This is a genomic window from Pseudomonas sp. LPB0260 (genome assembly GCF_013388395.1).
Window position 1 is genome coordinate 4,922,966 of the sequence record NZ_CP058247.1, and the last position, 55,280, is coordinate 4,978,245.

Genomic DNA, 55,280 nt, shown 5'->3' on the forward strand with positions numbered 1-55,280 from the left:
TGATCTCCAGCTCGCCGCGGGTCGACGGTTTCACCGCCTTGGCGATCTCGACCACGTCGTTGTCGTAGAAGTACAGGCCGGTGACGGCATAGCTGGACTTCGGCTTGGCCGGCTTCTCCTCGATGGAAATGGCGCGTCCCTGGGCGTCGAATTCGACCACGCCGAAACGCTCGGGGTCACTGACCCAGTAGCCGAACACGGTGGCACCGCTAGGGTGGCTGGCCGCGCGCTGCAGTTGTTCGCCGAAGTGCTGGCCGTGGAAGATGTTGTCGCCGAGGATCAGGCACACCGGGTCGCTACCGATAAACGACTCGCCGATCAGGAAGGCCTGGGCCAGGCCGTCCGGCGAGGGCTGTTCGGCATAGCAGAAGCGCACGCCGAACTGGCTGCCGTCGCCGAGCATCTTCTCGAACTGCGGCAGGTCGTGGGGGGTGGAGATGATCAGGATGTCGCGGATGCCGGCGAGCATCAGTACCGAGATCGGGTAGTAGATCATCGGCTTGTCGTAGATCGGCAGCAGCTGCTTGGACACGCCCAGGGTGATCGGGTGCAGGCGGGTGCCGGAACCGCCGGCGAGGATGATGCCTTTCATGGCTGTCGCTCCGTCAGGGCGCCGAGGCGCTCGCGTTGATAGCTGCCGTCCTGGACGCGACGGCACCAGTCGAGGTTGTCCAGGTACCAGCGCACGGTCTTGCGCAGGCCGCTGGCGAAGGTTTCCTGGGGCTTCCAGCCCAGTTCGCGCTCGATCTTGCTGGCGTCGATGGCGTAGCGCTGGTCGTGGCCGGGACGATCGGCGACGAAGGTGATCTGCTCGCGGTAGGCGCCGCCTTGTTGGCGCGGCGCCAGCTCATCCAGCAGCGCGCAGATGCTTTCCACCACGTGCAGGTTCTTCTGTTCGTTGTGGCCGCCGATATTGTAGGTCTCGCCGACCTGGCCCTCGGTCACCACCTTGAGCAGGGCACGGGCGTGGTCCTCGACGTACAGCCAGTCGCGCACTTGCTGACCGTTGCCATAGACAGGCAGCGGCTTGCTGTCCAGGGCGTTGAGGATCACCAGGGGTATCAGCTTCTCCGGGAAGTGATAGGGGCCGTAGTTGTTCGAACAGTTGGTCAGCAGTACCGGCAGCCCGTAGGTGCGCTGCCAGGCGCGTACCAGGTGGTCCGAGGCCGCCTTGCTCGCCGAATAGGGTGAGCTGGGGGCGTAGGGCGTGGTTTCGCTGAACAGGTCGTCGACACCGTGCAGGTCGCCGTAGACCTCATCGGTGGAAATGTGATGGAAGCGAAACGCCTGCTTGCGCTCGGCCGGCAGCGCCGACCAGTAGGCGCGGGTGGCTTCCAGCAGGCTGTAGGTGCCGACGATGTTGGTTTGAATGAACTCGGCCGGACCGTCGATGGAGCGGTCGACATGGGACTCGGCGGCCAGGTGCATCAGTGCATCCGGCTGGAACTGGGCGAGCGCCTCGGCCACCGTGGCCTGGTCGCCGATGTCGGCCTGGAGAAACTGATAGCGCGGGTTGCCGGCGACACTGGCCAGGGACTCGAGGTTGCCGGCGTAGGTCAGTTTGTCCAGATTGAGCACCTGGTGCTCGGTTTCGTTCAACAGATGGCGGATCAGTGCCGAGCCGATAAAGCCGGCACCGCCGGTGACCAGAATTCGCATGGGAAAGATTTGCCTCATAGTCCAGGCCGCGGGTGCGCTGCCTAGCTTGTCGGCTGAGTGCATCATCTGCAAGCGTTGCTTAGGATGGCACGGAGCCCCCAATCAACTCGGGGCACAGAAACGACAAAGGCCTGCATCGCTGCAAGCCCTTTTGATCTTGATGGTGCCGGCACCAGGAGTCGAACCCGGGACCTACTGATTACAAGTCAGTTGCTCTACCAGCTGAGCTATACCGGCACTGAAGGGCCGCCATTATATCCATTAGTTTGTGCGAGTAAAGCCGTTCCGGCGCAGATCGAAACAGTCCCGGCTATCAGCAGTCAGGTGCTTATGCACAATGGATAGGCTAGTGCGGCCGAGGTCGAGAAGAACTGTGAGGTCGTTCACGGACTTGTGTAAGGGGCTGTTTTTGTTGATGTTTATCAACTGGCCAAAAAAGCAGCAGATAACCCATGGGGTGATAGGCAGGGCTTTGCAGGCGTTTGCTCAGAATCTATCAACACAGTTATCCACAGATTGTGTGGGCAACTCGCAGGCGGGTCGTTCGGCGAGCAGCAGCAGGTTGCGCGGGCTGAGCTGTCGGGTGCAGAAGGTGCCCAGGCGCACGGCGAAGCCCTGATCCTGCAGGTAAAGCGCGCGGTCGAGTAGCAGCCACAGTTCCAGCGGGCGGCGAAACAGGGCGCGCAGCAGCTCGAGGTTGCGCACCTCGGCCAGGCGCTGCCAGCCCTGTGCCAGCAGGCCCGACCAGTCGCGAGTCGGGCCGGGGTCGGCCAGCCCCTTGAGGGTTGCCAGGTCGCGGCAGTAGCTGGAGAAGTCCTTGTCCAGCCAGGCCGGTGGCAGTGAGGGCGTTGGCAGGTATTCATCGACGCCGCGCAGCCGCCGCTGCAGCAGGTCGAAGGCCAGCCGCCGGGCCATGGACAGGTCCCGTTGGCGGCGTACCCGGGCACCGGCGGTGACGGTCTCCTTGAGCGGTAGGGCGAGGTCGTCCCGCGACAGGTGCAAGGCCGAGGCCTTCGCGGCGGCCGATAGGGGCTGGTAGTCGGGGGTGGCGATGCGGTTGTAGCAGCAGGGGGCGATGGCCAGTTGGCTGCAGCCGGCCTGGCTGGCCAGGTGCATCAGCCGCATATGCAGATCGCCGCAGGCGTGCAGGGCGACCGGGGTGTGCTCGGCTAGCAGTCGCTCAGCGGTATCCATGGCCAGCACGTCCTGGCGCAGATGCCTGGCGGCGAGCCCCAGGCGCTGGCTGAGGCGCTGGCCGCTCTCTACCAGCTGTGGGTCGTGCTCCAGGCAGGTCAGCGGGCGGCCATCATGGGCCAGCAGGCGACCGAGGTGGCCCTTGCCGGCGCACCAGTCGAGCCAGTGCCGTGGTTCGCCTTGAAACTGCAGGCGGCTGGCGAAGGCCTGTATCTGCTGCCATTTGCGACCCGGCACATCGAGCGAGAAACGGGCGGGCAGTTCGGGCTGGGGCCGTGGTGGCAGTTCGCCGAGCTGGGCCAGTGCGTTGGCCTGTCTGGCGAGTTCGGCAAAGGGCTCTGGGGCGTCCAGCAGATGGGGTTGGCCATGGTCGGCTTCGGCCTGTTCAAGGCTGCGGGCGCGCAACCAGCGGGACAGCTCGGGATGGCTGTCTTCCCAGGGCAGCCGGTGCTGGGTGAAGGGTTGCGGTCGCCAGAGGTGCTGATGCCCGGTCAGCAACGCATCCAGCGCCTGGAAGCGCTGGAGCAGGGCGTCGCCACTGAGGGGGTGTGCTGGCATGGTGGGCAGGGTCGCTGGCGACAGCGTCAGCGACCCTGGCAGGCGTCGACGCGCAGCCAGTGCTCCAGCAGCTTGAAGGCGCGCACCAGGACGAAGGCGATGCCCAGGTAGAAGAGGCCGGCGGCGAAGAAGATCTCCACCGGCAGGTAGGTGCGGGCAATGATGGTGCGGGCCATGCCGGTGAGTTCCAGCAGGGTCACGGTGCTGGCCAGGGCGCTGGCCTTGAGCATCAGGATCACTTCGTTGCTGTAGGCCGGTAGGCCGATGCGCGCGGCCCGCGGCAGGACGATATAGAGCATGGTCTGCCAGCGTGCCATGCCCAGCGCTCGCGCTGCCTCGACCTCACCCGACGGTACGGCCTGGATGGCGCCACGGAGGATCTCGGCGATGTAGGCCGCGGTGTGCAGGGTCATGGTGATGATGGCGCACCAGTAGGCGTCGCGCAGGTAGGGCCACAGTGGGCCTTCACGCACCGCGTCGAACTGCGCCAGGCCGTAGTAGACCAGGAACAGCTGCACCAGCAGCGGCGTGCCGCGGAAGAAGAAGATGTAGCCGTAGGGCAGGGCGCGCACGTACCAGTGCTTGGACGCGCGGGCGATGCCCATGGGGATCGCCAGGATCAACCCGGCGATCACCGCGATGCCGACCAGCTCCAGGGTCAGCAGGGCGCCTTCGGCCAGGCGTGGCAGCCACTTGATGATGACTTCCCAGTTCATGCGGCGCTCCTGACGAAGCCACGACTGGCGCGTTTCTCGAGGAAATACAGGCCGATCATGGCGAGGATGGTCAGGCCGAGGTAGATCAGCGCTGCCACCAGGAAGAAGGTGAAGGGTTCCTTGCTCGAGGTCACCGCAATCTGCGAGCGGCGCATGATCTCCTCCAGGCCGATCACCGAGACCAGCGCGGTGTCCTTCATCAGGATCATGAACAGGTTGCCCAGCCCCGGCAGGGCGATGCGCCACATCTGCGGAAGGATCAGGCGCCAGAAGATTCGCGGCTTGGACAGGCCGAGGGCCTGGCCGGCTTCACGATGGCCCTTGGGGATGGCCAGGATGGCGCCGCGGAACACCTCGGTGGCGTAGGCGCCGAAGCACAGGCCGAGGGCGATGGTGCCGGCGGCGAAGGGCGACAGCTCCAGGCTTTCCATGCCGAGCAGGTCGGCCAGTTCGCGCATCAGGTTGACCGTGCCGAAATAGATCAGCAGCACCCAGAGTAACTCGGGTACGCCGCGCACGATGGTCGAATAGGTGCCGCCGAGCCATTGCAGCGGCTTGTACGGCGAGGTCTTGGCCAGGGCGCCGAGCAGGCCGAGCACCAGACCCACGCTGAGCGCGCTGAGCGCCAGCTTGATGGTCATCAGGGTGCCGGCGGCCAGGGCGGGGCCGAATCCGTAGAGGTCTAGGGTCATGGAGGCTCAGGTGCCTGCGTCGCCGGCAGCGGCGACGCAGGACAGGCTGCTCAGTAGATGCTGAACGGGAAGTACTTGTCGTTGATCTGCTTGTAGGTGCCGTCGGCGACGATTTCCTTCAGCGCGGCATTGAGCTTCTCGCGCAGCGGGTCGCCCTTGCGCACGGCGATGCCGATCTTGTCGTTGTCGAACACAGGCTCGCCCTTGAACTCGAAGCCCTTGCCGGCGTCGCTCTTGAGCCATTCCCAGTTGACGAAGGTGTCGGCCAGTACGCCGTCGAGGCGGCCCGAGGACAGGTCGAGGTAGGCGTTCTCCTGGGTGTCGTAGAGCTTGATGTCGACCACGTCATCGAGGTTGTCTTCCAGCCAGGTGCCGGCGATGGTCGCGCGCTGGGCGCCGATCACCTTGCCCTTGAGGCTGGCTTCGTCGGTCTTGAACTCACTGCCTTTCGGGGCGATGAACTGCAGCTTGTTGGTGTAGTAGGGCTCGGTGAAGTCGACCGCCTGCTGGCGCTCTTCGGTGATCGACATCGAGGCCACCAGGAAGTCGAACTTCTTGGCGTTCAGCGCCGGGATGATGCCGTCCCAGTCGGAGGTGACCACTTCGCACTCGGCCTGCATCTTGGCGCACAGGGCCTGGGCGATCTCGATGTCGAAGCCGACCACCTGCCCGCTGGCGTCGATCAGGTTGAAGGGGGGGTAGGCGCCTTCGGTACCGATCTTCAGCTTGTCGGCGGCCACGGCGCTGGTGCCGAAGGCCAGGGTGGCGGCCGCAGCCAGCAGGATCTTCTTATATTTCTGCATGCGATGTAGCTCCATTTTAGTGATTGCTGGACATGAACTGTTTGCAGCGCGCCGATTGCGGGTTGTCGAACACCAGCGCCGGCGGACCCTGCTCCTCGACCAGGCCCTGGTGCAGAAACACCACTTCACTGGACACCTGGCGGGCAAAGTTCATCTCGTGGGTCACCAGCAGCATAGTGCGGCCTTCTTCGGCCAGGGCGCGGATCACGTTGAGCACTTCCTGGACCATCTCCGGGTCGAGGGCCGAAGTCGGCTCGTCGAACAGGATCACCTTGGGCTCCATGCACAGCGTGCGGGCGATGGCCGCGCGCTGCTGCTGGCCGCCGGACAGCTGGTTGGGGTAGACATGGCGCTTGTCGGCGATGCCGACCTTGGCCAGCAAGGCCTCGGCGCGCTCGGTGGCCTCGGCCTTGCTCAGGCCCAGCACCCGGCGCGGCGCCTCGATGATGTTGTCGAGCACGCTCATGTGCGGCCACAGGTTGAAGTTCTGGAAGACAAAGCCCAGTTCGCTGCGCAGGCGATTGATCTGCCGGTTGTCCGCCGCGACCAGTTCGCCCTGCTTGCCGGGTTTGAGCTTGAGCTCTTCTCCGGCGACGAGTATCTGGCCCTGGTTGGGGTTCTCCAGCAGGTTGATGCAGCGCAGAAAGGTCGACTTGCCGGAGCCGGAGGAGCCGAGGATGGAAATCACGTCGCCATCTTTGGCCGTGAGGGAGATGCCCTTGAGCACCTCGAGGTCGCCGTAGCGTTTGTGCAGATTACGAATTTCCAGCGCGGGCGTGGCCTCGGCCATGGGGGGTCCTCTTCTCGTTCGGATGCGCTCCGGGCTATGGTCAGGCCTTCCTGGCGTGGCGCCAAGCTAGCATAGCGTTTCGCTGACCGCCAAGCCGTTTACTGGGCGGCTTTAGCCTGATCGGTCACGGGTGTCGCCTGGTTGCAGCTGCCTGTCGCGCGAATGCAAGAATGCTAATGCGGTGTTGCCCGTGGGGGCTGAGCGATGGCCGAGGTGCGTCTGTTGGCCGGCAATCGGTCGCAGCTGGGGTAGGTGCCCCTATTTGTCAGCGGCAAGTCGCGATGTTCTATCTGGAAGGGGGCGGCCAGTTGCGCTCAGTTGCAACGGCAACCTGCGGGCCCTGGGCAGCTAAGCGGCTTTGAGCTCGCTGATCAGGATGCCGTGGCGGACCACGCAGGTGCGACCAGCGGACTCGAGGCGCAGCGGATCTCGGCCAGTGATCGACCAGCCTTTCGCCACCATCAGGTCGATGTGTTGGCGCATCGAGTGAAGCGTGCGCTGTTCCGATGCCGTGCTTTGCATGTTGAATGGCCTACCGTTGCGTTTACGCGCTCGGCCGGATGCTGAGCGCGCAGGTGTATGCGCTTGTGGGCGCCCGAATGTCTGCGGTCGCGCGATGATAAACCAGCCGCGTGGGTTTTTAGATCGGACAAAACGTGATGCGTTCCGCATTTTCGTTTATGTGCCGGATTGCTGGGGCCTGTGTTCCAAGTCACTTCGCCTGGCAGGTCGACCGGTCAGTCGCTGCCGGGCAGCGCCCGGAACGCTGCCTGTCGGCGGGGAGCGATTCAAGTGTCCTGTCCAGGCTGTTCGACTGACGCAGGTCAGTAGCGCCACGCCGCGCGCATGCTCCAATGCGCCTGTGGCGAGCACATGCTGGTTGGCAATGGATCTCAGCCTGTAGCTAATCGACTGATATCACTGCTCAGGTGGAGCGACTCGCAAATTGTTCTACGACCTTGTTCAAGGCGCCGCAGTGCTCCTGTCACTGTGCTGGCTGCAAGCGCTCAACGTCCGTTTCTGGGGCGCCAATAGTACTGTCGGCCAGCTGATGGCGGCGCTGTTGTTTGGGGGCACCAGCGTGTTCGGCATGCTGACCCCGATCACCCTGGCCGATGGACTGATCCTGGATGCCCGCAGCGTCATCCTGAGCATGGCTGCGTTGTTCAGCGGGCCGCTGGTTGCCGGCGTGGCTGGGGCGATAGCGAGTGGCTTTCGGGTCTGGCTGGGCGGCGTCGGCATGTGGTCCGGTCTTGCCGAGATCCTTTTATCGGTAGGCTTGGGTCTCGTCTACCGACGACTCTACCTGCGCCGGCGAGTCGGCGTAGGGGTCTCGCAATTGCTCGCCTTCGGCTTGATCCTGCAAGTACTGGGTCTGCTGCTCTACAGCCTGCTGCCCAGCGAGTATGTCGCGTTCGCCTTGCAGCAAGTGGGCGTGCCGGTGCTGCTGGTGATGCCGGTCGCCACGCTGTTGCTGGGGCTGATGCTCAAGGAGATATTGCAGCGTACAGATGACGAGCGAGAGCTGCGGATAGCGGCCATCGCCTTCAATTCGCTGAACGGCATGCTCATTACCGATGCCAGCAATCGCATCCTGCGAGTCAACGAGGCGTTCTGCGCCATCACCGGTTACAGCCGTGCGGAGGTCATCGGCCAGAAGACCAGTCTGCTCAGCTCCGGGCGGCAGAGCCAGGCGTTCTATCAGGCGATGTGGCAACAGCTCAAAGAGACGGACTCCTGGCATGGCGAGGTGTGGAACCGGCGGAAAAACGGCGAGGTGTTCCCCGAGTGGTTGTCGATCAACGCAGTGCGCAACGCGCAGTGGCAGGTCATCAATTACGTCGCCTCGTTTGCCGATGTTTCGGAGCGCCAAGCGGCCCAGGAGCATATCGAGCGACTGGCCTTCTTCGATCCGCTTACCGGGCTGCCGAACAGGCGCCTGCTGCTCGATCGCCTGCAGCATGCGATGGCCACCAGCGTGCGCAGCGCGCAGAGTTCGGCGCTGATGTTTCTCGACTTGGACAATTTCAAGAACATCAACGACTTTCATGGGCATCAAGCCGGAGACGAACTCCTGCGGCTGGCCGCCGAGCGCCTCACTGGCGCCGTGAGGTCCAGCGATACCGTGGCGCGCCTGGGTGGTGACGAGTTCGTGGTGATGCTGGAGGGTCTTGCCGGTCCGCCGGAAGCGGTAGCGGCTCAGGCTGAACACGTAGCCGAACAGCTGCTGAGGGCTGTCGGTGCGCCTTACCGGATCGGCCCATTGACCTTGCGCAGCAGCACCAGCATCGGTGTCGTGCTGTTTAGCGACGACGCCTGTCCGGTCGAGGAGCTGATGAAGCGCGCCGACCTGTCGATGTATGCCGCCAAGGCCGCGGGCAAAAATGCGGTGCGCTTCTTCGATCCACGGATGCAGGAGGCTGTCAGCAAGCGCTTGCGCCTCGAGGAGGAGATTCGCGAGGGGCTGCAAACGAACGGTTTCATCCTCTATCTGCAGCCGCAGCTGGATGGGAAGGGCGGCTTGATCGGCGCCGAGGCGCTCGCTCGCTGGCAGCATCCGCAGCGCGGTCTGCTTTCCCCCGTAGCCTTTATCGAGGTCGCCGAGCAGGCAGGGCTGATCGATGAGCTGGATCTCCAGATGCTCAAGCAGACCTGTCGTCAGCTGGCGCTATGGCGCAACCATCCGCAAGCGGAGTCGCTCAGCCTGTCGGTCAACGTCAGTGCGCGGTTTCTATATCAGGCGGATTTTGTCGAGCGCCTGGTCCTGCTCCTGGAGCAGAGTGGCGCGAATCCGCAGCGGCTCAAGCTTGAACTGACCGAAACGCTGCTGCTGGACGATCTGCCGGGCGCGGTCATCCGGATGAACGCGTTAAAGGCGCTGGGCATCCGATTCTCGATCGACGACTTCGGCACTGGCTACTCATCGCTGGCCTATCTGCAGCGCTTGCCTCTCGATCAGCTGAAGATCGACCAGTCCTTTGTCAAAGCCTTGCCGGAGGACGGAAACAGCGCGTCGATCATTCGCGCCATCTGCGCGCTGGCCAGCAGCCTCAAGCTGGAGGTGATCGCCGAGGGCGTCGAGACCGATGAGCAGTACAGGGCGCTGCTGGGGATGGGCTGCCAGAGCTTCCAGGGCTACCTGTTCGGCCGGCCGATGCCCGTCGAGGAACTCGAGCGGCTGATGGCTGCTGGCGTGGAGGGGGAGTGTCGCGTGCTTGCGCCCTGCGCAGCGGTCCCGCTGATCTGCGCCGAGTAATGGCCTCCCCGGGCGTTAACCGATGCCGGGAAGCAGCCTGTGTTATCCATGTCGCTGGGTTTCGCAGCGCCTCTCCGTCGACATTGGCGCGACTCTCGCGCCAGTAGTTCATCGGCCAGCTCCGAGGCGCCAGGTTCTGGTCTAGGCGCTTTTCCCGTTGCTTCGGTCGCAGCGTCTGGCTAACGGCTCTGGAATTGCGAATCAGAGCCACAGCTGACTGGCTGGGTTGGGCGTATCTAAGCCAAGCGCCGGCCTCAAGTGAGCCGAGACGGTGGTAGAGGTGGAGAGCCATTTGGGGCTCGGATTTGCGCGCCTGGTCGGCACAAGTGAGGCCGGCGGGTGAGATCCCGCCGGAGCGTCTTTTAAGCCGCGGCTGTCTGATCAGGAGCCGGTTTTAAGCTCAAGGGTCGGGAAAAGTTCGCGAAACTTCTGTTCGCTTTCTTGGATGAGCTTTTGCCCTTCAGTAACTTCATTTCTGCCCTGGGCAACCTGCTCATTTCCTTTTCTCAGGTTTTCTTCGGCAGAGCTGATCTGCTTTTCGCCTTTTTCTACCCGCTTCTCGCCGTTACGGATCAGCTCTGAACCTCTATCCCAGTCGCTGGCCAACTGCGTGCGCAGATCGACATTGGCTTGGGCGGCGTCGGCATGGGCGCGCATCAGATCGGCGGTACTGGGCTGGCTGGAGCATCCTGCGAGTGCGGCCATGGTGGCTACAGCAGAAACGAAAGCAGTAATTCTCTTCACTAGTTTGCTCACTTCAAGTAGGTAGGGGGCCAGTTTGCGGGTGGTCATTCAGGCAAACGAATGGCTCTTTGTAACAGCTTTCGAGGTGCTCCCCCCATAAAGCCTCTGAATCGGGCTGATCCAAATTTATTCGTTGGAGGCGCCGCGGCGATTGACTCAGATCAACTGCGGTAGAAATCCAGGCTGGCCAGCGACCTGTCGCCGCGGCGCGTATCTCGCATGGGCCTGCGGCGCTATTGGGGCTGTCTTCATCGGGGGCAAAGGTCTGGGGCTGGCTTCTGCCGGCAGGCGTGTGGCGCTAGTGCCCACCTTTTCAGGATTCGCAACTCGGTTGCTTTCAGGTTGTGGCAGCGTGGAGGTGTGGGATGCTGGCGTCTGTATGCGCCATGAGGCGCCCCTTGCACGCCCTGCGAGTCAGGCGCCCTGTGGCCTTGCTGTGAGTAGATTCTTGGGCCGAACCGGTTCAACTCACGAATCTACTCACGAGGTTCTGGGGTGGCGAGGGCCGGGGTGGGAATCACAGGCAACAAAAAACCCGCACTAGGCGGGTTTCTTGTGGGCTTTCGGGTGGTTTTGGCACCACCTGAAAACGAAAGGTGGTGCCCAGGGACGGAATCGAACCGCCGACACGGGGATTTTCAATCCCCTGCTCTACCGACTGAGCTACCTGGGCAACGGGGCGCTATTAGACGGTTTTGGCTTATGCCTGTCAAGCGCGAGATTGAAAAATATTTAACTATTTCGGGTGTTTACGTTCAGGGCCTATTCGCTGGGCGGCACATAGCCTTCAGCCTGGGCGTATTCCTCGCCGGAGAGGAACTTGTCCATCTCGGCCTGGAGGAACTTGCGGTCCTCGGCGTTCATCATGTTCAGACGGCGTTCGTTGATCAGCAGGGTCTGGTGCTTCTGCCATTCGTCCCAGGCTTGCCTGGAGACGTTGTTGTAGATGTCTTCGCCCTTGGCGCCCGGATAGGGTGGGCGATCCAGGCCGGGCAGTTCTTGCTTGTGCTTGCGGCACATCACGGTGCGGGTCATGGCTGCTCTCCAGAAATGGGATGGGCATTGAGGGTGTCGGCCGCGCGCTTAAGCAGTTTCTTCACCGGGGCGGCGAGGCCCAGGCGCGGCGGGGTGGCGAGGTTATACCAGAGCCAGTCGGCCTCGGCCACGGCGTGGGCGGCGACCTTTGCGTGGATCAGCCAGGGCTCGATGGTCAGTTGGAAGTGGCTGAAGGTGTGGGTCAGCCCGTCCAGTTCCTGGCGCGCGCCGAGGCGCAGGGCGTGGCGTTCGGCCAGGGCGTCGAGGCCCTGCAGGTCGTCGAGTTCCGGGAGGCTCCACAGGCCGCCCCACAGGCCGCTGGAGGGGCGCCGGTAGAGCAGGATCTCGCCGGCGCCATTGGTCAGCAGCGGCATCAGCGTGCGTTTCTGCGGCAGGGCCTTGCGTGGCTTGGGCATCGGGTAGCGAATTTCCAGGCCGAGCAGGTGCGCCTGGCAGCCGCCGCGCAGCGGGCACAGCAGGCAGCTCGGCTTGCTGCGCGTGCAGAGGGTGGCGCCCAGGTCCATCATCGCCTGGGTGTAGTGATTGACCCGGGCCTGCGGGGTCAGGCGCTCGGCGACCTGCCACAGCTGTTTCGCCACCTTGGGCTCGCCGGGGTAGCCCTGCTGGGCGACATAGCGGGCCAGCACGCGCTTGACGTTGCCGTCGAGAATCGGCGCGCGCAGGCCCATGCTCAGGCTGGCGATGGCGCCGGCGGTGGAGCGGCCGATGCCCGGCAGGGCGGTCAGGGTCTCGACATCGCGGGGGAACTCGCCGCCATGCTCGGTCATGACGATTCGCGCGGCCTTCTGCAGGTTGCGGGCGCGGGTGTAGTAACCCAGGCCCGTCCACAGGTGCAGCACTTCGTCCTCGGCCGCTTCGGCCAGGTCGCGCACGGTCGGCAGCGCGGCCATGAAGCGGTCGAAGTAGCCGAGCACGGTGCTGACCTGGGTCTGCTGCAGCATGATTTCCGAGACCCACACGCGGTAGGGGTTGATGCCCTGTTGCCAGGGCAGATCCTTGCGTCCGTGGCTGTCGTACCAGTCGAGTACCGCCGCGGAAAACTGCTCGGGACTCATTGCTTGAACAGGCCCTTGAGCGCGTCCTTGAGTTCCGGGCTGACCTTGTCGCCGAGCTTCTCCTCGAGCTTCTCGGTGAGCTTGCCGCCGGCCAGGCGCGCGGCGATCTTGCCCAGGCCCTCCTGGTCCAGCCGGCAGGCCTTGGCGCCGAGTTCCAGGGGGCCGCGGCAGCGCAGCGGCCACTCGATGCCGACGTAGCGCTCATTGACCTGGCAGGCCGGGTCGGGCATGGCGCGCTGGTCGCCCTCGATGGTGACGCCGACGCGGTAGTCGAGGCCGAGTACGCGCAGGTCGAGGTCGCCATCGCCCTTGGCGCTGAGGCCGGGGATGCGGGCCTTGAGGTCGTTGTTGCTGGCCACGCCATTGCGCAGGGTCAGGGTGCCCTGCAGGGTCTCGAACGGCGTGTCCTTGCCGCCTGGCGGGTTGCTCGGGACCTTGCGGTTGAGGGTGGCAATGCCCCGGCACAGCTGGTGCTCGAGGTTGGCATCGACCAGCACGCCGTCGGCGAGGGCAAAGCTGGCGGTGCCATTGAGGCCGTCGATCCAGGCCTTTTCGCTGTTGCCGCTGGTGTTCAGGTCGGCCTGCAGGTCGAGCAGTCCCTTGATCGGCGAGGCTTGCTCGTCGCTCTTCAGGAAGGGTTCGAGCTGAATCCGCTTGAGGCGCTGCTGCAGGCTGAGCAGGGGGATGGCCGGACGCACGTCGATGCGGCCCTTGGCGTCGAAGCTGCCGCCGCCGAGCTTGCCGCGCAACTCCTCCAGGGTCACGACGCCAGCGGCGCTCTTGGCCTTGAGGGTCAAGGCGTCGATCACCTGCTGGTCGAAGGTCAGTCGGTCGAGGTCGAGGGCCAGCTGCAGGTCGAGCTTGCGCAGCTGGTCGATCGGCAGCAGCGCCTTGGAGCTCCAGGCCTGCTGGGTCGGCGCGTCGGGCAGCGGACTGCTGCCGTTGCTGCCGGCACGGGAGACGGCTTCCTTGACCTCGACCCGGCGCGCGCTGTCGGCATCCTCGGTGTCCTTGGCCGGCGGCGGCAGGTAGCGGTCGAGGTTGAGGCTGTCACCCTTGAGCTTGACCCGCAGGGCCTGCTTGCTCAGGTCGCTGACCGCCAGCTGGCCGCTGAAGCTGCTGTCGTCGAGCTTCAATTGCAGCTCGTCCAGGCTCAGGCTGTTCGGCGTGCCGTTCAGGCGGGTGACCAGTTCGAACTCGCCGAGGGCCTTGACGTCGCTCATCGGCGGCAATGGTTGGCCGATGCCGCTGAGGAAATCGCGCAGGTTGAGCGGCGCGATGGACAGGCCGCCGGACAGCTTCGCCGTCTTGTCCAGGTCGCGCACCTTGAGCTCGCCGAGGGCGCGCAGCTGGTTGGCCGAGAGCTTCAGGCCATTCCATTCGGCGACCTGGGCGGCCAGGTCGACCAGCAGTTCGCCCTGCAGCGCGTAGGTCAGGGTCTGGCCATCGAACGGTTCGCCCGACGCCTCGCCGGAGAGGCGGGTGCCCTCCAGCTGGTAGCGCTTGAGCGCGCGGTCGAAGCGCAGCCGGCCCTGCAGTTCGCTGCGCGCACGCAGCAGCGGCTGGTTGGTGCCGAAGAAGGCGCTGAGCTTGACCGGGATGCTGGTGCCTTCGCGGATGGCGCCGGTGGTCAGCTGGATGCTTTCGGCGCTGAACTGCTGGCCCTTGCGCTCGTCGCGGTAGTCGATGCGCGCGTTGTTGACGATCAGGCTGTCGATGTCCAGCTTGATCGGCTGGCTGCGTTCGGCCGGGCTGGCCGGCGCCTCGCCGTTCGCCGCGTTGCCGGCGCTCGTGCTCGGCGCGGGCGTGGACCCGGCGGCAGGCGCGGGGCGGCCGACGTCTTCCCAGTTGCCGCGGCCCTTGGCGTCACGCTGCAGGCTGAGGTTGAGGCCGTCGATGCGGATGTCGCTCATCTGCACTTCCTTGCGCAGCAGCGGCAGCACGCGCACCGACAGGCCGAGCAGGCGCAGGTCGGCGAACGGCTGGTTCGGCGTGGTGGCGCTGGCCAGGGTGGCGTCGGTCAGCTCCAGGCCGAGCCAGGGGAACAGGCTCCAGCCGATGTCGCCTTTGAGCGTCAGCTCCAGGTTGGCCTTGTCGTGGGCCAGCTGACGGATCTCGTCTTTGTAGTCGTTGGGATCGAACAGGTGGGTCAGGGCGAAGCCCAGGGCCACGATGATCAGCAACAGTCCGAGGAAAAACAGACCCAGGATCTTGCCGAGCGCTTTCATGGACGATTCCTTGTTTTGAATGGCATGGAGGGAGAACGCGAAAGTATAACGCCGCGTGGATCAAAGCGACTGCGCCACGCGCTCGGCGATGGCCAGGCTGGCGGTCAGCCCCGGCGACTCGATGCCGAACAGGTTGACCAGCCCGGCCAGGCCGTGCTCGCCAGGCCCTTGGATGATGAAGTCGGCGGGTGGTTCCCCGGGGCCGCAGAGCTTCGCCCGGATGCCGCTGTAGGCGGGCATCAGGCGGGCACTGTCGAGGGCCGGGAAATAGCGGCGGATCGCCTCGGCGAACGGCTCGCGCAACTGCTCATCGACGCGGTAGTCGATCTGCTCGAGGTAGCGGGTGTCGGGGCCGAAGCGCAGCTGGCCGGCCAGGTCCAGGGTGGCGTGGATGCCCAGGCCGGCGCCGTTGGCTTCCGGCAGCGGGTAGATCAGGTGGCGAAAGGGCGAGCGGCCGCTGTAGGCGAAGTAGCGCCCCTGGCACAGGTGCAGGGGTGGAATCTGCGTCGCTACCAGGCTGGCGGTACGCCGCGCCAGCTGCTGGGCGAATAGGCCGGCGGCGTTGACCACCCGCTGGGCCTTGAGCTGGAACGGCTCGCCGGCACTGCTGCCGCTGGCGATCCAGCCGTCGCCAGCGGGCTCGAGGTGCGCGACCCGGGTGTCGAGGACCAGTTGTGCGCCGCGCTGCTCGGCGGCGGCCAGCAGCGACTGCAGGTAGGCGTGGCTGTCGATGATCCCGGTGCTCGGCGACAGCAGGGCGGCGACCCCGCGCACCGCTGGTTCCAGCTCGTGCAGCTGGTCGTGGCCCAGCGCCTGCAGGTCGCGCACGCCGCAGCGCTCGGCATTGGCGGCGAGGGCCTCGAGCTTGGCGCGCTCGGCTTCGCTGACCGCCACCAGCAGCTTGCCCAGGCGCCGGTGGCCGACCCGGTATTTGGCGCACCAGGCGTACAGGCGCTCGCGGCCCTCCAGGCACAGCTCGGCCTTCAGTGAGCCTGGGCTGTAGTACAGACCGGCGTGGATGACCTCGGAGTTGCGGCTGGAGGTGTGGCTGCCGATGAGCTTTTCCGCTTCGACTATCAGGCTGCTCTGTCCCGGTCGGGCCAGGCGCGCGGCGCAGGCCAGGCCGAGGGCGCCGGCGCCGATTATCAGGGTGTCGATACTGTCCATGGCGCAGTCGCTCCTGGGGGCGGCTGAGGAGGCCGCCTCGAGTGTCGGCGGTCGTGGGCGGCGACAGCATAGCAAGAGCCCGGGCACTTCCCGGTTGGCCGGCCGCCTGGAAAGAGGGCGTCCTGCGGTCAGAGGCTGTCCAGGGGCAGGCCGCGGCGCGCAGCCAGTGCCCGGGCCTCCAGCTGGCCCTCGGGGGCGGCCAGGTGCAGTGGCTTGCCGGCCTCTCGCGCCATGCGGCTGGCCTCGTCCAGCAGGCGCCGGGCGACGCCGCGGTTGCGCGTAATGGCGCGCACGCACAGGTGCGACAGGCGCCAGCAGTCCTCGCCGCGCTCGAGCAGGGCGGCGCCGAGCAGGCGGTCGTTGAAGCGCCCGGCGAGCAGTCGGCCGCTGTTGAGGTTCGCCTGGATCAGCGCCTCGCCGTCGGCATAGGGCGGCAGCAGCCAGTCCGGCGCGTCCCGGTAGATCTTGGCCAGGTCGATGAGGTCCTGGGCGCTGGCAGGGGAGGGGCGTTCGACGATAACGGGCATGTTCCGACCTGTAGCTATTCGATTGATTGATGGCGCCTTGCCGGTTGGGGTGTGGGCAAGGCAGGTAGCGGCTTCGGCATCCGGTGGGGAGAGACTGCTGACGACTGTTGCGCCGTCGCGCCTGCCCCTGGGCCTGCCAAGAGAATACCGCTTATGGCTGCTCTTCTCGTACCGCCCGGGCCCCTCGGACAGGCGGTTTTTCTGCTCAGCAGATGCATGCTCGCCTCCCCGGTCCGCGAGCGCTGGCTGGCTGGTGCTGGGGTTGCGCGCCTGCAGTTCCTTGCAAATGGTCGGCTTGCTTCAAGCTTTCGAGCATATCGGCCTATAATGTCGCCCCTTTCGCACACTGATTTTGTGGAGCAGGTGATGGCCGAACGTACGGCATTCGTCGAGCGCAACACCCTGGAGACCCAGATCAAGGTCTCGATCAACCTGGATGGCACCGGCAAGGCGCGCTTCGCTATCGGCGTACCCTTCCTCGAGCACATGCTCGACCAGATCGCCCGTCACGGCCTGATCGACCTGGATATCGAGTGCCAGGGCGACCTGCATATCGACGACCACCACACCGTCGAGGACGTCGGCATCACCCTCGGCCAGGCCTTCACCAAGGCCATCGGCGACAAGAAGGGCATGACCCGCTACGGCCATTCCTACGTGCCGCTGGACGAGGCGCTGTCGCGCGTGGTGATCGATTTCTCCGGTCGCCCGGGGCTGCAGATGCACGTGCCCTTCACCCGCGCGGTGGTCGGCGGCTTCGATGTCGACCTGTTCCAGGAGTTCTTCCAGGGCTTCGTCAACCACGCCCTGGTGTCTCTGCATATCGATAACCTGCGCGGCAGCAACACCCACCACCAGATCGAAACCGTATTCAAGGCCTTCGGCCGCGCCCTGCGCATGGCCGTGACCCTGGACGAGCGCATGGCCGGGCAGATGCCGTCGACCAAGGGTTGCCTGTAAATGCAAACAGTTGCAGTAATCGACTATGGCATGGGCAACCTGCACTCGGTGGCCAAGGCGCTGGAGCATGTCGGCGCCGGTCGGGTGCTGGTGACCAGCGACGCCCAGGTGATCCGCGAGGCCGACCGGGTGGTGTTCCCCGGGGTCGGCGCGATTCGCGACTGCATGGCCGAGATCCGCCGCCTGGGCTTCGATCAGCTGGTGCGTGAGGTCAGCCAGGATCGCCCCTTCCTTGGCATCTGCGTCGGCATGCAGGCGCTGCTCGAGCGCAGCGAGGAGAACGACGGGGTCGACTGCATCGGCTTGTTCCCCGGCCAGGTGCGCTTCTTCGGCAAGGGCCTGGTGGAAGAGGGCGAGCAGCTCAAGGTGCCGCACATGGGCTGGAACCAGGTGAGCCAGTCGGTCAGGCATCCGCTGTGGCACGACATTCCCGACCAGGCGCGCTTCTACTTCGTGCACAGCTACTACGTCGAGGCCGGCAAGGCCCAGCAGGTGGTCGGTCGCGGCCATTACGGCAAGGACTTCGCCGCGGCGCTGGCCGACGGCTCGCGTTTCGCCGTGCAGTTCCACCCGGAGAAGAGCCACACCCATGGCCTGCAGCTGCTGCAGAACTTCGCCGCCTGGGACGGCCGCTGGTAGATGAGCCGGGGCAAGCTACAGGCGCCGCAGTTGCGCCTGGAGGGCGAGCAGGAGCAGGCCGCGCTGCGGCTGCTCCAGAGCTTCATGGTCGAACGCTTCGAGCTGCAACTGGGCAGCTTCGAGGTGCAGGAGCTACTCGACCTGTTCGCCCGTGACATTGCCCCACAGTTTTACAACAAGGCGATCTTCGATGTGCAGGCGCACCTGAAGGACAGGTTCGACAGCATCGAAAGCGACTTGTGGGCGCTCGAGAAGAGCTGACCCGCACCGACTTCCACAGACTCGAACAGGTTCACCCAATGCTGATTATCCCCGCTATCGATCTCAAGGACGGCGCCTGCGTGCGTCTGCGCCAGGGCCGTATGGAAGACTCCACGGTGTTTTCCGACGACCCGGTGAGCATGGCCGCCAAGTGGGTGGAAGGCGGCTGCCGCCGGCTGCACCTGGTCGACCTCAATGGCGCCTTCGAGGGCCAGCCGGTCAACGGCGAGGTGGTCACCGCCATCGCCAAGCGCTATCCCAACCTGCCGATCCAGATCGGCGGCGGCATCCGCTCCCTGGAAACCATCGAGCACTACGTCAAGGCCGGGGTCAGCTACGTGATCATCGGCACCAAGGCGGTCAAGCAGCCCGAGTTCGTCGCCGAGGCCTGCAAGGCCTTCCCGGGCAAGGTGATCGTCGGCCTGGATGCCAAGGACGGTTTCGTCGCCACCGACGGCTGGGCCGAGGTCAGCAGCGTGCAGGCGGTCGACCTGGCCAAGCGCTTCGAGGCCGATGGCGTCTCGGCGATCGTCTACACCGACATCGCCAAGGACGGCATGATGCAGGGCTGCAACGTCGAGGCCACCGCCGCGTTGGCCGCCGCCAGCCGTATCCCGGTGATCGCCTCCGGCGGCATCCACAACCTCGGCGACATCGGCAAGCTGCTGGCCGCCAAGGCGCCGGGGATCATCGGCGCCATCACCGGCCGGGCGATCTACGAAGGCACCCTGGACGTGGCCGAGGCCCAGGCCTACTGCGACGCCTACAACGGCTGAGGTCGGGCGTGCGCGGCCGTCCAGGCCGCGCGCACCTGTGACGGTTTACGGTGCGCGCGGCGCACCCTACGAGAGAGATTGCCATGGCCCTCGCCAAACGCATCATCCCCTGCCTCGACGTGGACAACGGCCGCGTGGTCAAGGGCGTCCAGTTCGAGAACATCCGCGACGCCGGCGACCCGGTGGAGATCGCCCGCCGCTACGACGAGCAGGGCGCCGACGAGATCACCTTCCTCGACATCACCGCCAGCGTCGATGGCCGCGACACCACCCTGCACACCGTCGAGCGCATGGCCAGCCAGGTGTTTATCCCGCTGACCGTGGGCGGCGGCGTGCGCACCGTGCAGGACATCCGCAACCTGCTCAACGCCGGCGCCGACAAGGTGTCGATCAACACCGCCGCGGTGTTCAACCCGGAATTCGTCGGCGAGGCGGCGCAGCGTTTCGGCTCGCAGTGCATCGTCGTTGCCATCGACGCGAAGAAGGTCTCCGGCCCCGGCGAGACGCCGCGCTGGGAGATCTTCACCCATGGCGGGCGCAAGCCCACCGGCCTGGACGCGGTGCTCTGGGCGAAGAAGATGGAAGACCTCGGCGCCGGCGAGATCCTCCTGACCAGCATGGACCAGGACGGTGTGAAGAGCGGCTATGACCTCGGCGTCACCCGCGCCATCAGCGAGTTCGTCGGCATCCCGGTGATCGCCTCCGGCGGCGTCGGCAACCTCGAACACCTGGCCGCCGGCATCCTCGAGGGCAAGGCCGACGCGGTGCTGGCCGCGAGCATCTTCCACTTCGGCGAGTACACGGTGCCGGAAGCCAAGGCCTACCTGGCCAGCCGTGGCATCGTGGTGCGCTGACCGGCCGAGCACGCCCAGCGGCATGGAGTGCGGCGGAGTCGACAGACCTGCCGTACCCGCTTCGTTAAAATTTCAGCGTCCGCGCACCGGCCGTTCAGGCCGCTCGTGCGCCCCCTATCGCTGTTTCTCGACACGGAGTCCCCGATGCCTGCCGTACGGCTGCTCGCTGTTGTTGTGCTGCTGCTTGGCGCCAGCCTGGCGCATGCCCAGAACCTGGTCCTGCTCACCGAAAACCTCGCCCCCTTCAATCAGTCGGTCAGTGGCCGCAATTTCGCCAAGAACGATGGCATCACCGGCATCAGCTCCGACACCCTGCGCGCGGTCTGCAAGCGCGCCCAGGTCGAGTGCCAGCAGATCCTCAGGTTTCCCTGGGAACGGGTCTATCAGCAGGCGCTCAACGAGCCGGGCTATGGCCTGTTCTCCACCGCCCGCACGCCGGCGCGGGAGAAACTGTTCAAGTGGGTCGGGCCGATTGCCAGCAACGACTGGGTGCTGATGGCCAAGGCCGACAGCCCGATCCAGCTGGGCGACCTGCAGGCGGCGGCGCAGTACCGCATCGGCGGCTACAAGGGCGATGCCATCAGCCAGTACCTGATCGACCGCGGCCTGCCGGTGCAGACCGCGCTGCGGGATAACAAGAACGTGGAGAAGCTGCTCAAGGGCCAGATCGACCTGTGGGTGACCGCCGATCCGAGCGGGCGCTACCTGGCCAAGCAGGAGGGCCTGGATGGCCTCAGGGTGGTGCAGCGCTTCCATACGGCCGAGCTCTATCTGGCGCTGAACCTGGCCACGCCCGATGACCTGGTGGGGCGCCTGCAGGAGGCCCTGGACGCCTTGCGCGCCGAGGGGGAACTGGGCGCGATAGTGGCGCGCTACTGAGGTCCGTCGCGCGCATGGCCGCGATTTGCCGATGGAGGCTGGGCGAAGCGCGGCGGGCTGGGTATGCTGGCCGGCCTGTGCATTAATAACTACGGGAGCATCCATGTTCAAACGCCTGTGGCTGGCCTTGGCCGGCACCCTGATGCTGACGACTGGCGCGGCCCAGGCGGCCATCGACCCGGACTACCGCATGGTGCTGCTCACCGAGAACTTTCCGCCCTACAACATGGCGGTCAATGGCAAGAATTACGCCCGTGAAGAGAACCTCGACGGCATCGCCGTGGATATCGTCCGCGAGATGTTCAAGCGCGCCGGCATCCAGTACAACCTGACCCTGCGCTTCCCCTGGGCCCGTATCTACAAGCTGGCGCTGGAGAAGCCGGGCTACGGCGTGTTCGTCGCCGCGCGCCTGCCGGAGCGCGAGGCGCTGTTCAAGTGGGTCGGGCCGATCGGTCCGGATGACTGGGTGCTGCTGGCCCGGGGCGACAGCTCGATCCGTCTGAACAGCCTGGAAGAAGCCAAGCAGTACCGGGTTGGCGCCTACAAGGGCGATGCGATCGCCGAGCACCTGGAAGAGCAGGGCCTGCAGCCGATCACCGCGCTGCGCGATCAGCTCAACGCCAAGAAGCTCATGGAGGGCAAGATCGACCTCTGGGCCACCGGCGACCCGGCCGGCCGCTACCTGGCGAAACAGTCGGGCATCAGCGGGCTGAAGACCGTGCTGCGCTTCGACAGCGCCCAGTTGTACCTGGCTCTCAACAAGGAGGTGCCGGACGAAGTGGTGCGCAAGCTGCAAGGCGAGCTGGACAGGATGCGTGACGAGGGGTTCGTCGACGCTGTCCTCAACAAGTATCTGTAAGACCTGTGTGCCGGCCACAAGCCGGCGCACTGCCAAGGATGGCCGACGCCGAGCGTCATACGTCGCCGGGGCTTCGCCCGAGCAGGGAAGCCGCTAGCCATAATCACAAATCAAGCGAGCGGGGAGACTTATGTTGAAAACTCTGAAAATCGGCCTGTTGTTCGGCCTCATCCTCAGCGCCTGCACGGCCCAGGCCGAGTTGCCCTATGGCTACAAGGTGGTGCTGCTGACCGAGAACTTCCCACCGTTCAACATGGCGGTGGACGACAAGAACTTCGCCCGCGATGACGGCATCGACGGCATCAGCGCCGAGATCGTCCGCGCCATGTTCAAGCGGGCCAAGATCGACTACAGCCTGACCCTGCGCTTTCCCTGGGATCGCCTGTACCGTCTGACCCTGGACAAGCCCAACTACGGGCTGTTCTCCACCACCTTCACCCCCGAGCGCCAGCCGCTGTTCAAGTGGGTCGGGCCGATCGCCAAGAGCGGCTGGGTGCTGCTCGCCGCGCCGGGCAATAACCTCAGTCTGAAGAGCCTGAAGGACGCCGCGCAGTACAAGGTCGGCGCCTACAAGAACGACGCGGTCAGCCAGCACCTGGAAAGCCAGGGGCTGCAGCCGATCAACGCGCTGCGCGATCAGCAGAACGTGCAGAAGCTGCTCAAGGGGCAGATCGACCTGTGGGCCACCACCGATCCGGTCGGCCGCTACCTGGCCAAGCAGGAGGGCGTCAGCGGCCTGACCACGGTGCTGCGCTTCAACGAGGCCGAGCTGTACCTGGCGCTGAACAAGGACACCCCGGACGAGGTGGTGCAGCGTCTGCAGAAGGCCCTGGACGAGTTGCGTAGCGAAGGTTTCGTCGACGACATGACCAACAGCTACCTGTAGCCGCCAAGGCAACAAAAAAGCCCGGACTCAGTGCCGGGCTTTTTGTTGGCCGGGCGACTATTCGCCGCGGGTTACGTTCAGCCCCTTGAGCAGGTTGAGGGCCTGGGCCAGCTGGTAGTCGTCGTCCTGCGGCCGGGTCGGCCGGGCGCTCTGGCCCTTGCTCGGCTTGTCGGCGCCGCCGTTGCCATTGCCCAGGTGGCCCTGCAGGTCGGCTTCCTTGAAGTTGCCGTCGTCCTGCTCGCGGGTCAGCTTGGCCCGCGCCACCTCGATGTCCGGCACGATGCCCTGGGCCTGGATCGAGCGGCCGTTGGGGGTGTAGTACAGCGCGGTGGTGAGCTTCAGCGCGCGGTCGTTGTTCAGCGGCAGGACGGTCTGCACCGAGCCCTTGCCGAAGCTGCCGGTGCCCATCAGCACGCCGCGCTTGTGGTCCTGCAGGGCGCCGGCGACGATCTCCGAGGCCGAGGCGCTGCCACCGTTGATCAGCACCACCAGCGGCACGCCTTCGCTGGGGTCGGCCGGATCGGCGGAGAAGCGCAGCTCGGAATTGGCGATGCGCCCCTCGGTGTAGACGATCAGGCCCTTCTTGAGGAAATGGTCGGAGACCTCGACCGCCGCCTGCAGCACGCCGCCGGGGTTGTTGCGCAGGTCCAGGACCAGGCCGTTGAGCTTGTTGCCGTTGTCCTTGCGCAGCTTGTTCAGGGCCTTGAGCACCTCGTCGCCGCTGTTGACCTGGAACTGGGTGATGCGCAGGTAGCCGTAGCCGTCCTCGAGCAGCTGGCTCTTGACGCTGCGTACCTTGATCACCGCGCGGGTCAGCTCGACGTCGAACGGCTTGCCGCCCTCGCGGACCAGGGTCAGCTGGATCTTGCTGCCGGCTTCGCCGCGCATCTTGTCCACCGCCTCGAGCATCGACAGGCCCTTGGTCGGCTGGCCGTCGATCTTGATGATCAGGTCGCCGGGCTGGATGCCGGCTCTGGACGCCGGGGTGTCGTCGATCGGCGAGACCACCTTGACGAAGCCGTCCTCCATGCCGACCTCGATGCCCAGGCCGCCGAACTCGCCGCTGGTGCTCTCCTGCAGCTCGCGGAAGGCATCGATGTCGAGGTAGGCCGAGTGCGGATCGAGGTTGCTGAGCATGCCCTTGATCGCGTTTTCCAGCAGGGTCTTGTCGCTGATCGGCTCGACATAGGCCGCCTTGATGCGGTCGAGCACCTCGGCGAAGGTGCGCAGGTCCTCCAGCGGCAGCGGTGCCTTGCCGCTTGCCGTGGCAGCAGCCTCCTCCGCCGGTTCCGCCGCGTGCAGCAGGGGCGCGCCACCGAGCAGGGCGATGCTCAGGGTCAGAGTGGTGAGGCGGGGCAGATGCGGCATGTCGAACTAACTCCTACGGAATGAGGTGGCGCCTATCCTTGCGCCCGGCACCATTGTGCCGGATCGCTGGGGCGGCCCTGCTGGCGAATCGCGAAATACAGGGCCGGCGTGTCCTGGCCGCCACTGGTGCCGACGGTGGCGATGGGCTCGCCGGCCTTGACCAGATCGCCTGGGTCTTTCAGCAGGCTCTGATTGTGCCCGTACAGGCTCAGGTAGCCATTGCCATGGTCGAGAATGACCAGAAGCCCGGCGCCGCGCAACCAGTCGGCGAATACCACGCGCCCGCCATGCACGGCACGCACCTGGCTGCCGGCGGCGGCGCCGATCAGCACGCCGTCCCACTTGGTCCGGGCATCGCCGCCGCGCGGTGCGCCGTAACGCGCCACCAGGTGGCCGTCGACCGGCCAGGGCAGCTTGCCGCGGGCCTGGGCGAACGGGCCGCCATAGGTCGCGCCGGCGCTGACCATGGGGCCGCTGGCGCTGGCGCTGGCGCTGGCGCTGGCCGGGCCGTCCTGGCGTGGGCGCTGGCGCGCCTCTTCGGCTTCGCGGGCCTGGCGGGCGAGGGTCGCCTCGATGGTCTTCAGCACCCGCGCCAGTTGTTCCTGCTCCTGCTGGCGAGCCTTGAGCTTGCGGTCGCGGGCGGAGAATTCCTGGTTCAGCTTGGCCAGCGCCTGCTGGCGCTCCTGGCGGGCCTGGGCGAGTTCTGCGCGGCGGCTGTCGAGGGCGCTCTTGTGCTCCTGCAGCTGACGCTGCTGGCTGGCGATGTCCTGCTCGACGTTGTTTAGCTGGCGCAGGGTCTCGTTGAACGTGGCCAGCTGCTCCATGCGCGCTTCGCTGAGGTAGTCGTAGTAGGTCAGGGTGCGCGAGAACTTTTCCGGGTTCTGCTGGTTGAGCAGCAGCTTGAGGTATTCCTGGCGCCCGCTCTGGTAGGCGGCGCGGGCCTGGATGCCGATCAGGCGTTGCTGCTCAAGGCGCGCGCCCTGGAGTTTTTTTTTCTCCTGGTCGAGGCGCTGGATCTCCTCTTCGCCCTGCTGCAGCTCCTGCTGCAGGCCCTTGACCTGCTTCTCCAGCTGGCCCATCTCGGTCTCGGTCTTCTGCAGGTCCTGCTGCACCCCGGATTTTTCCTGCTGCAACTGCTGCAGCAGCTTCTTCAGCTCGGCCACGTCGGCGCGGGCGGCTTCCAGCTGTTTCTGGGCATCGGCCTTGTCATCGGCGAAGGCCGGGATGAGCAGGCAGGACAGGACAATCAGGGCGAGGGCGCGAAACATGGAGTCGACGGCACCGGGGGCGGGGAGTGGCCTTAGTATGCCCGGGGTGACGGGCAAAAAAAACGCCCCAGTCCGCAGGGAGTGGGGCGTTTAACCATTTATCGCGGCTACTGCAGGCTGATGATGCTGGTGCCGGTCATTTCCGCCGGCTTGGCCAGGCCCATCAGCTCCAGCAGGGTCGGCGCGACGTCGGCCAGGACGCCGCCGTGGCGCAGGCTGACGGGGCGCTTGCCGACATAGATGAAGGGCACCGGCTCGCAGGTGTGGGCGGTATGGGCCTGGCCGGTGCAGGTGTCTTCCATCTGCTCGACGTTGCCGTGGTCGGCGGTGATCAGCGCCTCGCCGCCGACCTTGTCCAGGGCCTCGACGATGCGTCCGACGCAGCTGTCCAGGCACTCCACCGCCTTGACCGCGGCGCTGAACACGCCGGTGTGGCCGACCATGTCGCCATTGGCGTAGTTGACCACGATCAGGTCGTAGCGCTGCTGCTCGATGGCCTCGACGATGCGGTCGGTGACCTCGGGTGCGCTCATCTCCGGCTTGAGGTCGTAGGTGGCGACGTTCGGCGAGGGGATGAGGATGCGCTCTTCGCCGGCGAACGGCTCTTCACGGCCGCCGGAGAAGAAGAAGGTGACGTGGGCGTACTTCTCGGTCTCGGCGATGCGCAGCTGGGTCTTGCCCTGCTTGGCCAGGTATTCGCCGAGCACGTTGGTCAGCGCCTCCGGCTTGAAGGCGCTGGGCGCCGGGATGCTCGCGGCGTACTGGGTGAGCATGACGAAGTCGGCCAGCTGCGGCTGGCGGGTTCGGGCGAACTCCTTGAAGTCCGCCTCGACGAAGGCGCGGCTCAGTTCGCGGGCACGGTCGGCGCGGAAGTTCATGAACACCACGGCGTCGCCGTCCTCTACCTGCACCGGTGCGCCAATGACCGTGGCCTTGACGAATTCGTCGCTCTCGCCGCGGGCGTAGGCGGCCGCCAGGCCGGCGCTGGCGTCGGCGGCCTGGAACTGGCCCTGGCCGTCGACGATCAGCTGGTAGGCCTGCTCGACCCGGTCCCAGCGGTTGTCGCGGTCCATGGCGAAGTAGCGGCCGATCAGGCTGGCGATGCGTCCCTTGCCGAGCTTGGCGAAGGTGGCGTCGAGCAGTTCGATGGACGACTGGGCGCTTTTCGGCGGGGTGTCGCGGCCATCGAGGAAGGCGTGCAGGTAGATCCTGTCGGCGCCGCGCTGGGCCGCCAGTTCGGCCATGGCGGCGATGTGCTCCTGGTGGCTGTGCACGCCGCCGTCGGAAAGCAGGCCGAGGATGTGCACCGCCTTGCCGGCGCCCACCGCCCGGTCGACCGCGCCGCAGATGGCCGCGTTGTCGAAGAACTCGCCATCGCGAATGGCCTTGGTCACCCGGGTGAAGTCCTGATACACCACGCGGCCAGCGCCGAGGTTCATGTGGCCGACCTCGGAGTTGCCCATCTGGCCGTCCGGCAGGCCGACGTCCATGCCGCTGCCGGAGATCAGGCTGTGGGGCTGGGTGGCGCGCAGGCGATCGTAGACCGGGGTGTTGGCCGCGTGGATGGCGTTGTGCTCGGGACTGTCGCTGTGGCCGAAGCCGTCGAGGATGATCAGTACCAGGGGTTTGGGCGTGGCGCTCATAAAGCTGGCTCGCTCTGCTTGAGGGGGCAAAAAAGGCTTGGCATTTTACGGCCAAGTGGCGGAGGCGTCACCGCCGGGCGGGCTTTGGCCGACCTGTGGGGCTGTGTATACTGGCCGGCATTTTACCGTCCCGGAACCGCGCAATGCTTGCCAACCTGATTGAATTTGCCACTACCCACTATGTACTGAGCGGATCGTTCGTCGTCCTCCTGGCCCTGCTGCTGTTCACCGAGATGCACAAGGGCGGCAAGAGCCTGAGCAGCCGCGAGTTGACCGCGCTGATCAACAACGAACAGGGCCTGGTACTGGACGTGCGGGCGCAGAAGGACTTTTCTGCCGGGCATATCGCCGGTGCCCTGCACATCCCCTACGAGAAGCTGGCCGCGCGCGTCGCCGAGCTGGAGAAGCACAAGGCCAAGGTGCTCATCGTGGTCGATGCCATGGGCCAGCACGCCGGCGGCGCCAGCCGCGAGCTGAAGAAGGCCGGTTTCAATGTCGCCAAGCTGTCCGGCGGGATCGCCAGCTGGCGTGGCGACAACCTGCCGCTGGTGAAGTGATATGGCCGACGTCGTCATCTATTCCAGCGATTGGTGCCCCTACTGCATCCGCGCCAAGCAGCTGCTGGCCAGCAAGGGCGTCGACTTCGAGGAAATCAAGGTCGACGGCCAGCCCGAGCTGCGCGCCGAGATGGCGCGCAAGGCGCAGCGCACCTCGGTGCCGCAGATCTGGATCGGCGCCACCCATGTCGGTGGCTGCGACGAACTGCATGCCCTGGAGCGCGCCGGCAAGCTGGACGCGCTGCTCGAGGCATGAGATCAATACGCTCTACCTAGTACCCCCAAACAACAAGGATTTTCCATGACTGAACAAGCCAGCAGTGAAGCCGCACAGGACGAGCAGAGCCCGCAGTTCTCCCTGCAGCGTATCTACATCCGCGACCTGTCCTTCGAGGCGCCGAAGAGCCCGGAAATCTTCCGCCAGGAGTGGAAGCCGAGCGTTGCCCTGGACCTGAATACCCGCCAGAAGAGCCTGGACGGCGATTTCCACGAAGTGGTGCTGACCCTCTCGGTCACCGTGAAGAACGGCGAAGAAACCGCCTTCATCGCCGAAGTGCAGCAGGCCGGGATCTTCCTGATCAAGGGCCTGGACGCCCCGTCCATGAGCCACACCCTGGGCGCCTTCTGCCCGAACATCCTGTTCCCCTACGCCCGCGAGACCCTGGACAGCCTGGTGGTGCGCGGCTCCTTCCCGGCCCTGATGCTGGCGCCGGTGAACTTCGATGCGCTCTACGCCCAAGAGCTCAAGCGCATGCAGCAGAGCACCGAGCAGGCCCCGACCAACTGAGCCGCGTTTGCTACGGCCCAATAAAAAACGCCCCGCGGGGCGTTTTTTATTGCCGGGCGGCGGCCTCAGTCCATGGCGAAGCCCTGCTGGCGCCAGGCCTCGTAGACCGCCACCGCGACCGTGTTGGACAGGTTGAGGCTGCGACAGCCCTCGCGCATCGGCAGGCGCACGCGCCGCTCGACCGGCAGGGCGTCGCGAATCTCCTGGGGCAGGCCGCAGCTTTCCGGGCCGAACAGGAAGGCGTCGCCGGGGCGGTACTGCACTTCATGGAAGGGCTGCGAGCCCTTAGTGGTGAAGGCGAATACCCGTGGCTGGCCGAGGCTCGCCAGGCAGCTGTCGAGGTCGGGATGGCGCTTGAGCGTGGCGTACTCGTGGTAGTCCAGGCCGGCCCGGCGCAGGCGCTTGTCGTCCAGCTCGAAGCCCAGGGGATCGATCAGGTGCAGCTGGCAGCCGCTGTTGGCGCACAGCCTGATAATGTTGCCGGTGTTCGGTGGAATTTCCGGTTGAAAGAGGATCACGTGAAACATGCGCGGCTCCCGGCCTGAAGACGGCCAGCATTCTACCTCCGATAGCGGCGAGCGGCCGCGTCCCTGGCTGAAGGTGATCGCCTCGCTGGCGCTGTTCGGCTTTCTCATCGGCCTGATGATCGGCCGCCTGCTGCAGCCGGCCGAGTTGCGCCTGGGCGAGGTGGTGGCGACGGAGCAGGGCTTGCAACTGTGGTTCAACGAGCGGCCCGAGGTGCGTGCCGGGCATTTCCAGGGTGCCTTCGTGCTGCGCGTGGCAACCCTCGGACGCGAGCAGCAGGGGCAGCTGCGGCTGAACGGTCGGCTGGTGAGCTGGCGTCTGCAGCGCGAGCGCCGCGAGTTGCTGTTGCGGGTGGTGGCGGCCCGTCCCCTGCGCGGCGAGTGGCATGCCGAGCAAGTGGACGGGCGCTGGCGGTTGACGGTCCGCCTGGAGGAGCAATAAAAGCGGGGAATCCCCGGCCTGCCTGTACCAAGGTCCCCGAAACTGGGAATGTCTTACTCTATGCACTCGCTGTGCCAGTTTTATTGCAGTGTTGCTGAAGCCCGTAATTAGCGGCCTGTAGGGCCATAGCCGGGCTGCGGCGGGCGCGGCGCCGGCGGCGACTGAACCGCGACGGTGCAGCAGCGCTGCCCGTGGCGCCGAGACGGGGCGTGACAGCGGCGCATAAAAAAGCGGGCACTCGGCCCGCTTGTCGTGCATTGCTGCGATCGTCAGTTGTCGTCGCTGTCGTCATCGTCGCTGCCGTCGACCTTCATGCCGAGTTCCTTGATCTTGCGCGTCAGGGTGTTGCGCCCCCAGCCCAGTAGCACGGCGGCATCGCGGCGGCGGCCGGCGGTGTGCTTGAGGGCGGTCTCGATCATGATCCGCTCGAAGGCCGGCACCGCGCTGTCGAGCAGGCTCGACTGGCCGCGGCTCAGGGCCTGGTCGGCCCACTGGCGCAGGCCCTGTTCCCAGCTGCTGACCGGGGCGCTGTCCTGGGGCTGGGCCAGCAGCTCCGGCGGCAGGTCGCCGACATGCACCTCGCGCCCGGAGGCCATCACGGTGATCCAGCGGCAGGTGTTCTCCAGCTGGCGCACGTTGCCCGGCCAGGACAGGTGCTGCAGGTAGTCCTCGGTCTCGCTCTTCAGCAACTTGGGCTCCACCGCCAGTTCCAGCGCCGCGCGGCTGAGGAAGTGGCGGGCCAGGGTGGGGATGTCCTCGCGACGATCGGCCAGGCGCGGAATGTGGATGCGGATGACGTTGAGGCGGTGGAACAGGTCCTCGCGGAACTTGCCGGCCTGCACCAGGCTTTCCAGGTCCTGGTGGGTCGCGGCGATGATGCGCACGTCGACCTTCACTGGCGTATGGCCGCCGACCCGGTAGAACTCGCCGTCGGCCAGCACGCGCAGCAGGCGGGTCTGGGTGTCGGCCGGCATGTCGCCGATCTCGTCGAGGAACAGGGTGCCGCCGTCGGCCTGTTCGAAGCGCCCGCGGCGCAGGTTGGCGGCGCCGGTGAAGGCGCCCTTCTCGTGGCCGAACAGCTCCGACTCCATCAGGTCCTTGGGAATCGCCGCCATGTTCAGGGCGATGAACGGCGAAGCGGCGCGCGGGCTGTGGCGGTGCAGGGCGTGGGCGACCAACTCCTTGCCGGTGCCGGACTCGCCGTTGATCAGCACGGTGATGTTGGAGTGCGAGAGGCGGCCGATGGCGCGGAACACCTCCTGCATGGCCGGCGCTTCGCCGATGATTTCCGGGGTGCGTGGCTGTTCCACCGGCGCCGCCAGGCTCTGCTGCTCCTGGGCGTGCTGGTTGGCGCGCTTGACCAGGGCGACCGCTTCGTCGACGTCGAACGGCTTGGGCAGGTACTCGAAGGCGCCGCCCTGATAGGAAGCCACCGCGCTGTCCAGGTCGGAGTGGGCGGTCATGATGATCACCGGCAGGCGCGGGTACAGCTCGCGAATCCGCGCCAGCAGGTCGAGGCCGCTGGAGCCGGGCATGCGGATGTCGGAGATGATCACGTCCGGTTGCTCGCGGCCGAGGCGGCCGAGCACGCCGTCGGCGCTGTCGAAACTCTGGGTGGTCATGCCTTCCTGCTGCAGGGCCTTTTCCAGGACCCAGCGGATGGAGCGGTCGTCATCGACGATCCAGACGGTTTCACTTCGGCTCATGCAGCGGGTGCTCCTTGTTCCAGCGGCAGGAAGATCGAGAACAGCGTATGGCCGGGATGGCTCTCGCACTCGATCAGGCCTTGATGCTGACTGATGATGTTCTGGGTAATGGCCAGGCCGAGGCCGGTGCCGTCGGCGCGGCCGCTGACCATGGGATAGAAGATGGTTTCCTGCAGCTCCTGGGGGATGCCCGGGCCGTTGTCGATGATCTCGATGCGCGCCACCAGGCGGTGGCGAGTGTGGCCGATGGTGAACTGGCGCAGGGTGCGGGTGCGCAGGGTGATGCGCCCCAGGCCCAGGTCGTGCTTCTGCGTGGCGATGGCCTGCATGGCGTTGCGCACGATGTTGAGCACAGCCTGGATCATCTGCTCGCGATCGATCAGCAGGTCGGGAATGCTCGGGTCGTAGTCGCGCACCAGAATGATGCCGCCCTGGCTTTCCGCTTCGACCAGGCTGGCGACCCGCTCCAGCACCTCATGCACGTTGGTCAAGGCCAGCGACGGCAGCTTGTTCGAGCCGAGCATGCGGTCCACCAGATTGCGCAGGCGGTCGGCCTCTTCGATGATCACGTCGGTGTAGTCCTTGAGCTCGGCGTCCGGCAGCTCGCGGGCCAGCAGCTGGGCGGCGCCGCGGATGCCGCCGAGGGGGTTCTTGATCTCGTGGGCCAGGCCGCGCACCAGCAACTTGGTGGTTTCCTGCTTGGACAGCTGGGCCTCTTCCTTGGTGATCTTCAGCATCCGGTCGCGCGGGTGCACCTCGAGCAGCAGCAGGGTGGCGCCGCGGCTGAGAATGGGGGTCACCGCATAGTCGACGGTCAGGGTCTGGCCGGTCACGGCGGTCAGCACCGCTTCGCGCTTGTTGAACGGATGCGCCTGTTCGACCGCCTGGCGCAGCGCGCTCAGGGCTTCCGCCGACTCGGTGAACAGCTCGCTGATGAACTGGCCGTGGCTGCGCTGGCCGCTGACGGCCAGGAGCATCTCCGCCGCCGGGTTCATGTACTCGAGCCGCAGTTGGGCGTTGAGCAGCAGGGTGGCGGTGGTCAGGTTGTCTAGCAGCAGGCGGTGCAGTGCGTCGTTGATAGTCATAGGCTAGGGCTTGGCGGCGATGAACAGAAAAATGCAAGAAGCAAACCAAAGCCCCGAAAAGACGCGCGCGGCGCGGACAGCGGACGGCGGCCGCCGTGTTTCGGCGCATGGCCGGCAACTGTGGGCGAACCAAAACAGGGAGAGTATAGGAAGGGAGTGGCGGCGGCGCACCGATATGGTGCGCCGGCATTGAGGGTCAGATGAAGGGGATCAACGGGATGTCTTTCTTCTCCGGCGGTTTGTCCTTCAACGGACACTCCGGGCGCACGCCGTAATCGTCTTTCTGGCACGGCCGCACCATGCGCTTCTGCGCCAGGGAGATGCGCAGCATGTGGAAGGGTTGACTCGGGGTGCGCTCGAGGGTGCGGCCCTGCGCGTCGATGATTTCCACCGCCAGCTGGTGGGTGCCGCGGTCGATGTTCTCCAGGGGAAAGACCGGGCTGCGGCTTGGCTCGCCCAGCGGTTCGCCGTCCAGCAGCAGGCGGTAGCTGTGGCCTGGGAGCAGGGCCGGGTCGCTGCTGGCGGTGACGATCAGGTTGCCGGCGCTGTCGCGGATGGTCGCATCGGGTTGCGGCACCAGGATGCGCAGCAGCTGATAGGCCGGCGCCTGGGGCGCGCTCGGCGCGTTCACGGGCGGCGGCGCGGGGGCGGTCGCGGGCATGCTGTTGGAGGGTGCCAGCTGGATGCGCTGGGCATTGCCGGTTCCGGGGCGGTCGGTGAAGACCCGGTTACCCTCGGCATCTATATAGGTGTAGACGTCCGCCTGCAGCGGCAGGCAGCAGAGCAGGCTCAGGCAGAGCAGGGCGATTCTCATGGTCAGGGCGCAGGCTTGGGCGGAGGAGGTGGGCGCAGGGCCGGGCTACTGGTATGCACCCGCTGTACGGTAAAGGTGACCGCGTCGCTTTGCTGGATCGGCTTGCCGCCGCTGAGTACCTCGACCGCCAGGCTGTGCTCGCCACGGTCGACGTTGGTCAGCTGCAGGCGCGGCACGTTGCTCGGCTGGCCGTACGGTTGGCCGTCCAGCAGCAGGCGCAGGCGATGGGAGGCGGCCAGGCGCGGCGACAGCGCCACCCCGACGCTGAAGGTGCCGTTGTTGGCGCGCAGCGCCTCGTCGTCGGGCAGGCCGGTCAACTTGAGGGTGTTGTAGGGCGGCGCGGCATTGACCTCGGCGCCGGCGCTGCCGGTGGGCGTCGCCTGCGGCTGTTGCATGTTCACGGTGTTGGTCGGCGGCAGTTCGACGCTCTGTGCGGCGCTGCCGTCCGGCGGCTGGTTGGTGAAGACCGTATTGCCCTTGGCATCGGTGTACTTGTAGATCTGTGCACTGGCCAGCAGGGGCAGGTACAGCAGCAGGCAGGTGAGCATCCGGCGCATGGCCATTCTCCCGGGTATCGTGCAGCTAAGCCTTGCACCGCTGGGGCGCGCTGGCAAGCGCGGCCGCGCGGCCCTGTGACTGTCGGCCACAAAAAAGGCCCCGCCGGCTGAGCCGGGCGGGGCCTTGTGCGTCACGCCGCCGGAGCGGCGCGCAGCGGTTTTAGACGCTGTAGTACAGGTCGTATTCCAGCGGGTGCACGAAGGTGCGCACCTTGATCTCTTCTTCGCTCTTCAGCTCGATGTAGGCATCGATGAAGTCGTCGGAGAATACGCCGCCCTTGGTCAGGAACGCGCGGCCCTTGTCCAGCTCTTCCAGGGCCTCCTTCAGGCTGCCGCACACCTGCGGGATCAGCTTGCCTTCTTCCGGCGGCAGGTCGTACAGGTTCTTGTCGGCCGCATCGCCAGGGTGGATCTTGTTCTGGATACCGTCCAGGCCGGCCATCAGCAGGGCGGCGAAGCACAGGTACGGGTTGGCAGCCGGGTCCGGGAAGCGCGCCTCGATGCGGCGGGCCTTCGGGCTCGACACATAGGGGATGCGGATCGAGGCGGAGCGGTTGCGTGCCGAGTAGGCCAGCATCACCGGCGCTTCGAAGCCCGGGACCAGACGCTTGTAGGAGTTGGTCGACGGGTTGGTGAAGCCGTTCAGCGCCTTGCCGTGCTTGATGATGCCGCCGATGAAGTACAGGGCGGTGTCGGACAGGCCGGCATAGCCTTCGCCGGAGAAGGTGTTCTTGCCATCTTTGGAGATGGACATGTGCACGTGCATGCCCGAGCCGTTGTCGCCGTACAGCGGCTTCGGCATGAAGGTGGCGGTCTTGCCGTAGGCGTCGGCGACGTTGTGCACGCAGTACTTCAGGGTCTGAACTTCGTCAGCCTTGGCGACCAGGGTGTTGAACTTCACGCCGATTTCGTTCTGTCCGGCAGTGGCCACTTCGTGGTGGTGTACTTCGACGACCAGGCCCATTTCTTCCATGGCGTTACACATGGCGGTACGGATTTCGTGGTCGTGGTCGCACGGCGGAACCGGGAAGTAACCGCCCTTGACGGCCGGGCGGTGGCCCTTGTTGCCGCCTTCGACGTCCTGGTCGGTCATCCACGAGCCCTGCTCGGAGTAGATCTTGAACATCGAGCCGGAGATGTCGGACTTGAACTTCACTTCGTCGAAGATGAAGAACTCAGGCTCCGGGCCGACGAATACGGTGTCACCGATGCCGGTGGTCTTGAGGAATTCCTCGGCGCGCTTGGCGATGGAGCGCGGGTCGCGGTCGTAGCCCTGCATGGTGCTCGGCTCGACGATGTCGCAGACCAGGATCAGGGTCGGCTCTTCGGTGAACGGGTCCAGGACGGCGGTCTCGTCGACCGGCATCAGGATCATGTCGGAGGCTTCGATGCCCTTCCAGCCATGGATGGAGGAACCGTCGAACATCTTGCCGTGCTCGAAGAAGTCTTCGTCCAGGGCGTCGCGAGCCGGCATGGTGACGTGGTGCTGCTTGCCCTTGGTGTCGGTGAAGCGCAGGTCAACCCACTTCACGTCGTGTTCTTTAATCAGTTGAATCGACTTCGACATGCTGTCCTCCAGATGGATAAGGCTCGGATGCGAGCCCTCAATAGTTCGATGAAGCCCGGCGCGATAGTCGGCCAGGACAACCTGCCTCACAAGGGAGCAAATTGCATGCCAGTGCCCCGGAATGGGCGTAAAGCCTGAAACTCAGCAGTGGCGCGGGCTGCGCGGCGAGATCGCGGTATTTTTTGCACCAATATAGAGCGGTAAATTTATCCTTCGCACAATAATGGTGCGCTATGGCAGGTGAGTGGGATTTTTGATCAAAGCTTGAACAATTTCCGCTATAATCCGCGCCCCTGTTTTTCGGCTGCCCCGGCACGCACTGTTTTCATGAAACTGATCGTTAAAGTTTTCCCCGAAATCACCATCAAGAGCCGGCCGGTGCGCAAGCATTTCATCCGCCAGCTGGCCAAGAACATCCGTACCGTGCTGCGCGATCTCGATCCGCAGCTGCAGGTCAGCGGTGTGTGGGACAACCTCGAGGTGGAAACCGCGATCGCCGAGCCGAAGGTGCTGCAGGAGATGATCGAACGCCTGCGCTGCACCCCGGGGCTGATCCACTTCCTCGAGGTCCACGAGTACCCCCTGGGCGATTTCGACGACGTGCTGGACAAGTGCAAGACCCATTTCGCCGACCAGCTGCCGGGCAAGGTCTTCGCCGTGCGCTGCAAGCGCGGCGGCAAGCACGCGTTCACTTCGATGGACATCGAGCGCTATGTCGGCAGCCAGCTGCGCCAGCAGTGCGGCGCCGCCGGCATCGACCTGAAGAAGCCCGAGGTCGAGGTGCGCATGGAGATCCGCGACCAGCGCCTGTTCATCGTCCATCGCCAGCACGACGGCCTGGGCGGCTATCCGCTGGGTTCGCTGGAGCAGACCCTGGTGCTGATGTCCGGTGGCTTCGACTCCACCGTCGCCGCCTACCAGATGATGCGCCGCGGCCTGGTCGCCCATTTCTGCTTCTTCAACCTCGGCGGCCGCGCCCACGAGCTGGGGGTGATGGAAGTGGCCCACTACCTGTGGCAGAAGTTCGGCCGCTCGCAGCGCGTGCTGTTCATCAGCGTGCCGTTCGAGGAAGTGCTGGCCGAGATCCTCGGCAAGGTCGACAACAGCCAGATGGGCGTGATCCTCAAGCGCATGATGCTGCGGGCCTCCACGCGCATGGCCGAGCGTCTGCAGATCGATGCCCTGGTCACCGGCGAGGCGATTTCCCAGGTGTCCAGCCAGACGTTGCCGAACCTCACGGTGATCGACTCGGCCACCGACAAGCTGGTGCTGCGCCCGCTGATCGCCAGCCACAAGCAGGACATCATCGACACCGCCTACGCCATCGGCACCGCCGAGTTCGCCAAGCACATGCCCGAATACTGCGGGGTGATCTCGGTCAACCCGACCACCAAGGCCAAGCCCGAGCGCATCGCCTACGAGGAATCGCACTTCGACATGGCGATTCTCGAGCGCGCCCTAGAGCGCGCCACCCTGCTGCCGATCGACAAGGTGATCGACGAGCTCGGCAAGGACGTGCAGGTCGAGGAAGTCGACGAGGCCCTGGCCGGCCATGTGGTGATCGACATCCGCCACCCCGACGCCGTCGACGACGAGCCGCTGGAGCTGCCCGGCATCGAGGTGCAGGCGCTGCCCTTCTATGCCCTGAACAGCAAGTTCAAGGAGCTGGATGAGACCCGCCAGTACCTGCTGTATTGCGACAAGGGGGTGATGAGCCGCCTGCATGCCCACCACCTGCTGAGCGAGGGGCATGCCAATGTGCGCGTTTATCGTCCGGCATAGGACCCCAGGGCTGAATGGCGGCAGCATCCGCCATCGCCCCCCCGACCGCGAGGCAGCCTGAAGCTGCCGCCAGGTCTTTGCACCGCCTGGCTGAATTCGCAATCAGTTAATCTCCGCCGCCTAGACTTCGCGGCACACCGAATCCTCTGATCGAGATACAAAAGTGATCGAAAATCTACGTAACATCGCCATCATTGCCCACGTCGACCATGGTAAGACCACCCTGGTAGACAAACTCCTGCGTCAGTCCGGCACCCTGGAGCGCGGCGAGCTCAACGACGAGCGCGTGATGGACTCCAACGACCAGGAAAAGGAACGCGGCATTACCATCCTGGCGAAGAACACCGCCATCCGTTGGAACGACTACCGCATCAACATCGTCGACACCCCCGGCCACGCCGACTTCGGCGGTGAAGTAGAGCGCGTGATGTCGATGGTCGACTCGGTACTGCTGCTGGTCGACGCCCAAGACGGCCCGATGCCGCAAACCCGCTTCGTGACCAAGAAGGCCTTCGAAGCCGGCCTGAAGCCGATCGTGGTGATCAACAAGGTCGACCGTCCGGGCGCGCGTCCCGACTGGGTGCTGGATCAGATCTTCGACCTGTTCGACAACCTCGGCGCTACCGAAGAGCAGCTCGACTTCCAGGTCGTCTACGCCTCGGCCCTGAACGGCATCGCCGGTCTGGATCACACCGCCATGGCCGAAGACATGACCCCGCTGTACCAGGCCATCGTCGACCACGTACCGGCTCCCAAGGTCGACGTTGACGGCCCGTTCCAGATGCAAATCTCGGCACTGGACTACAACAGCTTCCTGGGCATCATCGGCGTTGGCCGTATCGCCCGCGGTCGCGTCAAGCCGAACACCCCGGTCGTCGCCATCGACACCGAAGGCAAGAAGCGCAACGGCCGTATCCTCAAGCTGATGGGCCACCACGGCCTGCACCGTGTGGACGTCGAAGAAGCCACCGCTGGCGACATCGTCTGCATCAGCGGCATGGACGAGCTGTTCATCTCCGACACCCTGTGTGACATCAACAACGTCGAAGCGATGAAGCCGCTGACCGTCGACGAGCCGACCGTTTCCATGACTTTCCAGGTCAACGATTCGCCGTTCTGTGGCAAGGAAGGCAAGTTCGTCACCAGCCGTAACATCAAGGAGCGTCTGGACAAGGAGCTGCTGTACAACGTGGCCCTGCGCGTCGAAGAGGGCGACTCGGCCGACAAGTTCAAGGTCTCCGGCCGTGGTGAGCTGCACCTGTCGGTACTGATCGAGAACATGCGCCGCGAAGGCTTCGAGATGGGCGTAGGCCGTCCGGAAGTGATCATCCGTGAAGTCGACGGGGTCAAGCAGGAGCCGTTCGAGAACGTCACCATCGACATCCCGGAAGAGGCTCAGGGCAAGGTCATGGAAGAAATGGGCCTGCGCAAGGGCGACCTGAGCAACATGGTGCCGGACGGCAAGGGTCGTGTTCGCCTGGAGTACAACATCCCGGCTCGCGGTCTGATCGGTTTCCGTAACCAGTTCCTGACCCTGACCAACGGTGCCGGCATCCTGACCTCGATCTTCGACCGTTACGACACCATGAAGTCCGGCCACATGTCCGGCCGTCAGAACGGCGTACTGGTTTCGATCGATACCGGCAAGGCCCTGACCTATTCTCTGGAAACCCTGCAGGCACGCGGCAAGCTGTTCGTCGAGCACGGCCAGGAAATCTACAACGGTCAGATCGTCGGTCTGAACAGCCGCGACAACGACCTGGGCGTGAACCCCACCAAGGGCAAGAAGCTCGACAACATGCGTGCTTCCGGTAAAGACGAAACCATCGCGCTGGTGCCGCCGGTTCGTTTCACCCTGGAGCAGGCTCTGGAATTCATCCAGGACGACGAGCTGTGCGAAGTCACGCCGAAGTCGATCCGCCTGCGCAAGAAGATCCTGGACGAAGGCGAGCGCACCCGCGCTGCCAAGAAAGCCAAGAACTGATTCGTCAGGTTGAATGAAAAAGCCCCCGTCGGCGCAGGCCGGCGGGGGCTTTTTCTATTCTGCTCTGCGCCGTTACTGCAGCGGCTTGGGCTTGTAGGCGCAGTAGCCCGGGCGCGGGCCGACCTTGGGGTGGTTGCGGCAGGTGTCCGGGCGCTTGTCGTAGATGGTGCACAGGCGCGACTTGCGATCCAGGTACAAGCAGTCGTTGTTGCTCATGCGCGCCAGGGTGAAGACCCCGCTCTTCTGGTTGAAGCGCTCGACGATGCCTTCCTTCTGCAGGCGCTTGGCGATGTTCTTCGCCGGCTCGCCGCGCTCGAACTCGTCGACCACGCCGATGCGGATCAGGTCGCCGATGCGCGCCTCCACCGGCAGGGTGCAGCAGCTGGACATGCAGCTGTGGCACATGTCGCTGGTGTATTTGGCCCAGGTGTCCAGGCGGTCGAGTTCGGCGGCGGCGATCAGGTTGTTCTTCATCGGGCTATCGGCAGGTATCGGCTGTGCGGCGGGCGATGATAACGGCGCTGGTGAAAAAGTGAACAAACTTCTGCCGGTTGGTCGGCTTTTCGCACCGTCGGTGCGGTTCGTGTGCCTGCCATGCAATCCTTGGACGTCTCCCTGGGTGACGAGGATGTCGGCCCCTATACTGGGGCATCGCCCCGGGCACCGGGCTTTTGAGCAGGGAAGCGGGCGAACCTGTCTAGCAAATCGGGAACTGCTGCATGCAATGGATATTCATGCTGGTCGGCGTGGTGCTGGGGGCTCTGGTCGGCGAGTCGCCGAGCGCTGCGCTGTTGGGTGGCGTGCTGGGCCTGAGCCTGGGCCAGGCGTTCAGGCTGCAGGCGCTGGCCCGGCAGAGTGCCGAGCTGACGGCGCAGCTGGAGACTTTCGCCGCGCGCTTCGAGCGCGGCACCGCGGCGGTTCACGAGCGCCTGCTCAAGGTCGAGCGGGACCAGGTGCAGGCTGCGCCGCCGCCTGCGGCGCAATTCCCCGCGCCAGCGCCTGTCGCGGCGGCCGAGACGGAGCTGGACTGGAGCCTGGATGTCCAGCCGCAGGCCGCCGCCGGACCTGAATCGGACGCGGTGCCGTCAGCGGCCGAGGCCCTGGCGACACCTGAGCAGGCGGCGCAAACCGCCGCGCCGGACGGTTGGTCCCAGGCGCCAGGCGAGCCTGGGCTGCTGGCCCGTGCGCTGAGCAAGGCCAAGGCCTGGCTGCTGGGCGGCAACACCCTGCTGCGGGTCGGCGTGCTGCTGCTGTTCCTCGGCCTGGCCTTCCTCCTGCGCTACGCCACCGAGGGCCTGGTGCTGCCGGTGGAGCTGCGCTATGCCGGGGTCGCCGCCAGTGCCATCGCCCTGCTCGGCCTGGGCTGGTGGCTGCGCCGGCGCAATCCCGGCTACGCCCTGATACTGCAGGGCGCCGGGGTCGGCGTGCTCTACCTCACGGTGTTCGCCGCGATGCGTCTGCACCCACTGTTGCCCGCTGGCCTGGCCCTGGCCCTGCTGGTGCTGGTGACCTGTTCCTCGGCGATCCTCGCGGTGGCGCAGAATGCCCTGGGCCTGGCTGCCGCGGCGGCCCTCGGCGGGTTCGCCGCGCCCATCCTCACCTCCACCGGCAGCGGCGACCATGTGGCGCTGTTCAGCTACTTCGCCCTGCTCAACGCCGGTATCTTCGCCATCGCCTGGTTCAAGGCCTGGCGCCTGCTCAACCTGATCGGCTTCGTCGGCACCTTCAGCATCGGCCTGGCCTGGGGCCTGCGCGCCTATACCCCGGAGCTGCTGTGGAGCACCGCGCCCTTCCTGTGGCTGTTCTTCCTGATGTACCTGGCGATCGGCCTGCTGTTCGCCCGGCGCAAGTTGCGCGAGGCGGCGCAGGCGCCAACCGGGCGTGGCGAGCTGCTGCGCTGGTCGGCAGGGCAGGGTGACTACATCGACGCCACCGTATTGCTCGGCCCGCCGCTGGTCGGCTTCGGCCTGCAGTTCGCCCTGGTGCAGCACCTCGAGTTCGCCGCGGCCTTCAGCGCCCTGGGCCTGGGCGTGCTGTACCTGGCGCTGGCCCGCCTGCTGGCCGGACGCACCGCCGGCCGGGCGCTGCTGCTAGTGGAGACCTGCCTGGCCCTGGGCGTGGTGTTCGCCAGCCTGGCCATTCCCCTGGGCCTGGATGCCCGCTGGACCTCGGCGGCCTGGGCGGTGGAGGGCGCCGGCGTCTACTGGCTGGGGCTGCACCAGCGTCGTGGCCTGGCGCGGGCCTTCGCCCTGTTGCTGCAGGGCGGCGCGGCGCTGGCCTACCTGGGCGAGCTGCGCGACGGTCACGACAGCCTGCTGAGCGGCGCGGTGCTGGGCGCGCTCTTGCTCGGCGTGGCGCTGTCGTTCAGTGCCTGGCAGCTGCGCCAGGCGCCGGCGGACGCGAGCAGTCGCTGGGAGCGCCGCGCCCTGCCACTGCTGGCCTGCAGCGGGTTGGCCTTCTTCTACCTGATGGCGCCGTTGAGCTTCGCCGCTGCCGGCACGGTCATCGTCTGGGCGATCGCGGGGTTGCTGACCCTGCTGCTCGGCCTGCGCCTGCATGAGCGCGCGCTGCTGCTCGCGGCCTGCTCCGTGCAACTGCTCGGCGGCCTGCTGGCGCTGCTGCACCTGGCTGGTGCCAACGCTGTTGGCGGCGTAACGCTGGGCTCGGCGCTGCTGGGCCTGATGCTGATCGCCGGGCTGTTCGGCCTGGTCCGGCTTGCCCCGCTGGGGGCTGGCCGGCGGCGCGTGCTGGGCTGGGCTGCGCTGTTGCTGGCCGGCCTCGGCTGGCTCTGGCTGATGCAGCGCTTCGTCCTTCCCGGCGACGCGTTGTGGGGAGCCGGCGCGTTACTGGTTGTCTGGTTCAACCTGCAGTTGCAGCGGCGCGCCGGGTACCTCTCGGCCCTGGCGCTGCAGATCGCGGCCGGCCTGGCCCTGCTTGTCGCCTCCACGTTGCTGCTGGTGCAGGGCGGCGCGGACGGAGTGCGACCGCTGGCCCATGCCGAGTTCTGGGCCCCGGCCGCCCTGGCGGCGGCCGCGTTGTTCGCCGCCTGGCGCCTGCAGGCGCTGGCCGCGGAGGCGTCGCCGCTCCTGGAGCGGCTTGGCGTGCCGCTGGCCCAGCTGTCGCTGGTGTGGGGCGTGGCCTGGCTCGGGCTGGCCCTGGCCGGCGAAGTGCTGCGCTTCGTCGCCGGTGCCGCGCTGCAGGACACGGCCCTGCTGCTGGCGGCGGCGCTCGGCGCGCTGCTGGCCGGGGCGCTGGCCCGGCGCAAACACTGGCCAGAGCTGGCGCTGCTCTGCTGCCTGCTGATGCCGGTGGCGGCGGCCGTGCTGCTGCAGGCCTGGAACCTGCGCTACCAGCCGTCGGCGCAATTCGGCTGGCTGGCCTGGGCGGCGCTGTTCGCCGTGCATTTCTGGCTGCTGCGGCGCCTGGCTCCGCTGCTGCCGGCCGGCGCCCGCAGCGCCGCCCACGTACTCGGCTGCTGGCTGCTGCTGACGGTCATCGCCCTGGAGCTGCGGTACCAGTTCCTCGCCCTGGCCACGCACTACAACGCCTGGCGCTGGCTCGGCTGGGCGCTGCTGCCGAGTGTCTACCTGTGTCTGATGGCGACCCCGCGCAGCCGGCCCTGGCCGCTGGCGGAGTATCCCCGCGAGTACCAGGTGCTGGCGGCGCTGCCGCTGGCCCTGCTGATGCTCGCCTGGTTCTGGCTGGCCAACGCCCTCAGCGCCGGTGACGCCGCGCCGCTGCCCTATCTGCCGCTGCTCAACCCGCTGGAGCTGGGCCTGCTGTTCACCCTCGGCGCCTTGTACCTCTGGTCGTCGGCGAACCTGCCGCAGCTGGGTGTGCAGGGCCTGCCCGGGCGCCGGCTGATCCTGGTGCTGGTCGGCGCCTCGCTGTTTGCCCTGTGCACCGCCATGGTGATGCGCACGGCCCACCACTGGGGCGGCGTGCCCTACCGCCTGCAGCCGCTGCTCGATTCGATGCTGGTGCAGGCCGGGCTGTCCATCGTCTGGACCCTGATCGCCCTGCCGCTGATGGTCTTCGGTCATCTGCGCCGGCGCCGCGAGCTGTGGCTGGTCGGCGCGGCGCTGATCGCCGTGGTGGTGGCCAAGCTGTTCTTCGTCGAACTGGGCAATCGCGGTGGGCTGGAGCGCATCGTGTCGTTTATCGGGGTCGGGGTGCTGCTGCTGGTGGTCGGCTACTTCGCCCCCTTGCCACCGGCCAGGCGCGATGAAGAGGCGCCGATGGAACAGGAGCAGGCATGAACACGAAAACTCGACCAGGCGCCTGGCTGCTGCTCAGCGGGCTGCTGTGCAGCCTCGCCGCCGCGGCGGCGGAGCATCCCGCCGACTACACCTGGCATCTGCCCTTGCAGCTGAATGGCGAGGGCCCCTGGTATCGCCTGGAGCTACCCATGGCCGCCCACCTCGCCGCCCGCCACGGCGACCTGCGCGACCTGCGGGTGTTCAACGGCGAAGGCGAGGCGCTGGCCTATGCGCTGGTGCGCAGCCCGCACGAGGAACGCCTGGATGAGCAGGACGTGCGCTGGTTCCCGCTGTACGCCGAGGGCGAAGGCGAGGCCGGGTTGCCCGGCCTGCGGGTGGAGCGCAGCGCCAGTGGCACGCTGATCGAATTGCTGGAGGCGGATGCTGCGCCGTCTCCGGCCAGCTTGCGCGGCTGGCTGCTCGACGCCAGCGCCGTGGAGCAGCCGCTGGTGCGCCTGACGTTGGACTGGAGCAGCGACCAGGAGGGCTTCCAGCGCTTTCGCATCGAGGCCAGCGACGACCTGCGCAGCTGGAGATCCTGGGGGCACGGCCAGCTGGCGCGCCTGTCGTTCGCCAACGAGTACATCGAGCAGCGCCAGGTCGAGTTACCGGGGCGCCGCGCCCGCTACCTGCGCCTGCTGTGGGAGAGCCCGCAGCAGGCCCCCCAGCTGATCGCCGCGCGGCTGTTCAGTCGTCCCCATGACAGCCTGTCGCTGCCCCTGGTGTGGTCCGAGCCGATGCCGGCGGATCGCGCCGCGGACGGCGCCTACCAGTGGCGTTTGCCGCTGGCGCTGCCGGTGCAGAGGATCAGGCTCGAACTGGGGACGGACAACCGTCTGGTGCCTGTCCAGGTCAGTGGTCGGGGCGGCGCCCAGGGGCGCTGGCGCCCCCTGGGCGGCGGCCTGCTCTATCACATGCCGGAGCAGGGCGGGGAGTTGCGCCAGGATGAGCTGGCCCTGGCCGGGCTCACTGTGCAGCAGCTGCGCCTGCAGGTCGACCAACGCGGTGGCGGGCTCGCCCCCGAGCCACGCCTGCAAGTCGGCGTGCGCGCCACCCGGCTGGTGTTCCTCCTGCGCGGCAGCCCGCCCTATCGACTGGCCCTGGGCAACCCGGATGCGCTGTCCGCCGCCTTGCCCGTGCAGGCCCTGATCCCCGGTTATCGCCCGGAGCGCCTGGCGCAGCTCGGCGTGGCCGAGGTGTCGCCGGGCGCTACGCCGCAGGCCGCCTCGCCGGCCGACGGCACGGTCGACTGGCAGCGCTGGGGGCTCTGGGCCGTGCTGCTGCTGGGGGTGGCCGTGCTGGCGCTGATGGCCGTGAGCCTGCTGCGCAAAGCGCCTGAGGCTTGAGGCACATGGCCCGCCCTTGCGCCGAGCCCAGGGCCCTTCTATCCAGCTGCTGAGGCGCCGAAGGTGATAAAGGGGTAAACTGCGCGCGATTTTTCTTCCTTCCCGGAGCCGTCCATGTCCCGCGTTACCCTGAGCCGCTATCTGATCGAGCAGACCCGCAGCCACAACACCCCTGCCGATCTGCGTTTCCTTATCGAAGTGGTGGCGCGGGCCTGCAAGGCGATCAGCCATCAGGTGTCCAAGGGCGCCCTGGGCGGCGTGCTCGGCAGCATGGAAACCGAGAACGTGCAGGGCGAGGTGCAGAAGAAGCTCGACGTGCTGTCCAACGAGATCCTCCTGGAAGCCAACGAGTGGGGCGGCCACCTGGCCGGCATGGCGTCGGAGGAGATGGACAAGGCCTACCAGATTCCCGGCCGCTACCCCAAGGGTGCCTACCTGCTGGTCTTCGATCCGCTGGATGGCTCCTCGAACATCGACGTCAACGTCTCGGTCGGCACCATCTTCTCGGTGCTGCGCTGTCCGGAGCGCAACGGCGATGTGGGCGATCTCGGCGAGGACGCGTTCCTCCAGCCGGGCACCCAGCAGGTCGCCGCCGGCTATGCGATCTACGGCCCGCAGACCATGCTGCTGCTGACCCTGGGCAATGGCGTCAAGGGCTTCACCCTGGACCGCGAGCTGGGCAGCTTCGTGCTGACCCACGACAACATCAAGGTGCCGGAGACCACCAAGGAATTCGCCATCAACATGTCCAACCAGCGCCACTGGGAGGCGCCGGTGCAGCGTTACGTCTCCGAGCTGCTGGCCGGCGAGACCGGGCCGCTGGAGAAGAACTACAACATGCGCTGGATCGCCTCGATGGTCGCCGACGTGCACCGCATCCTCACCCGTGGCGGCATCTTCATGTACCCGCGCGACGCCCGCGAGCCGGAGAAGCCGGGCAAGCTGCGCCTGATGTACGAGGCCAACCCGATGTCCTTCATCATCGAGCAGGCCGGCGGCGCCGCCACCAACGGCACCCAGCGCATCCTCGACATCCAGCCCAGCTCGCTGCACCAGCGCGTGGCGGTGTTCCTCGGTTCCAAGCAGGAAGTCGAGCGCGTCACCGCCTACCATCAGGAGTAAACCCACGAGAGGAGCGGCGATGAGCGCACCCTGGCAGCCCTTGCTCGATTGGTGGTTCGGCCCCCTGACGACGGCGGGGGAGGTGGCCGCGGCGCGTAACGGCCTGTGGTTTGGCAAGCGCGACAGCCAGGATGCCGAGGCCCGCGAGCGCTTCGGCGCCCTGGTCGAACAGGCCCTGGCCGGCGAGCTCGCCGACTGGACCGAGCAGGCCGAAGGCTGGCTGGCCCTGGTCCTGCTGCTCGACCAGCTGCCGCGGATGATCCATCGCGACAGCCCCCGCGCCTTCGCCGGCGACGCCCGCGCCCGCCAATTGGTGCTGGACCGCCTGGATGGCGCGCATGAGGCGGCGCTGGCGCCGATCCAGCGGGTGTTCGTCTACCTGGTGCTGGAGCACGCCGAAGACCTGCTGCTGCAGGACGAAGCGCTGCGGCGCTTCAGCCGACTGCTCGATGCGGCGCCCGCCGCCGAGCGCACGCTGTTCGCCGGCTTCCTCGATTATGCCGAGCAGCATCAGCGGATCATCGCCCGCTTCGGCCGCTTCCCCCACCGCAACGCCATTCTCGGTCGCCCCTCGAGCGAGGAAGAGTTGCGCTTTCTCGAGGAACCCGGCTCGCGTTTCTGACGTCCAACCGAGCGAATCACGGGCCTCACTTCAGTCGGGCCCGAACATCCATCCAGCGGAGTCCCTGCATGTCGTTTCGCGCCCTCACCCTGATCGCCGCCTGTGTGCTGCTGGTCGCCTGCAACAAGGTCAATCAGGCCAATTACTCGAAACTGCAGGCCGGCATGAGCAAGCCCGAGGTCGAGCAACTGCTCGGCGCACCGAGCGAATGCGCCGGCGCCCTGGGCATCACCAGCTGCACCTGGGGCGACGAGAAGAGCATGATCAGCGTGCAGTTCGCCGGCGACCAGGTGCTGATGTTCTCCGGCAAGGGGCTCAAGTAGGGAGGTCGACATGCGTGGCTTGTTGGGCTTGTTGATGGTGGCGCTGCTGGCCGGCTGCGCCAACTTGGGCACCGGGCCGGTGCCGCCGCAAACCGTCGAGCGGGTCGACCTGCAGCGCTACCAGGGCACCTGGTACGAGCTGGCGCGTCTGCCGATGTTCTTCCAGCGCAATTGCGCCCAGTCCGAGGCGCACTATGGCCTGCAGGCCGACGGCAGCCTGCAGGTGGTCAATCGCTGCCGCAGCCGCGAGGGCGAGTGGCAGCAGGTCGAGGGCGTGGCCGTGCCGCAGGTGGCAGGTGATACCGACAAATTGTGGGTGCGCTTCGACAACTGGTTCAGCCGCCTGCTGCCGGGCATGGCCAAGGGCGAGTACTGGGTGCTCTACCTGGACGACGCATACCAAACCGCCCTGGTCGGCCATCCGGATCGTGACTACCTGTGGCTGCTGGCGCGCAGTCCGCAGGTCGACCCGGCGCTGCGCGACAAGCTGCTGCAGGTGGCGCGCGAGCAGGGCTACGACACCGACGCGCTGATCTGGCGGGTGGCGGACGGCGAGATCGCGCCTTAGCCGAACCGCTCCGGCCGTGGGCCTGCGAGGTGGCGCGGGGCGGCGGCGGAAAACTGGGCAAACGCCGCGCCCCGGTCTAAACCCTAGGTAGTCGTCTGCCGCCGGTGCTCAACAGCAGCCGGCGCGACGCACCCTTCGCGGTTGACCTGGAGATCGCCATGCCGCTGTTTCGTCCCCTGCTTGCATTCCTGGCCCTGGTGGCCGCATGGCTCGGCGCCCCGGCCCACGCCGCCCCGGCCACCTGCCCCTATCCCAGCACCGTGGTGTTTGCCGGGCTCAACTGGGAAAGCGGCATGTTCGCCACCCAGGTGCTGCGCGATCTGCTGGAGAAGGGCTACGGCTGCCAGACCGACGCCCTGCCCGGCAATACCCTGACCATGGAGAACGCACTCAAGCAGAACGATGTGCAGGTGATCGCCGAGCAATGGGCCGGGCGCAGCGAGCTGTGGCGCAAGGCCGAAGCGGCCGGCGAGGTGTTCGCCGTCGGCGAGCCGGTGCAGGGCGCCACCGAGGGCTGGTGGGTACCGGAGTACCTGGTCGGCGGCGCCGACGCGCCGGCTGCCGGGCTCAAGTCGGTGAGCGACCTGCCGCGCTACAAGGCGCTGTTCCGCGACCCCGAGGAGCCCGGCAAGGGGCGCTTCTACAACTGCCCGAGCGGCTGGACCTGCGCGGTGGTCAACTCGCAGAAGCTCAAGGCCTATGGCCTGGAGGACAGCTACGTGAACTTCCGCACCGGCGCCGGGCCGGCCCTGGATGCGGCGATCAGCTCGGCGATCCGCCGCCAGGAGCCGATCCTCTTCTACTACTGGTCGCCGACGCCGCTGATGGGCCGCTACAAGCTGGTGCAGCTGGAGGAGCCGCCGTTCGACCCCGAGGCCTGGGAGACCCTGATCGACGGCAATCACCCCAACCCCGTGGGGACCCGTTCGTTGCCGGCGAAGATCTCCATCGGCCTGTCGCGCGACTTCCACGAGCGCGCGCCCGAACTGGTTCAGGTGTTCGACAAGGTGCAGATTCCCCTGCCGCTGTTCAACGGCATCCTGGCGCGGATGTCCGAGCAGCGCAGCGAGGCGGAAGAGGTCAGTCGGCAGTTCTTCCGCGAGCACCGGGATATCTGGTCGACCTGGGTGCCGGCCGAGGTGGCCGGGCGTATCGACGCGGCCCTCGACTGAGGGGCTTGTTACCTCGGGCCCCATCCTGGGGCCCGCGGCGCTCCCTATCTGTGCGCCGCTGTGCTCGGGTAACAGCTCACTACTCCGGGCATGTCTTCCATTTTGGTGACTGACCGGTCACCTTTCTCCAGATTTTTCGCGCTCTTCAGCGATGCGTCGATGAAATCCTTCGCAGCGAGACGGGGTTGGCCTTCTGCTTGCATATGCTTGTGTGTACAAGTAAAGGGGTGTGCGGCAGCGCGCGCCACCTCTGCCCATGCTCAAGGCCTGCATTTGCACCACCGTTAAACACCACGCATTAGGAGTGTCGCTATGGGAAGTAAGAAAAAGCTGCTGAGCACCCTGCTGTCTCTTGGCCTGCTGGCTGGGTCGGTATCCGCCCAGGCTGCCGGCTGGTGCGAATCCGGTAAGCCGGTGAAGTTCGCCGGACTCAACTGGGAGAGTGGCATGCTGCTCACCGACGTGATCCAGATCGTTCTCAAGGAAGGCTACGGCTGCACGACCGACAGCTTGCCGGGCAACTCCATCACCATGGAGCAGGCCCTGAGTACCAACGACATCCAGGTGTTCGCCGAGGAGTGGGTGGGCCGCAGCGATGTGTGGAACAAGGCCGCGGCGGCCGGCAAGGTCGTCGGCGTCGGCGCGCCCATCGTCGGCGCCGATGAGGGTTGGTATGTGCCGCGTTACCTGGTGGAGGGGGACGCCAAGCGCAAATTGGAGGCGAAGGCCCCGAACCTCAAGAAGGTCGCCGACCTGGCCCAGTACACCGAGGTGTTCCGCGATCCTGAGGAGCCGGCCAAGGGCCGCTTCTACAACTGCCCGGCCGGCTGGAGCTGCGAGCAGGAAAACAGCAAGAAGCTGCAGGACTCGGGCCTGGAGAGCAAGTTCACCAACTTCCGTCCTGGCACCGGTCCGGCACTGGATGCCGCAGTGCTTTCCAGCTACAAGCGCGGCGAGCCGATCCTGTTCTATTACTGGTCGCCGACCCCGCTGATGGGCCAGGTGGATCTGGTCAAGCTGGAGGACGAGCCGGGCCATGCCCACAGCATTTCCATCCAGATCGGCCTGTCCAAGGAGTTCCACGAGCAGGCACCGGAACTGGTCGCGGTACTCGAGCAGGTGAACGTACCGATCGATCTGCTCAACCAGAACCTCGGACGGATGGCCAAGGAGCGCATCGAGTCGCCCGAACTGGCCAAGGCGTTCCTCAAGGAGAACCCGGGAATCTGGCACCGCTGGGTGAGCGCTGAGGCGGCGAAGAAGATCGAAGCGAGCTTGTAAGCTGAAACCGGGAGGGCCAGGGTGGTCCTCCCGGCGGTTGCATGAGCAGCCACCCCAAGTCTATCGATCGAGAGCACTCTATGTTTCCCGAGCAATTCACTTTCTCTATCGCCAACCTGGTCAATGATTGGGTTGATGCCTTGGTGGTCAATTACGGCGATGTGTTCCGGCAGATTTCGGACTCGGTCCTGTGGGCCATCGTCAATCTCGAGAGCTGCCTGCGCGCGACGCCCTGGTGGCTGATGCTCGGCATCTTTGCCGCCATCGCCTGGCACGCGACCCGTCGGGCGCTGCCGACGCTGGTGATCGTCGGCCTGCTGTTCCTGGTCGGCGCGGTGGGGCTGTGGGACAAGCTGATGCAGACCCTGGCGCTGATGCTGGTGGCTACGCTGATTGCGGTCCTGATCGGCATACCCCTGGGGATTCTCTCTGCCCGCAGCGACCGTCTGCGTACCGTGTTGATGCCGCTGCTCGACATCATGCAGACCATGCCCAGCTTCGTGTACCTGATTCCGGTGCTGATGCTGTTCGGCCTGGGCAAGGTGCCGGCCATCTTCGCCACGGTGATCTATGCCGCACCGCCGCTGATCCGCCTCACCGATCTGGGCATCCGCCAGGTCGACCGCGAGGTCATGGAGGCGGTCAACGCGTTCGGTGCCAACCGCTGGCAACAGCTGTTCGGCGTGCAGTTGCCCCTGGCGCTGCCCAGCATCATGGCAGGGCTCAACCAGACCACCATGATGGCCCTGTCGATGGTGGTGATCGCCTCGATGATCGGCGCCCGCGGCCTTGGCGAAGACGTGCTGGTCGGAATCCAGACGCTGAACGTCGGCAAGGGCCTGGAGGCCGGACTGGCCATCGTCATCCTCGCCGTGGTCATCGATCGCATCACCCAGGCCTACGGCCGTTCCCGGCATGAGGTGAGCCAATGAGCAAGATAGTGGTCAACCACGTCTTCAAGATCTTCGGTTCGCGGGCCGATGAGGCCCTGGCCATGATCCGCGAGGGCAAGAGCAAGGATCAGGTGCTGGCCGCGACAAACTGCGTGGTCGGGGTGAACGATCTGTCGCTGGCCATCGAGCCGGGGGAGATCTTCGTCATCATGGGCTTGTCCGGTTCGGGCAAGTCGACCCTGGTGCGCCATTTCAATCGGCTGATCGACCCGACCAGCGGCGAGATACTGATCGATGGCCAGGACATCCTGCGCTATGACCTGAACGCGTTGCGGCAGTTTCGCCGCGAGAAGATCAGCATGGTGTTCCAGAGCTTCGGCCTGCTGCCGCACAAGAGCGTGCTGGACAACGTCGCCTATGGCCTCAAGGTGCGGGGCGAGAGCAAGGCCCGCTGCGCCGAGCGGGCGCAGCACTGGATTGCCATGGTCGGCCTCAAGGGCTACGAGAAGTCCTACCCGCACCAGCTGTCCGGGGGCATGCGCCAGCGCGTCGGCCTGGCGCGCGCGCTGGCCGCGGACACCGACATCATCCTGATGGATGAAGCGTTCAGCGCCCTCGATCCGCTGATTCGCGCGGAAATGCAGGATCAGCTGCTGGAACTGCAGAAAGGCCTGAACAAGACCATCGTCTTCATCACCCACGATCTCGACGAAGCGGTGCGCATCGGCAACCGCATCGCCATCCTCAAGGATGGCCGCCTCATTCAAGTGGGAACCCCCAAGGAAATTCTCTACCAGCCCGCCGACGAATACGTAGACCGTTTCGTTCAGCGCCACGTGACCTCTCTCGAAGGAAACCTCTTAGATGTCGTCAGCTGAAACCCTTGGCTCGGAAGCAAACCTAGCGCTCTCGACAGTTGAGCGCGTCGTCATCGGTGATGCGCCGCTGCGCTGGCAGGACGTGGTCGCGGTGGCTCGCCACCGCGCGCCGCTCGAGCTGTCGGAGCAGGCTTGGGCGCGGATCGACAACGCCCGCGCGATCGTCGAGCGCATTGTCGCCAGTGGCGAGCGCGCCTACGGCGTCAATACCGGCCTCGGCGCACTGTGCAACGTCACCCTGCAGGACGAGCAACTGTCCGCGCTGTCCTACAACACGCTGGTCAGCCATGCCTGCGGTGTCGGCGCGGCCCTTACCGAGGAGCAGACCCGGGCGATCATCTGCGCGGCCATCAGCAACTACAGCCAGGGCAAGTCCGGCCTGCAGCGGCATCTGGTCCAGGCGCTGCTGGACCTGCTCAATCGCGGCATCACCCCGCTGGTGCCGGCACAGGGCTCGGTGGGCTACCTGACCCATATGGCCCACGTTGGCATCAGCCTGCTGGGCATTGGCGAGGTGAGTTACCAGGGACAGATCGTACCCGCCAGCCAGGCCCTGGAGGCCGAGGGGCTGGCGCCCGTGCTGCTCGGCGCCAAGGACGGACTCAGTCTGGTCAACGGCCCGCCCTGCATGACTGGCTTGAGTTGTCTGGCGCTGGCGGACGCTACTCGCCTGATCGAATGGGCCGACGTGGTCGGTGCCATGAGCTTCGAGGCCCTGGGTGGGCAGATCAACGCCTACGACCCGGAGATCATCGCGCTGAAGCCGCATGCCGGCATGCAGGCAGTGGGTAACAACCTGCGCGCGCTGCTCGCCGGCAGTGAGGTCGTCGCCCGCAATCTGGGTATCCGCACCCAGGACGCGCTGAGCATCAGGTCCATTCCCCAGGTGCATGGCGCCTGTCGGGACCAGCTGGCACATGCGGCCCGGCAGATCGAGACCGAGCTCAATTCGGTGAATGACAACCCGCTGGTGCTGGGCACCCCGGACGACTATCGGGTGGTCATGCAGGCCAACCCCCATGGCCAGCAGGTGGCGATGGCCGCCGACCTGCTGGCGATCGCCATGGCCGAGATCGGCAGCATCTCCGAACGTCGCCAGGACCGCTTGATCAACCCCCTGGTCAGTGGCCTGCCAGCGTTTCTGGTCAGCCAGCCGGGCGTGAACAACGGGATGATGATCGTTCAGTACGTTTCCGCGTCGCTGTGTGCGGAAAATCGCCAACTCGCTCAGCCGGCGGTGATCGACAACTTCGTGACCTCGGCACTGCAGGAAGACCATCTGAGCATGGGCACCAATGCCGCCTTGAAACTGCATCGGTTGCTGGACAATTGCGCGCAGATCCTCGCCATCGAGTACCTGTTGGCGGGCCAGGCGTTCGAGTTCCTCAAGGAACACAGCTTTGGCGCAGGCACCGGCTACGCCTGGAAGTTGCTGCGTCAGCGCGTACCGGCTTTTGACCAGGACCGCTGGCTGGCGCCGGATATCGCCAGCGCCGCGAAGCTCATGCGTGAACAGCTGGTGCAGGGCGAACTGTGCACGGGGTTCGATGCCCGGCAGTGAGCTGCCGGGGTAACAGCTTCACGCCGCAACCCTGGCAGACGGCCCCACCCGAGCATCGCGTGGGGCCGTCTGACGCAAAGAGTCTGGTGATTCGACCCGGAGGTGGTTCGGTCGTCATGGAAGTGGCGCTAGCTCAGGGGAGGCTGTGACCAGCCCTGTCTTTTCATTCATTAAGGGGCTGAATGAGTCGGCTCAGGTGTTTTTTTAATCGCCCATTTGGGTGAGCGTCTATTTTGTGTGGACTGGCTACTCTGCCGTGCTTGCCTGCTGGCAAACTAACATGACGGAGTAGCCATGACTTTTCCCCTCAAAGCTTTGACCGCTGCAGTACTCCTCGCCGGGCTGCCTGCCGCGGCCCACGCCATGCCCTATTCGCAGCTGGTGATATTCGGTGACTCGCTGAGCGATAGCGGCCAGTTTCCCGACTCTGGCGGCCCGGCATTTCCGAACGGTGGCAACCGATTTACCAACCGCACTGGCCCTAATTTCAATAGCACCGAATACTTCGCTGCTGTTTCGACCCAGCGCCTGGGCGCCCATCTCGGCCTTCAGGCCCTGCCGTCCACGCCATACCTGTTGCAGCCAGTTACCGGTAATCCAGACGGCACCAACTACGCGGTGGGTGGCTACCGTACGGGCCAGATCCTCAGCTCCATCACTACCACATCTGAAACGATTGTTCCGGTGGGCCAGCCCGGCGCAGGCACCGTCCTCCGATCGCGGTCTGGCTATCTAGCCGAATTCGGCCGTGCCGATGCCAACGCGCTCTACTACATCAACGGTGGCGGTAATGATGTGTTGCAGGGTTTCATAACCGATCAGACCAGTGCGGCGGTCGCGGCCAAAAATCTGGTCGATGGTGTCGTCGCCCTGCAACGAGCCGGTGCGCGCACCATCATCGTCTCCGATCTGCCGGACGTGGGTATGACCCCTTTCGGACTTGAACCCCAGCCAGGCTTCCCGTCGGGGATGCGCGCGTTCTTTTCCAATGGGGCTTCGCTGTTCAACGATGCGCTAGCCACCCAGCTGTCGGCCCTCGGCGGCAACGTCATTCGCCTGAACTACCGTGGCCTGTTGAGCGAAGTGCAGGCTGATCTTGTAGCCTTTGGCTTCGACCCGCTGGTCGCGCAGACTGATGTTTGCTTCAGCGGCAGCGGTTGCACCGCCGATCCGACCTGGGGCTTGGGGGGGATCTCGCCCAACCCTAACAAGTTGCTGTTCAACGACGGCGTGCACCCGACCGCCGCTGTACAGCAGATCACCGCCGACTACACCTACTCGATCCTCTCGGCACCCTGGCAGGTTTCCCTGCTGCCGGAGATGGCCATGGCCAGCCTCAACGGTCACCAGCAGCAGCTGCGCAGCGAGTGGCAGGCCGATCGCGGTGCCTGGCAGGCGGTGGGCCAGTGGCGCAGCTTCGTCGCCGCCAGCGGTCAGCGTCAGCAGTTCCAGGAAGGTGCGGCGGTGGCCAGCGGCGACAGCCATGGCCTGGGCCTGAACCTGGGTGGCAGCTACCGGCTGGATGACAGCTGGCGCCTGGGCCTGGCCCTGGGCCTGCAGGAGCAGAGCCTGGAGGCCGGCGAGGCCGATTCCGAGTACGACCTGAGCAGCTACCTGCTCAGCGCCTTCGCCCAGTACCAGAATGGCCGGGTGTGGGCCGATACCAGCCTGAGCCTGGGCCATCTCGACTACGGCGACCTCAACCGCCAGTTCGCCCTGGGCATTGCCGAGCGCAGCGAGAAGGGCGACACCGATGGCCAGCTGTGGGCGCTGTCTGGGCGTCTGGGCTATGACCTGGCCAATGCCGGCACCGGCTGGCGGGTCAGTCCGTTCATCAGCGCCGACTACGCCCGGGTCGATGTGGATGGTTACCGCGAGCGTGGCATGAGCTCCACGGCCCTGAACTACGACGACCAGCAGCGTGACAGCATGCGTCTGGGCCTGGGTCTGCAGATGAACTACCAGCTGAGCCCGGCGACCCAGGTGTTCGCCGAAGTCGCCCGCGAGCGCGAGTTAGAGGACGATCCGCGGCAGCTGCGCATGGGCCTCAACTCGGTGGCCGGCAACCGCTTCGAGCTGCAGGGCCACACCCCGGCCAGCGGCCAGACCCTGGCTGGCCTGGGCGTGAGCCATGCTCTGAGCTCGGAGCTGCAGTTGCGTGCGGCCTATCAGTTCCGCGGCACCACCGATCGCCAGCACGGCGTCAACCTGTCCCTCAACTGGGACTTCTAAGACGCCGGACCGTCACGCAGCGCAAGGCTGCGTGGCGGTTTCACTGCCAGTTCAGCCGCGCCAGCCGCCACTCACCGTCATCCCGCCACCACTCCAGCTTGACCGCGTAATAGCGCGCGCTGTCCGGTATCAGCCCGTCTGCGCCGCTCAGGGCCAGGCGCGCCTCGGTGTGGCCCTTCTCGCTATAGGTCGAATCCAGGTAACTGTCCTGGCTCACGGGCAGCACCCGCACCTGCTTGTGTCGCAGGAACAGCAGGGCCATGGTGCGCCTGGCCCATTCACGGTCGTGCTGCTGCTGGGCAAAGAACTGCGGGTGCAGCTGCTCCAGCACTGCCGCCTTGTCCTTCGCCTCCAAGTTGTCCTGCAACTGCTGCACGGCG

Annotated in this window: 52 protein-coding genes and 2 tRNA genes (2 of these 54 running past the window's edge); 27 read left to right on the forward strand and 27 right to left on the reverse strand. The window is 66.0% G+C overall.

Going from position 1 to position 55,280, the window contains the following annotated elements; translation table 11 throughout:
• From rfbA to LPB260_RS29115, 9 genes are all read right to left on the reverse strand, one after another.
• Positions 1-592 carry the 5' portion of a glucose-1-phosphate thymidylyltransferase RfbA gene (gene rfbA, locus LPB260_RS21990; protein ID WP_208707983.1) on the reverse strand. Its footprint begins 281 nt before the window's first position, so 592 of the gene's 873 nt are visible here — the first part of the coding sequence; its start codon is at positions 590-592; its stop codon lies off the left edge, out of view.
• Positions 589-1,659, reverse strand: coding sequence for a dTDP-glucose 4,6-dehydratase (rfbB, locus tag LPB260_RS21995; protein WP_208707984.1), 1,071 nt, complete (start codon positions 1,657-1,659; stop codon positions 589-591). Before rfbB ends, rfbA begins: the two co-directional genes overlap by 4 nt.
• 161 nt (positions 1,660-1,820) lie before the next feature.
• Positions 1,821-1,896: transfer RNA gene (locus tag LPB260_RS22000), tRNA-Thr, on the reverse strand.
• Positions 1,897-2,145: 249 nt separating this feature from the next.
• Entirely contained in the window at positions 2,146-3,411 is a 1,266-nt protein-coding gene (locus tag LPB260_RS22005) for a methyltransferase (protein ID WP_208707985.1), read from the reverse strand.
• Positions 3,412-3,437: 26 nt separating this feature from the next.
• Positions 3,438-4,127 (reverse strand): ABC transporter permease, encoded by a 690-nt coding sequence (locus LPB260_RS22010; protein ID WP_208707986.1) that lies wholly within the window; start codon positions 4,125-4,127, stop codon positions 3,438-3,440.
• Positions 4,124-4,819 carry an ABC transporter permease gene (locus LPB260_RS22015; protein ID WP_208707987.1) on the reverse strand — a complete coding sequence of 232 codons (696 nt, stop codon included), beginning with the start codon at positions 4,817-4,819 and terminating at the stop codon, positions 4,124-4,126. The genes LPB260_RS22010 and LPB260_RS22015 overlap by 4 nt, the downstream gene beginning before the upstream one ends.
• Before the next feature lie 50 nt (positions 4,820-4,869).
• Entirely contained in the window at positions 4,870-5,622 is a 753-nt protein-coding gene (locus tag LPB260_RS22020) for an ABC transporter substrate-binding protein (protein WP_208707988.1), read from the reverse strand.
• A gap of 16 nt (positions 5,623-5,638) precedes the next feature.
• Positions 5,639-6,412, reverse strand: coding sequence for an ABC transporter ATP-binding protein (locus LPB260_RS22025; RefSeq protein WP_208707989.1), 774 nt, complete (start codon positions 6,410-6,412; stop codon positions 5,639-5,641).
• A gap of 348 nt (positions 6,413-6,760) precedes the next feature.
• Positions 6,761-6,895: a hypothetical protein gene (locus LPB260_RS29115; RefSeq protein ID WP_256625541.1), complete on the reverse strand. Its 135-nt coding sequence runs from the start codon at positions 6,893-6,895 to the stop codon at positions 6,761-6,763.
• A gap of 505 nt (positions 6,896-7,400) precedes the next feature.
• Here LPB260_RS29115 and LPB260_RS22030 point away from each other — a divergent pair.
• Positions 7,401-9,668, forward strand: coding sequence for a putative bifunctional diguanylate cyclase/phosphodiesterase (locus LPB260_RS22030; RefSeq protein ID WP_371926164.1), 2,268 nt, complete (start codon positions 7,401-7,403; stop codon positions 9,666-9,668).
• A gap of 381 nt (positions 9,669-10,049) precedes the next feature.
• Here LPB260_RS22030 and LPB260_RS22035 read toward each other — a convergent pair whose 3' ends face one another.
• The 7 genes from LPB260_RS22035 to LPB260_RS22065 form a co-directional block, all read right to left on the reverse strand.
• Positions 10,050-10,460 carry a hypothetical protein gene (locus LPB260_RS22035; RefSeq protein WP_208707991.1) on the reverse strand — a complete coding sequence of 137 codons (411 nt, stop codon included), beginning with the start codon at positions 10,458-10,460 and terminating at the stop codon, positions 10,050-10,052.
• A gap of 549 nt (positions 10,461-11,009) precedes the next feature.
• Positions 11,010-11,085: transfer RNA gene (locus LPB260_RS22040), tRNA-Phe, on the reverse strand.
• 89 nt (positions 11,086-11,174) lie between these two features.
• Positions 11,175-11,447, reverse strand: coding sequence for an oxidative damage protection protein (locus LPB260_RS22045; RefSeq protein ID WP_208707992.1), 273 nt, complete (start codon positions 11,445-11,447; stop codon positions 11,175-11,177).
• The gene (gene mutY, locus LPB260_RS22050; RefSeq protein WP_208707993.1) at positions 11,444-12,523 is read right to left on the reverse strand and encodes an A/G-specific adenine glycosylase; all 1,080 of its coding nucleotides are present in this window, start codon (positions 12,521-12,523) and stop codon (positions 11,444-11,446) included. Before mutY ends, LPB260_RS22045 begins: the two co-directional genes overlap by 4 nt.
• Positions 12,520-14,751 carry an AsmA family protein gene (locus LPB260_RS22055; protein WP_208707994.1) on the reverse strand — a complete coding sequence of 744 codons (2,232 nt, stop codon included), beginning with the start codon at positions 14,749-14,751 and terminating at the stop codon, positions 12,520-12,522. Before LPB260_RS22055 ends, mutY begins: the two co-directional genes overlap by 4 nt.
• Before the next feature lie 60 nt (positions 14,752-14,811).
• Positions 14,812-15,918 (reverse strand): NAD(P)/FAD-dependent oxidoreductase, encoded by a 1,107-nt coding sequence (locus LPB260_RS22060; RefSeq protein ID WP_208707995.1) that lies wholly within the window; start codon positions 15,916-15,918, stop codon positions 14,812-14,814.
• A 128-nt stretch (positions 15,919-16,046) separates the two neighbouring features.
• Entirely contained in the window at positions 16,047-16,445 is a 399-nt protein-coding gene (locus LPB260_RS22065) for an acetyl-CoA sensor PanZ family protein (protein WP_208707996.1), read from the reverse strand.
• Between the two features lie 366 nt (positions 16,446-16,811).
• Here LPB260_RS22065 and hisB point away from each other — a divergent pair, with 366 nt between their 5' ends.
• The 8 genes from hisB to LPB260_RS22105 all read left to right on the forward strand — a co-directional run bounded on the left by hisB (position 16,812) and on the right by LPB260_RS22105 (position 22,559).
• Positions 16,812-17,405: an imidazoleglycerol-phosphate dehydratase HisB gene (gene hisB, locus LPB260_RS22070; RefSeq protein ID WP_208707997.1), complete on the forward strand. Its 594-nt coding sequence runs from the start codon at positions 16,812-16,814 to the stop codon at positions 17,403-17,405.
• Positions 17,406-18,044, forward strand: a complete 639-nt coding sequence (gene hisH, locus LPB260_RS22075) for an imidazole glycerol phosphate synthase subunit HisH (RefSeq protein WP_208707998.1) — start codon at positions 17,406-17,408, stop codon at positions 18,042-18,044.
• On the forward strand, positions 18,045-18,305 hold the full coding sequence (locus tag LPB260_RS22080) for a DUF2164 domain-containing protein (protein WP_208707999.1): 261 nt from the start codon (positions 18,045-18,047) through the stop codon (positions 18,303-18,305). It abuts the gene before it with no gap.
• 38 nt (positions 18,306-18,343) lie between these two features.
• On the forward strand, positions 18,344-19,081 hold the full coding sequence (hisA, locus tag LPB260_RS22085; RefSeq protein WP_208708000.1) for a 1-(5-phosphoribosyl)-5-[(5-phosphoribosylamino)methylideneamino]imidazole-4-carboxamide isomerase: 738 nt from the start codon (positions 18,344-18,346) through the stop codon (positions 19,079-19,081).
• An 83-nt stretch (positions 19,082-19,164) separates the two neighbouring features.
• A complete protein-coding gene (gene hisF, locus LPB260_RS22090) occupies positions 19,165-19,935 on the forward strand; it encodes an imidazole glycerol phosphate synthase subunit HisF (RefSeq protein ID WP_208708001.1) in 771 nt (256 codons plus the stop codon).
• A 144-nt stretch (positions 19,936-20,079) separates the two neighbouring features.
• Entirely contained in the window at positions 20,080-20,814 is a 735-nt protein-coding gene (locus LPB260_RS22095) for an ABC transporter substrate-binding protein (protein ID WP_208708002.1), read from the forward strand.
• A gap of 103 nt (positions 20,815-20,917) precedes the next feature.
• Complete coding sequence (locus tag LPB260_RS22100; protein WP_208708003.1) at positions 20,918-21,673, forward strand: ABC transporter substrate-binding protein; 756 nt, start codon at positions 20,918-20,920, stop codon at positions 21,671-21,673.
• Positions 21,674-21,803: 130 nt separating this feature from the next.
• The gene (locus tag LPB260_RS22105) at positions 21,804-22,559 is read left to right on the forward strand and encodes an ABC transporter substrate-binding protein (protein ID WP_208708004.1); all 756 of its coding nucleotides are present in this window, start codon (positions 21,804-21,806) and stop codon (positions 22,557-22,559) included.
• Positions 22,560-22,616: 57 nt separating this feature from the next.
• Here LPB260_RS22105 and LPB260_RS22110 read toward each other — a convergent pair whose 3' ends face one another.
• From LPB260_RS22110 to gpmI, 3 genes are all read right to left on the reverse strand, one after another.
• Complete coding sequence (locus tag LPB260_RS22110; protein WP_208708005.1) at positions 22,617-23,927, reverse strand: S41 family peptidase; 1,311 nt, start codon at positions 23,925-23,927, stop codon at positions 22,617-22,619.
• A 32-nt stretch (positions 23,928-23,959) separates the two neighbouring features.
• Complete coding sequence (locus tag LPB260_RS22115) at positions 23,960-25,195, reverse strand: murein hydrolase activator EnvC (RefSeq protein ID WP_208708006.1); 1,236 nt, start codon at positions 25,193-25,195, stop codon at positions 23,960-23,962.
• A gap of 107 nt (positions 25,196-25,302) precedes the next feature.
• Positions 25,303-26,838: a 2,3-bisphosphoglycerate-independent phosphoglycerate mutase gene (gene gpmI / locus LPB260_RS22120; protein ID WP_208708007.1), complete on the reverse strand. Its 1,536-nt coding sequence runs from the start codon at positions 26,836-26,838 to the stop codon at positions 25,303-25,305.
• Positions 26,839-26,981: 143 nt separating this feature from the next.
• Here gpmI and LPB260_RS22125 point away from each other — a divergent pair, with 143 nt between their 5' ends.
• The 3 genes from LPB260_RS22125 to secB are packed head-to-tail and all read left to right on the forward strand — an operon-like array spanning position 26,982 to position 28,182.
• On the forward strand, positions 26,982-27,395 hold the full coding sequence (locus LPB260_RS22125) for a rhodanese-like domain-containing protein (protein ID WP_208708008.1): 414 nt from the start codon (positions 26,982-26,984) through the stop codon (positions 27,393-27,395).
• A 1-nt stretch (position 27,396) separates the two neighbouring features.
• A complete protein-coding gene (gene grxC / locus LPB260_RS22130) occupies positions 27,397-27,651 on the forward strand; it encodes a glutaredoxin 3 (protein WP_208708009.1) in 255 nt (84 codons plus the stop codon).
• A 45-nt stretch (positions 27,652-27,696) separates the two neighbouring features.
• Positions 27,697-28,182 carry a protein-export chaperone SecB gene (secB, locus tag LPB260_RS22135; RefSeq protein ID WP_208708010.1) on the forward strand — a complete coding sequence of 162 codons (486 nt, stop codon included), beginning with the start codon at positions 27,697-27,699 and terminating at the stop codon, positions 28,180-28,182.
• 65 nt (positions 28,183-28,247) lie between these two features.
• Here the strand turns inward: secB and trmL are convergent, their stop codons facing one another.
• Positions 28,248-28,709, reverse strand: coding sequence for a tRNA (uridine(34)/cytosine(34)/5-carboxymethylaminomethyluridine(34)-2'-O)-methyltransferase TrmL (gene trmL / locus LPB260_RS22140; protein ID WP_208708011.1), 462 nt, complete (start codon positions 28,707-28,709; stop codon positions 28,248-28,250).
• Here trmL and LPB260_RS22145 point away from each other — a divergent pair.
• Positions 28,708-29,148: a hypothetical protein gene (locus LPB260_RS22145; protein WP_208708012.1), complete on the forward strand. Its 441-nt coding sequence runs from the start codon at positions 28,708-28,710 to the stop codon at positions 29,146-29,148. The two genes, trmL and LPB260_RS22145, sit on opposite strands and share 2 nt — an antisense overlap.
• Positions 29,149-29,417: 269 nt before the next feature.
• Here LPB260_RS22145 and ntrC read toward each other — a convergent pair whose 3' ends face one another.
• From ntrC to glnA, 5 genes are all read right to left on the reverse strand, one after another.
• Positions 29,418-30,854: a nitrogen regulation protein NR(I) gene (gene ntrC / locus LPB260_RS22150; protein WP_208708013.1), complete on the reverse strand. Its 1,437-nt coding sequence runs from the start codon at positions 30,852-30,854 to the stop codon at positions 29,418-29,420.
• A complete protein-coding gene (gene glnL, locus LPB260_RS22155) occupies positions 30,851-31,939 on the reverse strand; it encodes a nitrogen regulation protein NR(II) (protein WP_208708014.1) in 1,089 nt (362 codons plus the stop codon). The genes ntrC and glnL overlap by 4 nt, the downstream gene beginning before the upstream one ends.
• Before the next feature lie 196 nt (positions 31,940-32,135).
• Positions 32,136-32,753, reverse strand: a complete 618-nt coding sequence (locus LPB260_RS22160) for a DUF4124 domain-containing protein (protein WP_208708015.1) — start codon at positions 32,751-32,753, stop codon at positions 32,136-32,138.
• 2 nt (positions 32,754-32,755) lie between these two features.
• The gene (locus LPB260_RS22165) at positions 32,756-33,310 is read right to left on the reverse strand and encodes a DUF4124 domain-containing protein (protein ID WP_208708016.1); all 555 of its coding nucleotides are present in this window, start codon (positions 33,308-33,310) and stop codon (positions 32,756-32,758) included.
• A 160-nt stretch (positions 33,311-33,470) separates the two neighbouring features.
• Positions 33,471-34,877: a glutamate--ammonia ligase gene (gene glnA, locus LPB260_RS22170; protein ID WP_208708017.1), complete on the reverse strand. Its 1,407-nt coding sequence runs from the start codon at positions 34,875-34,877 to the stop codon at positions 33,471-33,473.
• A 327-nt stretch (positions 34,878-35,204) separates the two neighbouring features.
• Here glnA and thiI point away from each other — a divergent pair, with 327 nt between their 5' ends.
• Positions 35,205-36,659 carry a tRNA uracil 4-sulfurtransferase ThiI gene (gene thiI, locus LPB260_RS22175; RefSeq protein WP_208708018.1) on the forward strand — a complete coding sequence of 485 codons (1,455 nt, stop codon included), beginning with the start codon at positions 35,205-35,207 and terminating at the stop codon, positions 36,657-36,659.
• Between the two features lie 163 nt (positions 36,660-36,822).
• Positions 36,823-38,643 carry a translational GTPase TypA gene (gene typA, locus LPB260_RS22180; protein WP_208708019.1) on the forward strand — a complete coding sequence of 607 codons (1,821 nt, stop codon included), beginning with the start codon at positions 36,823-36,825 and terminating at the stop codon, positions 38,641-38,643.
• A gap of 72 nt (positions 38,644-38,715) precedes the next feature.
• Here the strand turns inward: typA and LPB260_RS22185 are convergent, their stop codons facing one another.
• Positions 38,716-39,117: a YkgJ family cysteine cluster protein gene (locus tag LPB260_RS22185; RefSeq protein WP_208708020.1), complete on the reverse strand. Its 402-nt coding sequence runs from the start codon at positions 39,115-39,117 to the stop codon at positions 38,716-38,718.
• A gap of 245 nt (positions 39,118-39,362) precedes the next feature.
• On the opposite strand from LPB260_RS22185, the gene LPB260_RS22190 reads away from it, so the two are divergent.
• The 12 genes from LPB260_RS22190 to LPB260_RS22245 all read left to right on the forward strand — a co-directional run bounded on the left by LPB260_RS22190 (position 39,363) and on the right by LPB260_RS22245 (position 54,900).
• Positions 39,363-42,902 (forward strand): DUF2339 domain-containing protein, encoded by a 3,540-nt coding sequence (locus LPB260_RS22190; protein ID WP_208708021.1) that lies wholly within the window; start codon positions 39,363-39,365, stop codon positions 42,900-42,902.
• The gene (locus LPB260_RS22195) at positions 42,899-44,248 is read left to right on the forward strand and encodes a DUF3999 domain-containing protein (protein WP_208708022.1); all 1,350 of its coding nucleotides are present in this window, start codon (positions 42,899-42,901) and stop codon (positions 44,246-44,248) included. Before LPB260_RS22190 ends, LPB260_RS22195 begins: the two co-directional genes overlap by 4 nt.
• Positions 44,249-44,362: 114 nt before the next feature.
• On the forward strand, positions 44,363-45,370 hold the full coding sequence (locus tag LPB260_RS22200) for a class 1 fructose-bisphosphatase (RefSeq protein ID WP_208708023.1): 1,008 nt from the start codon (positions 44,363-44,365) through the stop codon (positions 45,368-45,370).
• A gap of 19 nt (positions 45,371-45,389) precedes the next feature.
• Complete coding sequence (locus tag LPB260_RS22205) at positions 45,390-45,992, forward strand: DUF924 family protein (RefSeq protein ID WP_208708024.1); 603 nt, start codon at positions 45,390-45,392, stop codon at positions 45,990-45,992.
• A 68-nt stretch (positions 45,993-46,060) separates the two neighbouring features.
• On the forward strand, positions 46,061-46,315 hold the full coding sequence (gene bamE / locus LPB260_RS22210) for an outer membrane protein assembly factor BamE (RefSeq protein ID WP_208708025.1): 255 nt from the start codon (positions 46,061-46,063) through the stop codon (positions 46,313-46,315).
• Positions 46,316-46,325: 10 nt separating this feature from the next.
• Positions 46,326-46,883, forward strand: a complete 558-nt coding sequence (locus LPB260_RS22215; protein ID WP_208708026.1) for a lipocalin family protein — start codon at positions 46,326-46,328, stop codon at positions 46,881-46,883.
• A gap of 158 nt (positions 46,884-47,041) precedes the next feature.
• Positions 47,042-48,055, forward strand: coding sequence for an ABC transporter substrate-binding protein (locus LPB260_RS22220; protein ID WP_208708027.1), 1,014 nt, complete (start codon positions 47,042-47,044; stop codon positions 48,053-48,055).
• A 312-nt stretch (positions 48,056-48,367) separates the two neighbouring features.
• Positions 48,368-49,336 (forward strand): ABC transporter substrate-binding protein, encoded by a 969-nt coding sequence (locus LPB260_RS22225; protein ID WP_208708028.1) that lies wholly within the window; start codon positions 48,368-48,370, stop codon positions 49,334-49,336.
• An 80-nt stretch (positions 49,337-49,416) separates the two neighbouring features.
• The gene (locus LPB260_RS22230) at positions 49,417-50,268 is read left to right on the forward strand and encodes a proline/glycine betaine ABC transporter permease (RefSeq protein WP_208708029.1); all 852 of its coding nucleotides are present in this window, start codon (positions 49,417-49,419) and stop codon (positions 50,266-50,268) included.
• Complete coding sequence (locus tag LPB260_RS22235; RefSeq protein WP_208708030.1) at positions 50,265-51,107, forward strand: glycine betaine/L-proline ABC transporter ATP-binding protein; 843 nt, start codon at positions 50,265-50,267, stop codon at positions 51,105-51,107. The genes LPB260_RS22230 and LPB260_RS22235 overlap by 4 nt, the downstream gene beginning before the upstream one ends.
• Positions 51,094-52,668 carry a histidine ammonia-lyase gene (gene hutH, locus LPB260_RS22240; protein ID WP_208708031.1) on the forward strand — a complete coding sequence of 525 codons (1,575 nt, stop codon included), beginning with the start codon at positions 51,094-51,096 and terminating at the stop codon, positions 52,666-52,668. Before LPB260_RS22235 ends, hutH begins: the two co-directional genes overlap by 14 nt.
• 294 nt (positions 52,669-52,962) lie before the next feature.
• Entirely contained in the window at positions 52,963-54,900 is a 1,938-nt protein-coding gene (locus LPB260_RS22245; RefSeq protein WP_208708032.1) for an autotransporter domain-containing protein, read from the forward strand.
• Between the two features lie 40 nt (positions 54,901-54,940).
• Here LPB260_RS22245 and LPB260_RS22250 read toward each other — a convergent pair whose 3' ends face one another.
• Positions 54,941-55,280 carry the 3' portion of a hypothetical protein gene (locus tag LPB260_RS22250; RefSeq protein WP_208708033.1) on the reverse strand. 95 nt of this gene lie beyond the right edge of the window, so the window shows 340 of its 435 coding nt (coding positions 96-435); its start codon lies off the right edge, out of view; the stop codon is at positions 54,941-54,943.

Excerpts from the sequence above, each read along its gene's own strand:
- hisA (WP_208708000.1), top strand. The coding sequence starts at position 18,344 with ATGCTGATTATCCCCGCTATCGATCTCAAGGACGGCGCCTGCGTGCGT.
- LPB260_RS22100 (WP_208708003.1), top strand. The coding sequence starts at position 20,918 with ATGTTCAAACGCCTGTGGCTGGCCTTGGCCGGCACCCTGATGCTGACG.
- LPB260_RS22205 (WP_208708024.1), top strand. The coding sequence starts at position 45,390 with ATGAGCGCACCCTGGCAGCCCTTGCTCGATTGGTGGTTCGGCCCCCTG.
- LPB260_RS22225 (WP_208708028.1), top strand. The coding sequence starts at position 48,368 with ATGGGAAGTAAGAAAAAGCTGCTGAGCACCCTGCTGTCTCTTGGCCTG.
- LPB260_RS22060 (WP_208707995.1), bottom strand. The coding sequence starts at position 15,918 with ATGGACAGTATCGACACCCTGATAATCGGCGCCGGCGCCCTCGGCCTG.
- hutH (WP_208708031.1), top strand. The coding sequence starts at position 51,094 with ATGTCGTCAGCTGAAACCCTTGGCTCGGAAGCAAACCTAGCGCTCTCG.
- LPB260_RS22125 (WP_208708008.1), top strand. The coding sequence starts at position 26,982 with ATGCTTGCCAACCTGATTGAATTTGCCACTACCCACTATGTACTGAGC.
- LPB260_RS22185 (WP_208708020.1), bottom strand. The coding sequence starts at position 39,117 with ATGAAGAACAACCTGATCGCCGCCGCCGAACTCGACCGCCTGGACACC.
- LPB260_RS22010 (WP_208707986.1), bottom strand. The coding sequence starts at position 4,127 with ATGAACTGGGAAGTCATCATCAAGTGGCTGCCACGCCTGGCCGAAGGC.
- LPB260_RS22005 (WP_208707985.1), bottom strand. The coding sequence starts at position 3,411 with ATGCCAGCACACCCCCTCAGTGGCGACGCCCTGCTCCAGCGCTTCCAG.
- LPB260_RS22065 (WP_208707996.1), bottom strand. The coding sequence starts at position 16,445 with ATGCCCGTTATCGTCGAACGCCCCTCCCCTGCCAGCGCCCAGGACCTC.
- LPB260_RS22095 (WP_208708002.1), top strand. The coding sequence starts at position 20,080 with ATGCCTGCCGTACGGCTGCTCGCTGTTGTTGTGCTGCTGCTTGGCGCC.
- bamE (WP_208708025.1), top strand. The coding sequence starts at position 46,061 with ATGTCGTTTCGCGCCCTCACCCTGATCGCCGCCTGTGTGCTGCTGGTC.
- hisH (WP_208707998.1), top strand. The coding sequence starts at position 17,406 with ATGCAAACAGTTGCAGTAATCGACTATGGCATGGGCAACCTGCACTCG.
- trmL (WP_208708011.1), bottom strand. The coding sequence starts at position 28,709 with ATGTTTCACGTGATCCTCTTTCAACCGGAAATTCCACCGAACACCGGC.
- LPB260_RS22035 (WP_208707991.1), bottom strand. The coding sequence starts at position 10,460 with ATGACCACCCGCAAACTGGCCCCCTACCTACTTGAAGTGAGCAAACTA.
- thiI (WP_208708018.1), top strand. The coding sequence starts at position 35,205 with ATGAAACTGATCGTTAAAGTTTTCCCCGAAATCACCATCAAGAGCCGG.
- LPB260_RS22025 (WP_208707989.1), bottom strand. The coding sequence starts at position 6,412 with ATGGCCGAGGCCACGCCCGCGCTGGAAATTCGTAATCTGCACAAACGC.
- LPB260_RS22080 (WP_208707999.1), top strand. The coding sequence starts at position 18,045 with ATGAGCCGGGGCAAGCTACAGGCGCCGCAGTTGCGCCTGGAGGGCGAG.
- gpmI (WP_208708007.1), bottom strand. The coding sequence starts at position 26,838 with ATGAGCGCCACGCCCAAACCCCTGGTACTGATCATCCTCGACGGCTTC.
- LPB260_RS22235 (WP_208708030.1), top strand. The coding sequence starts at position 50,265 with ATGAGCAAGATAGTGGTCAACCACGTCTTCAAGATCTTCGGTTCGCGG.
- LPB260_RS22115 (WP_208708006.1), bottom strand. The coding sequence starts at position 25,195 with ATGTTTCGCGCCCTCGCCCTGATTGTCCTGTCCTGCCTGCTCATCCCG.
- LPB260_RS22160 (WP_208708015.1), bottom strand. The coding sequence starts at position 32,753 with ATGAGAATCGCCCTGCTCTGCCTGAGCCTGCTCTGCTGCCTGCCGCTG.
- hisF (WP_208708001.1), top strand. The coding sequence starts at position 19,165 with ATGGCCCTCGCCAAACGCATCATCCCCTGCCTCGACGTGGACAACGGC.
- secB (WP_208708010.1), top strand. The coding sequence starts at position 27,697 with ATGACTGAACAAGCCAGCAGTGAAGCCGCACAGGACGAGCAGAGCCCG.
- LPB260_RS22165 (WP_208708016.1), bottom strand. The coding sequence starts at position 33,310 with ATGCGCCGGATGCTCACCTGCCTGCTGCTGTACCTGCCCCTGCTGGCC.
- LPB260_RS22195 (WP_208708022.1), top strand. The coding sequence starts at position 42,899 with ATGAACACGAAAACTCGACCAGGCGCCTGGCTGCTGCTCAGCGGGCTG.
- LPB260_RS22200 (WP_208708023.1), top strand. The coding sequence starts at position 44,363 with ATGTCCCGCGTTACCCTGAGCCGCTATCTGATCGAGCAGACCCGCAGC.
- mutY (WP_208707993.1), bottom strand. The coding sequence starts at position 12,523 with ATGAGTCCCGAGCAGTTTTCCGCGGCGGTACTCGACTGGTACGACAGC.
- LPB260_RS29115 (WP_256625541.1), bottom strand. The coding sequence starts at position 6,895 with ATGCGCCAACACATCGACCTGATGGTGGCGAAAGGCTGGTCGATCACT.
- grxC (WP_208708009.1), top strand. The coding sequence starts at position 27,397 with ATGGCCGACGTCGTCATCTATTCCAGCGATTGGTGCCCCTACTGCATC.
- glnA (WP_208708017.1), bottom strand. The coding sequence starts at position 34,877 with ATGTCGAAGTCGATTCAACTGATTAAAGAACACGACGTGAAGTGGGTT.
- rfbB (WP_208707984.1), bottom strand. The coding sequence starts at position 1,659 with ATGCGAATTCTGGTCACCGGCGGTGCCGGCTTTATCGGCTCGGCACTG.
- LPB260_RS22245 (WP_208708032.1), top strand. The coding sequence starts at position 52,963 with ATGACTTTTCCCCTCAAAGCTTTGACCGCTGCAGTACTCCTCGCCGGG.
- LPB260_RS22230 (WP_208708029.1), top strand. The coding sequence starts at position 49,417 with ATGTTTCCCGAGCAATTCACTTTCTCTATCGCCAACCTGGTCAATGAT.
- LPB260_RS22190 (WP_208708021.1), top strand. The coding sequence starts at position 39,363 with ATGCAATGGATATTCATGCTGGTCGGCGTGGTGCTGGGGGCTCTGGTC.
- LPB260_RS22145 (WP_208708012.1), top strand. The coding sequence starts at position 28,708 with ATGCGCGGCTCCCGGCCTGAAGACGGCCAGCATTCTACCTCCGATAGC.
- LPB260_RS22105 (WP_208708004.1), top strand. The coding sequence starts at position 21,804 with ATGTTGAAAACTCTGAAAATCGGCCTGTTGTTCGGCCTCATCCTCAGC.
- LPB260_RS22015 (WP_208707987.1), bottom strand. The coding sequence starts at position 4,819 with ATGACCCTAGACCTCTACGGATTCGGCCCCGCCCTGGCCGCCGGCACC.
- LPB260_RS22215 (WP_208708026.1), top strand. The coding sequence starts at position 46,326 with ATGCGTGGCTTGTTGGGCTTGTTGATGGTGGCGCTGCTGGCCGGCTGC.
- LPB260_RS22110 (WP_208708005.1), bottom strand. The coding sequence starts at position 23,927 with ATGCCGCATCTGCCCCGCCTCACCACTCTGACCCTGAGCATCGCCCTG.
- LPB260_RS22220 (WP_208708027.1), top strand. The coding sequence starts at position 47,042 with ATGCCGCTGTTTCGTCCCCTGCTTGCATTCCTGGCCCTGGTGGCCGCA.
- glnL (WP_208708014.1), bottom strand. The coding sequence starts at position 31,939 with ATGACTATCAACGACGCACTGCACCGCCTGCTGCTAGACAACCTGACC.
- LPB260_RS22020 (WP_208707988.1), bottom strand. The coding sequence starts at position 5,622 with ATGCAGAAATATAAGAAGATCCTGCTGGCTGCGGCCGCCACCCTGGCC.
- ntrC (WP_208708013.1), bottom strand. The coding sequence starts at position 30,854 with ATGAGCCGAAGTGAAACCGTCTGGATCGTCGATGACGACCGCTCCATC.
- hisB (WP_208707997.1), top strand. The coding sequence starts at position 16,812 with ATGGCCGAACGTACGGCATTCGTCGAGCGCAACACCCTGGAGACCCAG.
- LPB260_RS22045 (WP_208707992.1), bottom strand. The coding sequence starts at position 11,447 with ATGACCCGCACCGTGATGTGCCGCAAGCACAAGCAAGAACTGCCCGGC.
- LPB260_RS22055 (WP_208707994.1), bottom strand. The coding sequence starts at position 14,751 with ATGAAAGCGCTCGGCAAGATCCTGGGTCTGTTTTTCCTCGGACTGTTG.